The 41,856-nt window shown below is 70.8% G+C and carries 39 protein-coding genes; 12 read left to right on the top strand and 27 right to left on the bottom strand.

The features are described 5' to 3' along the window. Nucleotides 1-171: 171 nt before the first annotated feature. Entirely contained in the window at nt 172-1,305 is a 1,134-nt protein-coding gene (locus tag ACFWE2_RS06665) for a mannose-1-phosphate guanylyltransferase (protein WP_377223426.1), read from the bottom strand. Between the two features lie 272 nt (nt 1,306-1,577). Here ACFWE2_RS06665 and sdhC point away from each other — a divergent pair, with 272 nt between their 5' ends. The 4 genes from sdhC (at nt 1,578) to ACFWE2_RS06645 (ending at nt 5,096) form a co-directional block, all read left to right on the top strand. Next, on the top strand, nt 1,578-1,961 hold the full coding sequence (sdhC, locus tag ACFWE2_RS06660; RefSeq protein WP_377223425.1) for a succinate dehydrogenase, cytochrome b556 subunit: 384 nt from the start codon (nt 1,578-1,580) through the stop codon (nt 1,959-1,961). Continuing rightward, nucleotides 1,961-2,425 (top strand): succinate dehydrogenase hydrophobic membrane anchor subunit, encoded by a 465-nt coding sequence (locus tag ACFWE2_RS06655; RefSeq protein WP_377223424.1) that lies wholly within the window; start codon nt 1,961-1,963, stop codon nt 2,423-2,425. The genes sdhC and ACFWE2_RS06655 overlap by 1 nt, the downstream gene beginning before the upstream one ends. Nucleotides 2,426-2,505: 80 nt before the next feature. Then, nucleotides 2,506-4,338: a succinate dehydrogenase flavoprotein subunit gene (sdhA, locus tag ACFWE2_RS06650; RefSeq protein WP_377223423.1), complete on the top strand. Its 1,833-nt coding sequence runs from the start codon at nt 2,506-2,508 to the stop codon at nt 4,336-4,338. Next, entirely contained in the window at nt 4,338-5,096 is a 759-nt protein-coding gene (locus ACFWE2_RS06645) for a succinate dehydrogenase iron-sulfur subunit (protein ID WP_377223422.1), read from the top strand. Before sdhA ends, ACFWE2_RS06645 begins: the two co-directional genes overlap by 1 nt. A gap of 85 nt (nt 5,097-5,181) precedes the next feature. On the opposite strand, the gene ACFWE2_RS06640 is transcribed toward ACFWE2_RS06645, so the two are convergent. The 7 genes from ACFWE2_RS06640 to sigE form a co-directional block, all read right to left on the bottom strand. Beyond that, nucleotides 5,182-6,090, bottom strand: a complete 909-nt coding sequence (locus tag ACFWE2_RS06640; RefSeq protein ID WP_377223421.1) for a YihY/virulence factor BrkB family protein — start codon at nt 6,088-6,090, stop codon at nt 5,182-5,184. A gap of 148 nt (nt 6,091-6,238) precedes the next feature. After that, the gene (locus ACFWE2_RS06635) at nt 6,239-6,775 is read right to left on the bottom strand and encodes a 2'-5' RNA ligase family protein (protein ID WP_357505708.1); all 537 of its coding nucleotides are present in this window, start codon (nt 6,773-6,775) and stop codon (nt 6,239-6,241) included. After that, nucleotides 6,772-7,845, bottom strand: a complete 1,074-nt coding sequence (gene trpS / locus ACFWE2_RS06630; protein ID WP_377223420.1) for a tryptophan--tRNA ligase — start codon at nt 7,843-7,845, stop codon at nt 6,772-6,774. The genes ACFWE2_RS06635 and trpS overlap by 4 nt, the downstream gene beginning before the upstream one ends. Nucleotides 7,846-7,885: 40 nt before the next feature. Continuing rightward, complete coding sequence (locus tag ACFWE2_RS06625) at nt 7,886-8,272, bottom strand: twin-arginine translocase TatA/TatE family subunit (protein WP_377223419.1); 387 nt, start codon at nt 8,270-8,272, stop codon at nt 7,886-7,888. A 55-nt stretch (nt 8,273-8,327) separates the two neighbouring features. Then, on the bottom strand, nt 8,328-9,686 hold the full coding sequence (locus ACFWE2_RS06620) for a S1C family serine protease (RefSeq protein WP_377223418.1): 1,359 nt from the start codon (nt 9,684-9,686) through the stop codon (nt 8,328-8,330). Next, a complete protein-coding gene (locus ACFWE2_RS06615) occupies nt 9,683-10,633 on the bottom strand; it encodes an anti-sigma factor family protein (protein ID WP_377223417.1) in 951 nt (316 codons plus the stop codon). The genes ACFWE2_RS06620 and ACFWE2_RS06615 overlap by 4 nt, the downstream gene beginning before the upstream one ends. Further along, the gene (sigE, locus tag ACFWE2_RS06610; protein ID WP_377223416.1) at nt 10,630-11,232 is read right to left on the bottom strand and encodes an RNA polymerase sigma factor SigE; all 603 of its coding nucleotides are present in this window, start codon (nt 11,230-11,232) and stop codon (nt 10,630-10,632) included. Before sigE ends, ACFWE2_RS06615 begins: the two co-directional genes overlap by 4 nt. A gap of 176 nt (nt 11,233-11,408) precedes the next feature. Here sigE and ACFWE2_RS06605 point away from each other — a divergent pair, with 176 nt between their 5' ends. Then, nucleotides 11,409-11,981, top strand: a complete 573-nt coding sequence (locus ACFWE2_RS06605) for an O-methyltransferase (protein WP_377223415.1) — start codon at nt 11,409-11,411, stop codon at nt 11,979-11,981. 44 nt (nt 11,982-12,025) lie between these two features. Here ACFWE2_RS06605 and ACFWE2_RS06600 read toward each other — a convergent pair whose 3' ends face one another. The 4 genes from ACFWE2_RS06600 to dapE all read right to left on the bottom strand — a co-directional run bounded on the left by ACFWE2_RS06600 (nt 12,026) and on the right by dapE (nt 15,314). After that, on the bottom strand, nt 12,026-12,202 hold the full coding sequence (locus ACFWE2_RS06600; RefSeq protein ID WP_377223414.1) for a DUF3117 domain-containing protein: 177 nt from the start codon (nt 12,200-12,202) through the stop codon (nt 12,026-12,028). 166 nt (nt 12,203-12,368) lie between these two features. Further along, nucleotides 12,369-13,322, bottom strand: coding sequence for a dihydropteroate synthase (gene folP / locus ACFWE2_RS06595; protein ID WP_377223413.1), 954 nt, complete (start codon nt 13,320-13,322; stop codon nt 12,369-12,371). Continuing rightward, entirely contained in the window at nt 13,323-14,177 is an 855-nt protein-coding gene (locus ACFWE2_RS06590) for a TIGR00730 family Rossman fold protein (protein WP_377223412.1), read from the bottom strand. A 9-nt stretch (nt 14,178-14,186) separates the two neighbouring features. Beyond that, the gene (gene dapE, locus ACFWE2_RS06585) at nt 14,187-15,314 is read right to left on the bottom strand and encodes a succinyl-diaminopimelate desuccinylase (RefSeq protein ID WP_377223411.1); all 1,128 of its coding nucleotides are present in this window, start codon (nt 15,312-15,314) and stop codon (nt 14,187-14,189) included. 42 nt (nt 15,315-15,356) lie between these two features. On the opposite strand from dapE, the gene dapD reads away from it, so the two are divergent. After that, nucleotides 15,357-16,304, top strand: a complete 948-nt coding sequence (gene dapD / locus ACFWE2_RS06580) for a 2,3,4,5-tetrahydropyridine-2,6-dicarboxylate N-succinyltransferase (RefSeq protein ID WP_377223410.1) — start codon at nt 15,357-15,359, stop codon at nt 16,302-16,304. Nucleotides 16,305-16,329: 25 nt separating this feature from the next. Further along, nucleotides 16,330-17,298: a hypothetical protein gene (locus ACFWE2_RS06575; RefSeq protein WP_377223409.1), complete on the top strand. Its 969-nt coding sequence runs from the start codon at nt 16,330-16,332 to the stop codon at nt 17,296-17,298. 89 nt (nt 17,299-17,387) lie between these two features. Here ACFWE2_RS06575 and ACFWE2_RS06570 read toward each other — a convergent pair whose 3' ends face one another. The 5 genes from ACFWE2_RS06570 to ACFWE2_RS06550 all read right to left on the bottom strand — a co-directional run bounded on the left by ACFWE2_RS06570 (nt 17,388) and on the right by ACFWE2_RS06550 (nt 24,449). Continuing rightward, entirely contained in the window at nt 17,388-19,211 is a 1,824-nt protein-coding gene (locus ACFWE2_RS06570; RefSeq protein WP_377223408.1) for an ABC transporter ATP-binding protein, read from the bottom strand. Between the two features lie 2 nt (nt 19,212-19,213). Then, nucleotides 19,214-20,212 carry an ABC transporter permease gene (locus ACFWE2_RS06565; RefSeq protein ID WP_377223407.1) on the bottom strand — a complete coding sequence of 333 codons (999 nt, stop codon included), beginning with the start codon at nt 20,210-20,212 and terminating at the stop codon, nt 19,214-19,216. A 27-nt stretch (nt 20,213-20,239) separates the two neighbouring features. Next, a complete protein-coding gene (locus ACFWE2_RS06560; protein ID WP_377223406.1) occupies nt 20,240-21,760 on the bottom strand; it encodes an ABC transporter permease in 1,521 nt (506 codons plus the stop codon). Nucleotides 21,761-21,954: 194 nt separating this feature from the next. After that, nucleotides 21,955-23,769, bottom strand: a complete 1,815-nt coding sequence (locus ACFWE2_RS06555) for an ABC transporter family substrate-binding protein (RefSeq protein WP_377223405.1) — start codon at nt 23,767-23,769, stop codon at nt 21,955-21,957. A gap of 236 nt (nt 23,770-24,005) precedes the next feature. Continuing rightward, entirely contained in the window at nt 24,006-24,449 is a 444-nt protein-coding gene (locus tag ACFWE2_RS06550) for a cold-shock protein (RefSeq protein ID WP_377223404.1), read from the bottom strand. A 173-nt stretch (nt 24,450-24,622) separates the two neighbouring features. Between ACFWE2_RS06550 and ACFWE2_RS06545 the strand changes: the two genes are divergently transcribed. After that, nucleotides 24,623-25,153: a GNAT family N-acetyltransferase gene (locus tag ACFWE2_RS06545; protein WP_377223403.1), complete on the top strand. Its 531-nt coding sequence runs from the start codon at nt 24,623-24,625 to the stop codon at nt 25,151-25,153. A 3-nt stretch (nt 25,154-25,156) separates the two neighbouring features. Here ACFWE2_RS06545 and ACFWE2_RS06540 read toward each other — a convergent pair whose 3' ends face one another. Together ACFWE2_RS06540 and ACFWE2_RS06535 are read right to left on the bottom strand one after the other, a co-directional pair. Further along, a complete protein-coding gene (locus tag ACFWE2_RS06540; RefSeq protein WP_377223402.1) occupies nt 25,157-25,945 on the bottom strand; it encodes a GNAT family N-acetyltransferase in 789 nt (262 codons plus the stop codon). 48 nt (nt 25,946-25,993) lie between these two features. Next, nucleotides 25,994-27,835, bottom strand: a complete 1,842-nt coding sequence (locus ACFWE2_RS06535) for a BCCT family transporter (RefSeq protein ID WP_377223401.1) — start codon at nt 27,833-27,835, stop codon at nt 25,994-25,996. Nucleotides 27,836-28,226: 391 nt separating this feature from the next. Between ACFWE2_RS06535 and ACFWE2_RS06530 the strand changes: the two genes are divergently transcribed. Next, nucleotides 28,227-29,696: an FAD-dependent monooxygenase gene (locus tag ACFWE2_RS06530; protein ID WP_377223400.1), complete on the top strand. Its 1,470-nt coding sequence runs from the start codon at nt 28,227-28,229 to the stop codon at nt 29,694-29,696. Between the two features lie 150 nt (nt 29,697-29,846). Then, nucleotides 29,847-31,115 (top strand): prolyl oligopeptidase family serine peptidase, encoded by a 1,269-nt coding sequence (locus ACFWE2_RS06525; RefSeq protein ID WP_377223399.1) that lies wholly within the window; start codon nt 29,847-29,849, stop codon nt 31,113-31,115. 22 nt (nt 31,116-31,137) lie between these two features. Here the strand turns inward: ACFWE2_RS06525 and ACFWE2_RS06520 are convergent, their stop codons facing one another. The 4 genes from ACFWE2_RS06520 to ACFWE2_RS06505 form a co-directional block, all read right to left on the bottom strand. After that, on the bottom strand, nt 31,138-31,506 hold the full coding sequence (locus tag ACFWE2_RS06520) for a DUF4440 domain-containing protein (RefSeq protein ID WP_377223398.1): 369 nt from the start codon (nt 31,504-31,506) through the stop codon (nt 31,138-31,140). Between the two features lie 38 nt (nt 31,507-31,544). Then, entirely contained in the window at nt 31,545-31,937 is a 393-nt protein-coding gene (locus tag ACFWE2_RS06515) for a DUF6805 domain-containing protein (RefSeq protein ID WP_377223397.1), read from the bottom strand. After that, nucleotides 31,934-33,913 (bottom strand): beta-L-arabinofuranosidase domain-containing protein, encoded by a 1,980-nt coding sequence (locus tag ACFWE2_RS06510; RefSeq protein WP_377223396.1) that lies wholly within the window; start codon nt 33,911-33,913, stop codon nt 31,934-31,936. The genes ACFWE2_RS06515 and ACFWE2_RS06510 overlap by 4 nt, the downstream gene beginning before the upstream one ends. 72 nt (nt 33,914-33,985) lie before the next feature. Continuing rightward, the gene (locus ACFWE2_RS06505) at nt 33,986-34,930 is read right to left on the bottom strand and encodes a helix-turn-helix transcriptional regulator (RefSeq protein ID WP_377223395.1); all 945 of its coding nucleotides are present in this window, start codon (nt 34,928-34,930) and stop codon (nt 33,986-33,988) included. A 94-nt stretch (nt 34,931-35,024) separates the two neighbouring features. Between ACFWE2_RS06505 and ACFWE2_RS06500 the strand changes: the two genes are divergently transcribed. Next, nucleotides 35,025-35,549 carry a VOC family protein gene (locus ACFWE2_RS06500; protein ID WP_377223394.1) on the top strand — a complete coding sequence of 175 codons (525 nt, stop codon included), beginning with the start codon at nt 35,025-35,027 and terminating at the stop codon, nt 35,547-35,549. A gap of 121 nt (nt 35,550-35,670) precedes the next feature. On the opposite strand, the gene ychF is transcribed toward ACFWE2_RS06500, so the two are convergent. The 4 genes from ychF to ACFWE2_RS06480 form a co-directional block, all read right to left on the bottom strand. After that, complete coding sequence (gene ychF, locus ACFWE2_RS06495; RefSeq protein WP_377223393.1) at nt 35,671-36,756, bottom strand: redox-regulated ATPase YchF; 1,086 nt, start codon at nt 36,754-36,756, stop codon at nt 35,671-35,673. A 69-nt stretch (nt 36,757-36,825) separates the two neighbouring features. Beyond that, on the bottom strand, nt 36,826-37,611 hold the full coding sequence (locus ACFWE2_RS06490) for a DinB family protein (RefSeq protein WP_377223392.1): 786 nt from the start codon (nt 37,609-37,611) through the stop codon (nt 36,826-36,828). A gap of 61 nt (nt 37,612-37,672) precedes the next feature. After that, nucleotides 37,673-39,286, bottom strand: coding sequence for a hypothetical protein (locus ACFWE2_RS06485; RefSeq protein ID WP_377223391.1), 1,614 nt, complete (start codon nt 39,284-39,286; stop codon nt 37,673-37,675). Continuing rightward, nucleotides 39,268-40,098 (bottom strand): ABC transporter ATP-binding protein, encoded by an 831-nt coding sequence (locus ACFWE2_RS06480; RefSeq protein ID WP_377223390.1) that lies wholly within the window; start codon nt 40,096-40,098, stop codon nt 39,268-39,270. Before ACFWE2_RS06480 ends, ACFWE2_RS06485 begins: the two co-directional genes overlap by 19 nt. A 207-nt stretch (nt 40,099-40,305) precedes the next feature. Between ACFWE2_RS06480 and ACFWE2_RS06475 the strand changes: the two genes are divergently transcribed. Then, nucleotides 40,306-41,805, top strand: coding sequence for a DNA recombination protein RmuC (locus tag ACFWE2_RS06475; RefSeq protein ID WP_377223389.1), 1,500 nt, complete (start codon nt 40,306-40,308; stop codon nt 41,803-41,805). Nucleotides 41,806-41,856: the final 51 nt, after the last annotated feature.

Raw genomic sequence — 41,856 nt, 5'->3', positions numbered from 1 at the left:
CGGGGGCCCCCCCCCCCACCTCCCCCCGGCGATTCGGCCCATCGGGGCACCCCCCCCGCCCCCCCCCCGGCCCATACGGGGGCGTTTTTGGGGGGGGCCGGGGCCTAAACAACCCCCCCCCCCCCGAGACCCGGTTGAGCCTTGCCGAGCTCCGTCCGGGCACTGCAACTCTCAGAGCAGATCCTCACGACCGCGCTCGCGCACCGCCGCCACCACCTCTTTCACCTGCTGGGCGCGCGCCCGGGTGGTCACGAGCAGCGCGTCGGGCGTGTCGACGACGACCACGTCGTCCAGCCCGAGCACCGTCACCAGACGGCCCGACGCCGGGACCACCACGGAGCCGGCGCTGTCGAGGCGCAGCACGTCGGCCGGGTCACCGAGCACCTTGGCGCCGCTGTCGTCGTCGGACGGGAGGAGGACGGCGAGCGAGTTGTAGTCCCCGACGTCGTCCCAACCGAACGTCCCCGGCACGACGGCGACGCCGCCCGCCTCCGCCACGGGCTCGGCCACCGCATGGTCGATCGCGATCTTCTCCAGGCCCGGCCACACGTCCGCGAGCACCGCGGTGCGGCGCGGGGTGTCCCACGCGTCCGCGACGAGGCGCAGGGAGTCGTGCAGCTCCGGACGCTGCTCGGCGAGGTGCCCGAGGAGCACCGAGGTGCGCGAGACGAACATGCCCGCGTTCCAGCGGTACTCGCCCGAGGCGAGGTAGCGGCGCGCCGTGGCGGCGTCGGGCTTCTCCGTGAAGCCGCGCACGTGGAGCGTGTGCGGGGCGTCCTCGATCCCGAGCGGCTCGCCGGAGCGCACGTACCCGAAGGCCGTCGACGGCCGGGAGGCGGCGATCCCGACGGTCGTCACGTAGCCGGCGCGCGCGGCGGCCACCGCCTCCCGGATCGCGAGCTGGAACGCGCGCGTGCCGTGGATCACGTGGTCCGCGGCGAACGAGCCGATGACCACGTCACCGTGCCGCTTCTCCAGGACGGCGGCCGCCAGCCCGATGGCCGCCATCGACTCGCGGGGGGACGGCTCGGCGAGCACGGCGGAGTCGGACAGGCCCGGGAGCTGGACGCGGCAGGCGGCCACGTGCTGCTCACCGGTGACCAGGATCAGGCCGTCCGGCCCGACCAGAGGACGCAGCCGGTGCTCGGTGGCCTGGAGCAGCGACATGCCGGAGCCCACCAGGTCGTGCAGGAACTTGGGCTCCCCGCCCCGGGAGAGGGGCCAGAGCCGGGTACCCGACCCACCGGCCGGTACCACTGCGAAGAAGTCGTCGATCGGGGACGATGGTGCGGCGGCCGAAGTCATGCCCCGCAGGATGTCAGCCGGACAGCGTTCCCGCAGCCAAAGCTCGCCAGAATCCGGGCGAACCCTGGCTGATCTCAGGGGCGGTTCCGGGCACCAACGCACGGGCTACCTGACAGGTGCCCGAAGCGGCGGCATCTCCCCTGTGGGATCAGTCACAAATGCCGTGTCTTGATGCCTGTGAGGGCTGCCGGGCGGCGATCGAGGCGACCAGTTGTCATTACAGTGGGGACCAGCCACCCACCCCAGCCGGACAGCCATAGGAGGCTCCCGAAGTGCCCACCGCACCAGCAGGCACGTTGTACCGCGGCCGTGAAGGCATGTGGTCGTGGGTCGCGCACCGCGTGACCGGCGTGCTGATCTTCTTCTTCTTGCTCGTGCACGTGCTCGACACTGCGCTGGTGCGCGTGTCCCCCGAGGCGTACAACGCCGCGATCAGCACGTACCAGACCCCGATCATGGGGCTGGGCGAGGCAGGACTCGTGGCCGCGATCGTCTTCCACGCCTTCAACGGCATCCGCATCCTCCTGGTGGACTTCTGGGCCAAGGGCCCGAGGTACCAGAAGACGATGCTCTGGGTGGTCGTCGGTCTCTTCGTCGTGACGATGGCGGGCTTCCTGCCGCGGCACCTCATCAACGTCTTCACCGGGGGTCACTGATGGCACACGGAACCGCAGCGGTGGCGAAGCTCGACTCCCCGCGCTCCCCCTACGTGCGGCGCAAGACGACGCGCGGCAACTACGAGCTGTACTCCTGGGTCTTCATGCGCGCGTCCGGCGTCGTGCTGCTCGTGCTGATCTTCGGCCACCTGTTCGTCAACCTGATGGTCGGCGACGGCGTCCACGCGATCGACTTCGGCTTCGTGGCAGGCAAGTGGGCCAACCCGATGTGGCAGATCTGGGATCTCCTCATGCTGTGGCTCGCCATGATCCACGGCACCAACGGCGTGCGCACGATCATCAACGACTACGCCACGCGGGACCTGACGCGCGGCATCCTCAAGGGTCTGCTCCTCCTGGCGTTCACCGTTGTGGTCGTGCTCGGCACCCTGGTGATCTTCACGTTCGACCCGTGCCCGCCGAACGCTCCCGCGGAGCTGCTGGCCTCCTTCTGCACGGCCTAGCACGGCCCAGCACGGCGCAGCACCGGCAAGTCCCCCCAGCCCCACCCTCCGAAACTCTTCAGCAGGAGGCATCGAGCCCGATGCAGACCCATCAGTACGACGTAGTCATCGTCGGCGCCGGCGGCGCAGGCATGCGCGCCGCCCTCGAGTCGTCGAAGGAGGCCCGCACCGCGGTGATCTCCAAGCTGTACCCCACCCGCTCCCACACGGGTGCCGCCCAGGGCGGCATGGCCGCGGCCCTCGCGAACGTCGAGGACGACAACTGGGAATGGCACACGTTCGACACCGTCAAGGGCGGCGACTACCTCGTCGACCAGGACGCCGCCGAGATCCTCGCCAAGGAGGCGATCGAGTCGGTCCTCGACCTGGAGCGGATGGGCCTCCCGTTCAACCGCACCCCCGAGGGCAAGATCGACCAGCGCCGCTTCGGCGGGCACACCCGTGACCACGGCCAGTCCGCCGTGCGCCGCGCGTGCTACGCCGCCGACCGCACCGGCCACATGATCCTCCAGACGCTCTACCAGAACTGCGTCAAGCAGGAGGTGGAGTTCTTCAACGAGTTCTACGTGCTGGACCTCATCACCGACCACGACCTCACCACCGAGGAGATCGCGGACGGCGAGGAGGTCAACGCGACCGGCGTCGTCGCGTACGACCTCGCAACCGGCGAGATCCACGTGTTCCAGGCCAAGGCGATCATCTTCGCCACCGGCGGCGCGGGAAAGATCTTCAAGACCACCTCGAACGCGCACACCCTGACCGGTGACGGCATGGCGCTGGCGTACCGCCGGGGCCTGCCGCTGGAGGACATGGAGTTCTTCCAGTTCCACCCCACGGGCCTCGCGGGGCTGGGCATCCTCCTGTCGGAGGCCGCCCGCGGCGAGGGCGGCATCCTGCGCAACTCCGAGGGTGAGCGCTTCATGGAGCGCTACGCCCCCACCATCAAGGACCTCGCGCCGCGCGACATCGTCGCCCGGTCCATGGCGAACGAGGTGCGCGAGGGCCGGGGCGCCGGGCCGAACAAGGACTACGTGCTGCTCGACCTCACGCACCTGGAGCCGGCGCACATCGACGCCAAGCTCCCGGACATCACGGAGTTCGCGCGCACCTACCTCGGCATCGAGCCCTATACCGAGCCCGTCCCGGTCTACCCGACGGCGCACTACGCGATGGGCGGCGTGCCGACCAACGTCAAGGGCGAGGTGCTGCGCGACGGCGTCAACGTCGTCAAGGGCCTCTACGCCGCCGGCGAGGTCGCCTGCGTCTCGGTGCACGGCTCCAACCGGCTGGGCACCAACTCGCTGCTCGACATCAACGTGTTCGGCAAGCGCTCCGGCCGCGCGGCCGCCGCGTACGCGAAGACGGCCGAGTTCCACGAGCTGCCCGAGGACCCGGCGGTCCGCGTGGTCGCGCAGCTCGACGAGATGCGCAACCGGCCCGACGGCGAGCGCATCGCGGACATCCGCAAGGCGCTCCAGGACTCCATGGACCTCAACGCCCAGGTGTTCCGTACGGGCGAGTCGCTGAACCAGGCCCTGGCGGACATCCGCGAGCTGCAGAAGCGGTACCGCAACGCCTCGGTGCAGGACAAGGGCAAGCTCTTCAACACGGACCTCCTCGAGGCCATCGAGCTCGGCTTCCTGCTCGACATCGCCGAGGTCACCGTGGTCGCCGCGATCAACCGCAAGGAGTCGCGCGGCGGTCACTACCGCGAGGACTACCCGAACCGCGACGACGCGCACTACATGCTGCACACGATGGCCTACCGCCGTCCGCCCGAGGCGTCGGACAAGGCCGAGGGCCACGTCAAGGGCTACTTCGACCACGTCGAGGAGTTCGACGGCTACAAGGTCGTCCTGGGCTCGAAGCCCGTCATCCAGACCCGGTACGAGCCGATGGAGCGTAAGTACTGATGACTGCAACTCTCGAAGCCGCCGCACCGTCACCCGCGGGCGAGATCCCCTCGTTCACGGTCACGATGCGGATCCGGCGGTTCAACCCCGAGGTGTCCGACGAGCCGACGTGGGAGGACTTCACGGTCGAGGCCCACGGCACCGACCGTGTGCTCGACGCCCTGCACAAGATCAAGTGGGACACGGACGGCTCGCTCACGTTCCGCCGCTCCTGCGCGCACGGGGTCTGCGGGTCCGACGCGATGCGGATCAACGGCCGCAACCGGCTGGCCTGCAAGACGCTGCTGAAGGACGTCAACCCGGACAAGCCGATCCTGGTCGAGCCCATCAAGGGCCTGCCGGTCGTGAAGGACCTCGTCGTCGACATGGAGCCGTTCTTCGCCTCCTACCGCGAGATCATGCCGTTCCTCATCACCAAGGGGAACGAGCCGTCCAAGGAGCGCTACCAGTCCCCCGAGGACCGCGCCCGGTTCGACGACACCACCAAGTGCATCCTGTGCGCCGCGTGCACGTCGTCCTGCCCGGTGTTCTGGACGGACGGGCAGTACTTCGGGCCGGCGGCGATCGTGAACGCGCACCGGTTCATCTTCGACAGCCGTGACGAGGGCGGGTCGCAGCGCCTGGAGATCCTCAACGACAAGGAGGGCGTGTGGCGCTGCCGCACGACCTTCAACTGCACCGAGGCGTGCCCCCGCGGCATCGAGGTCACGAAGGCCATCCAGGAGGTCAAGCGGGCGATGATCACTCGGGCTTTCTGAGGTTTCTCGCTTGCTCCCGCCGAGGGCGGGGACAGTGGCGGCCGGCCACCACTGTCCCCGCCCTCGGCTCTGCTGTTGGCGCACCTCAGCCGTCGCTCGCCCTGGCTGAGGTGTCGGCCTCGATCAGGGCTTCGGACTGGGACATCCAGGAGGTGGCCAGGAGGAGGACTCTGGCCAGGAGGTTGACCAGGACCAGGACCGTGACGACCACCGCGAACGAGGCCAGCAGGGCGTTGCGGGCCGCCGCCGTCGTGACGACCTCGGTGCCCAGGTAGCGGAGGACGCCTGCGACCAGGCCGACGGCCAGGGAGCCGGTCAGCAGGTCTCTCAGGGGAACGTGCATGCCGCCCACGTAACGGACGACGGCGGCGACCACCGCGGCGTCGAGCGCCAGGGTGACCAGGGCTCCGCCCGCTCGGACGCCGAACGAGACCGCCGCGCCCTCCAGGCCTAGGCTCTCCAGGATCCAGGGGACTGCGGCCGCCACCGCCACGCTCGCTGCCGCCGTCACCAGTACGCCGACACCGAGCAGCACGAAGCCAAGGAGCTGCCGCAGCCGGTCCGTCACCGGGTTGCCGCCGTTCTCCGTCACGCCGAACGTCGCGCGGACCGACGTGCGCAGGGCGCCCATGAAGTTCGTGGCGGACCAGAGCAGCACCGCCACCGCGACGACCGACGTCCAGCTGATGCCCGTGGAGAGCACCAGGTCGGACGGCGTCAGGACGCCCCCGCTGCCGGTGTCCACCAGGCCCGGTATCCAGGTGTCGACCTGGGTGAGGACGGCTGCGCGCAGGTCGGCGTTGCCGCCGAGCACCCGGACGAACAGCGTGTAGCCGAGGGTCAGGGCGGCGAACAGGGAGAACAGTGCGGCGTACGCCATGCCGCCACAGAGCACCGAACCGTTCGCGAGGTCGTACTGTGCCATCGTGCGACCGGCGCGGGTCGCCTCCCAGCGTTTCCACGCCGCCTGTCCGAGCTCGATCAGCCGCTTCATCGCGACGAGCCTATGCGCAACGGCACCGCACGGGCAGGTCAGGCTCTATCTGTACCGGCTCAGGCTCTATGAGTGTCGGCTGAGCCTGCGGTTCCGCTCCGGGCGCGTGCCTCGTTCCTCGGCCCACACCCTGCGCTGCACCTCCGGCTCAGCCGAGGGGGAAGGCCGCCTGGGGGCGCCAGATGCCGTCGTCGCCGTGCTCGTACTGGTAGAAGCGGTCGACGTCGAACTCGGCGGAGTAGTCCGCCATCGCCTCGAACGCCTTGTCGAGCGAGGAGTCGGGCACCTCGTGCGCGATGGTCACGTGCGGGTGGTAGTTGAACCGGAGCTCACCGTCGAGGATCCCGGTCCGTACGCTCGCCTCCAGCTGTTCGCACTCGGAGATCCCCTGCGCCAGGGCCACGAACACGACCGGCGAGACCGGCCGGAACGTCGCAGTGCCCCGGAGCTGCACCGTGAACGGCGGCGCCGCGGCGGCCACGGCCGCCAGGTGCTCCCGCGCCTCGTCGAGCTGCTCGACGTCGAGCAGGGTGGGTCCAAGGAGCGTGATGTGCGGGGGGATGAAGTGGGCGAGCGGGTCCTCGGCGGCGACCCGCGCCGCGCTCAGCTCAGCGGCGTAGGGTTCCGGGATCTCGATGGCGATCCCGATGCGAACCTGACCGGGGCCCCGCTCGGGCAGATTCACCGGATGCCTCGTGCGGGGAGCAGCCCGAACCGTTCGTACATCCGGTCCAGCACCGGGCCCGCGATCGCCCGCGCCCGGTCCGCGCCGTCGGCCAGCACCCGGTCCAGCTCGGCCGGGTCCGCGAGGTAGGTGTCGGCCCGGGCCTGGAACGGCTCGAGGAAGGCGACGACGGCGTCGGCCAGGTCCACCTTGAGGTAGCCGTAGCCGCGGCCGTCGTACTCCTTGGCGATCTCGTCGACGCCACGGTCCGTCACAGCGGAGAAGATCGTCAGGAGGTTCGAGATGCCCGGCTTCTCTGCCGGGTCGAACCGCACGCCGTACGACTCGTCCGCGTCGGTCACCGCCGACTTGATGGCCTTGACGGCCTTCTTCGGGTCCTCCAGCAGCCAGACGACGCCCTTGCCGCCGGTGCTGGACTTGCTCATCTTGGCGCTCGGGTCCTGCAGGTCCTGGATCTTCGCGACGGCCTTGACGATGTGCGCGTCCGGCACGACGGCGGTGCCCTCGCCGAACCGGGTGTTCAGCCGCGTCGCGAGGTCCCGGGTGAGCTCCAGGTGCTGGCGCTGGTCCTCGCCCACGGGGACCAGGGCGGCGTCGTACAGCATGATGTCGGCCGCCATCAGCACCGGGTAGGTGAAGAGCCCGACGGTGGTGCCCTCGCTGCCCTGCTTCGCCGACTTGTCCTTGAACTGCGTCATCCGCCCGGCCTCGCCGAACCCGGTCTGGCAGCTCAGGAGCCACGCCAGCTCGGCGTGCGCGGCGACGTGGGACTGCACGAACAGGATGGAGCGCTCGGGGTCGACGCCCCCGGCCAGGTACTGCGCCGCGGTCCGCCGGGTGCGCTCGCGCAGCAACGCCGGGTCGGGGCTCACCGTGAGGGCGTGCAGGTCCACCACGCAGTAGAGCGCGTCGTAGGAGTCCTGCAGCGCGACCCACTGGGACAACGCGCCGATGTAGTTGCCCAGGTGGAGCGACCCGTCGGTGGGCTGCATCCCGGAGAAGATGCGCTTCCGGGCGGTGCGGTGGGCAGCGGTGCCAGCGCCCGCCGGGCTAGTGGTTTCGGACGACATGGCGAACATTCTGGCAGGTCCCTGCGCGCTCACCGAATCGTCAGGTCGCTTCGTCGTCGTACGGCGCCTTCCCGGGTTCCGCGACCGCCCCGGCCGAGGCCGAGGGCGTGCCGTACCGGTCCGCCGCGCGCTCCGCGGCCAGCGAGCCGGCGCCCCCCCGCCCGGTGTACGGGGTGTCGTCGAGCAGCGCGTCCCGGACGATCTTGCGCGGGTCGTACTGGCGCGGGTCCAGCTTGGACCAGTCGACGTCGTTGAACTCCGGCCCGAGCTCGTCGTCCACCCGCGCCTTCGCGGTCTGGAGCAGATCCCGGCCGCGCCGCACGAGCGAGCCGAGCTGCTCCGCGTAGACGGGCAGCCGTTCCGGGCCGATCACGAGCATCGCGACCACCAGAATGATCACGAGCTCCCAGCCATTGATGCCGAACACGCTCAGAGCCTACTCGCGTCGCGGGACCGGCCGGAGAACGCCAGATGAACCCGGTTCACTGACCGCTCGACCGCTCTTCGAGGACCACGCGGACCTCGCGCTCGTCGCCGTCGGAACGCACCAGGAGCGTGACCGGGTCTCCCGGCGCCTTGGCCCGGATGGCGACGATGAGCTCGTCGGCCACCGACACCGGCCGGCCGTCGATCGAGAGGATCACGTCGCCGGGCTTCAGGCCCGCCTGGTCGGCGGGACCGTCGGGCGTCACGGCCGGCGTGCCCTGCTGCGGCTCCTGGGCGACCTGCACGCCCTCCCCCTGATAGGCGGGGTCGAGCAGCACGCCGATGATCGGGAACGTAGCGGTCCCCGTCTCGATGAGCTGTTCGGCGGTGTGCCGCGCCTGGTTGGACGGGATGGCGAAACCGAGGCCGATGTTGCCGGTGGCCCCCGTCGTGCCCGGTCCCTGCGCGATCGCCGAGTTGATGCCGATGACCTCGCCCGCGGAGTTCACGAGCGGCCCGCCGGAGTTGCCCGGGTTGATGGCGGCGTCCGTCTGGATGGCGTCGATGAACGCGGCCTCCGCGGCCTCGCCCGCCTTCACGGGACGGTGCAGCGCGCTGACGATCCCGGTCGTGACGGTGGCCTCGAGGCCCAGCGGGGAGCCGACGGCGAGCACCGAGTCGCCGACCACCACGGAGTCCGAGTCGCCGAGGACGAGCGGCTCGAGCCCCTTCTCCTTGACGCGGATCACCGCGAGGTCGTAGTCGGCGGTCGCGCCGACGAGCTCGGCGGGCTGCTCGTGGCCGTCCGAGAACGTCACCGTGACGTCCGCGCCGGATGCCGCCTCGGCGACCACGTGGTTGTTGGTGAGGATGTAGCCGTCCGCCTTGAGGATCATGCCCGACCCCGTCGCGACACCCTGCTGGGCGCGGACCTCGATCGAGACCACGCTCGGCAGCGCCGCAGCGGCGATGGCGGCCACCGAACCCTCGGGGCGCTGTACCTGGGTGGCACCTGGCGCGGACTTCGGGAGCGCGGCGTCCGCGGGCCGCGCGGACTCCTGCGACTCCAGCAGCGCGTAGGCCGCCGCGCCGCCGCCTGCACCCGCGAGCAGACCCAGCGCCACGACGGCGGACACGGCGCGCGCGCCGAGCCTGCCGCGCCGGGACCTGCTGCCCTGCGTCATGGAGTGTGTCGTGTCCTGCGTCGTCGGGTGCGGACCGGTCCCGTGGGACGCCTGGTGCGGGGTCTCCTGCCGGGCCGGCGGCGGCGGGACCGGAAGCTGCTCGGTCACCTGGTCGGGCGCGCTGGGCGGCGCGGGCACGGGTGCGGGATCCGCGGCCGGAGTCTTCGACTCGTTCGCGGGAGGTACTGCTGCACGCGGCGTGGGCGGCGCGAACGGGTTCTCGTCGGTCATGGGCTCTCGATGACTCCTGTCACGGTGTGCCACCCGCGGGCGATGCGGGGCAGGACCCCGGCATCGTAGCCATGCTCACCGAAGGACGCCACGAGCTGGGTCAACACCTCGTCCGGCGCGTCCGCCACGACGTCGACCACCATGTCGTCCGACTGCCATGCCACGTGGGCCGGTTCCGACGCGAGCACCTGGACTCCCCCGGTGCCGACGGCGCCGTCCTGGGCGAGCTGGCCCGGGCGTTCGCGGACCACGGCGTGGCCGGACGGCCCGACGAGATCGATCTCGAGCGTCTGCCCCTGGTCGCCCACCAGCCGCATCGCGGAGACGGTGTATCCGTCGGGCAGCTCGGTGGGCGCCACCCAGCCGTTGTCCGCCGCCCAGTCGAGCGCGGCCGGCGTGAGCCGGTCGGGTGCGACGTCGAGCGTTGCGAGCACGTCCTGGCCCGCCGCCGTCGTGTCCGGGCCCGTGCGGCCGAGCATGGTCATGCTGGTCTGTGCGGAGAGCTGCGGGGAGACGACGGGGACGTCGCCGAGCGTGAACAGGGCAAGCCCGAGGACGCCGACGCCGCCCACCCCGAGCGCGGTGATCCGAGCGGCACGACGGCGCCGTGCCGGACGGTCGACCCGGCCGTCGAACCCGGTGCCGACGTCGAAGGCCGACGTCTGCCACATCGGCACGGACAGCGGGTCCGGGCCGAGGAAGGGCCGGCGCAGCGGGTCGTCGTCGGCGGGCGGGATGCTCGCCTGGAGCGCCATCAGGCGCGCCGTGAGCGCGGGGTCCGGCACCACGTCGGCAGCCGTGGAGAGTGCGCGCCGGGCCGCACGAGCCGAGTCCAGCTCACGGGCGCACAGGCGGCACATCGTCACGTGGGACAGGGCCCGCTCGGTCTCGGCGGGTGAGAGCTGTCCGTCCGCCAGCGCGCTGATCAGGTCACCGAGGTGGCTCATCGCAGGCCCCCGCGCGTGGGCGCAAGGTGCTCGAGGGCGTCACGGAGCTGGGCGCGTGCCCGGTGGATCCGCGACCGCACCGTCCCGAGCTTGACGCCGAGCGTCACCGCGATCTCCTCGTAGCTCAGGCCCTCGATGTCGCACAGCACGACGGCGGCGCGGTACTCGGGGCGCAGGGCGTCGAGCGCTCTCTGCACGTCCTGGTCGAGGTTGGCGTGCTCGTACCCGCGCTCGGGGCGGCCGAAGTCACCCGTGTCGGCGACATGACCGTCGTCGTCCCCCATCGCCTCCATGCGGATGCGCTTCTTGCGACGCGCGCCGTCGAGGAACAGGTTGGTGGTGATGCGGTGCAGCCAGCCCTCGAACGTGCCCGGCGTGTAGCTGGACAGCGAGCGGAACACCCGGATGAAGGTCTCCTGCGTCAGGTCCTCGGCGTCCTGCTTGTTGCCGGTCAGCCGGTACGCGAGCCGATAGACGCGTGCGGAGTGCTCGCGAACTATCTCTTCCCAGGTAGGCGGCTGCCATGGCATGTCGACGGCGCCGGCCCCGGAGGGTACCGACGCGCTCAGGTCCGCTGGGCGAGTGCTCACAGAAGTCATCGTCCTCTCAACGTACGTCAAAGCCCAGGCGTTCCCACGGGCTGTACCCTGACGCCGCACGTGATGTACACAACTGTCCGACTCCAGCGGAGGAAGCCATCAGCACAGCGGAGCCCTCAGGCCACGGCAAGGTCGCGGCATGGGTCTACAGCGAGACCTTCGTCCCCGAGGACGAGGTGCTCCTGCGCGCCCGCGAACGCGCCTCCGAGCTGGGCTGCCCGGCCGTGCTCCCCGGTGTCGGCGCGGTGCTCCGGGTGCTCGCCGCCGCGACGAAGGCGCACGCTGTGGTGGAGGTGGGTACCGGTGCCGGTGTGGCGGCGCTCTGGCTGCTCAGGGGTATGCCGCACGACGGCCAGCTCACGACCATCGACCGTGAGGTGGAGCACCAGCGGGCTGCGCGGATGGCGTTCGCGGAGGACGGCGTCGCGCCCCAGCGCACGCGGATCATCCCCGGCCGGCCCGGCGACGTGCTGCCCCGTCTGGCGGACGGCGCCTACGACCTCGTGCTCGTGGCGAGCGACCCGCTCGCCTACCCCGAGTACGTCGACGAGGCCCTGCGGCTGCTCCGCCCGGGCGGGGTGCTCGCGATCGACGGTGCGCTGCTGCGGGACCGGGTGGCGGATCCTGCCCGTCGCGACGAGCTCACCACAGTGGTGCGCGAGGTGGGCCGGACCCTGCGCAACGACGAGCGGGTGCTGCCTGCCATGCTGCCGAGCGGAGACGGCTTGCTGCTGGCCGTCCGTCGCTGACCCGCCGGGAGGCCGGTTTCCACGGCGGACGGCCAGGCGAATGATCAGGCGGTGGGCGTGACGACGGTCTGGAGAGCGTCGCCGAGCTCGCTTGCCTCGGTCGCGTTGAGCTCGACGACGAGCCGACCGCCGCCCTCGAGCGGCACACGCATGACGATGCCGCGCCCCTCCTTGGTGACCTCGAGCGGTCCGTCACCCGTTCGCGGCTTCATCGCAGCCATGTGTGGCTCTCCCATTCCGTTGTCCGGTGTGTAGCAGCATTCATGTTCCCGGCGAACGCCGAGGGCACAGAGCCATTCTAGTTCAATTGGCGCCCCTTACTTTCCACCCGCCAATTCGTCGGCCCGCGTCGGACCGGGGTCGGACCGGGGTCCGATCAGGGTCGGTTCACGCGAGTCCGCGCAGCGCGACGGCCGGTGGCGCCTCGTCCCGGACCGCGGCGACGAGGTCGAGAACCCGTCGTGTGGCGACCACGTCGTGGGCGCGGAAGACACGGGCACCGAGCCACGCAGCGACCGCCGTGGCGCCCAGGGTCCCCTCCAGACGTTCCTCGGGCGGGAGGTCGAGCGTCTCCCCCACGAAGTCCTTGCGGGAGAGCGCCATCAGCAGCGGGAACCCGAGCCCCGCCAGCACGCCGGTGCGGCGCAGGAGGTGCAGGGAGTGCCAGGTGTTCTTGCCGAAGTCGTGGGTCGGGTCGACGAGCACCGACTCGCGCGGGACCCCGCACGCCACCGCGCGCTCCGCGGCGGCCCGGAGGGTGGACACGACGTCGGCCAGCAGGCCGTCCCGCCCGTCGGCGTCCACGCCGGCCGGCGGGTGGTACTCCACGCGGTACGGGTCCGTGCGCGGGGTGGCCCCGCCCGTGTGGGAGCAGACGACGCCGACACCGGCGGCCCCCGCCACCTCGACCAGGGCCGGATCGTGCCCGGCCCAGGTGTCGTTGATCAGGTCAGCGCCGACGTCGATCGCCGCGCGGGCCACGCCGGCGCGCCAGGTGTCGACGGAGACCAGCAGGTCGGGCACGGCGCGCCGGACCGCGGCAACGAACGGGACGACGCGGCGGATCTCCTCTGCCTCGTCGACCGGCGGCCCGTGGCCGGCCCGGACACCACCGACGTCGAGCAGCTCCGCGCCGTCCTCGTACGCACGCTCGGCCGCGGCCAGCGCGGCGGCGTCGTCGGGCAGCCGGGCCGGGGCGTAGAACGAGTCGGTGGTGCGGTTCAGCACCGCCATCACGACGGGACGCACGGCGCGCCCGTCGCGCCCCACCTCGCGTCCGCGCAGCACGAGCGGCGCGGACCCGCGCGGAACCGGCTCGGCGAGGGCGTCCGGACCGTCCACCTATGCGCCGCCAACGGTGCTCGGCAGGCCGGGGCCTTCGAGCGCTGCCTCCTCGGTGGCGCGTTCCGCGACCGCGGCCGCCTGCAGCGCGGCCTGCTCCGCCTCGATCTGGTGCACCCGCTCGACGACGTGGTCCACCGCCTCGGCGGGGTCGTCCGTGAGGTACATGATGTCGAGGTCGGCCTCGCTGATGGTGCCGTGCGTCAGCGCCGTGGACCGGATCCATTCCAGTAGCCCGCCCCAGTACTCCTTGCCGACCAGGACGAGCGGGAACTGCGTCACCTTGTGCGTCTGAACAAGGGTGACCGCCTCGAACAGCTCGTCGAAGGTGCCGAATCCCCCTGGCATCACGATGAATCCCTGTGCGTACTTCAGGAACATCGTCTTTCGCGCGAAGAAGTACCGGAAGTTGATGCCGAGATTCACGAACTCGTTGACGCCCTGTTCGAAGGGCAGCTCGATACCGAGACCGACGGAGGTGCCACCCGCCTCGGCGGCGCCCTTGTTCGCGGCCTCCATCACACCGGGTCCACCACCCGTGATGACGGCGTACCCAGCCTCCACGAGCAGCCTGCCGACGGTCTCCCCGGCGAGGTAGTCCTCGTGCCCCGGCTTGGTGCGCGCCGAGCCGAACACCGACACCGCGGGGCCGAGCTCCGCGAGCGCGCCGAAGCCCTCGACGAACTCGCTCTGGATGCGCATCACGCGCCACGGGTCACCGTGCAGCCAGTCGCTGCCCTGGTCGGAGGCCAGGAGCCGCTGGTCGGTGGTGGTCTGCGGGATCTGGTTCCCGCGGAGCAGTACCGGGCCGCGGCGGTAACCGCGGCCGGACTGTGGAATGCCGTCGTCGCTCATGCGCCCAAACTATCCGCCGAGCAGCCAGGCTCGCAGCGCGTCGCGGCACTGAGCGAGCTGCGCCACCGGAAGGTGCTCGTCGTCCTTGTGTGCGAGCAGGGGGTCGCCGGGGCCGAAGTTGACCGCCGGCACGCCCAGCTCGGAGAACCTGGCGACGTCGGTCCATCCGTACTTCGGCGCCGGCACACCGCCGGTCGTGGCGAGCACCGACCGCACGAACTCGGCGGCCAGCGGGTCGTCGAGGCCCGGCCGGGCGCCGCCGGCCGCGTCGGTCACGACCACGTCGAAGCCCTCGAACACCTCCCGCAGGTGGGCCTCCGCCTCCTCGACGGAACGCGACGGCGCGAAGCGGTAGTTCACCTCGACCACGCACGCGTCGGGGATCACGTTGCCCGCGATGCCGCCCTCGATCCGCACCGCGTTGAGGCCCTCGCGGTAGACGAGGCCGTCGACCTCCACCTCACGCGGCTCGTAGGCGGCGAGCCGGGCGAGTGCCGGGGCCACCGCGTGGATCGCGTTCGCACCGGTCCAGGCGCGCGCCGAGTGCGCCGCGACACCACGGGTGCGCAGCTCGACGCGCATCGTGCCGTTGCAGCCGCCCTCGATCCCGGCGTTCGAGGGTTCGCCCAGGATCGCGAAATCGCCGTCCAGCAGCTCCGGGTGGTTGCGCGCGAGGCGGCCCAGGCCGTTCAGCGCCGAGTCGACCTCCTCGTGGTCGTAGAAGATCCAGGTCAGGTCGTGCGCGGGGGCGCTGCCCGGCGCCCCCAGCTCGACGGCCAGCGCGAGCGCAACGGCCACCCCGCCCAGCATGTCGACGGTCCCCCGGCCCCAGAGCACGGCGTCGTCCCCCGCACCCACGAGGCGCGTGGGCAGGTTGTCCGCGATCGGCACGGTGTCGATGTGCCCGGCCACGACGACGCGCCGGTCCCGGCCCAGGTTCGTCCGGGCGACCAGGGCATCGCCGTCACGCAGCACCTCGAGGTGCGCGCAGCCGCGCAGCAGGACCTCTATCGCGTCCGCGAGGGCCTTCTCGTCCCCGCTGACGGACGGGATGTCGCAGATGGCCCTGGTGAGGGCGACGAGGTCGGACTCCTCACCGGTCGGGTCGAGCAGGGCAGGGTCGATCGCGGTGTCCACAGGGCAACACTATGTGCTGGTCGCGGCCGTTAGGCTGGAGCCATGACGACCGCATGGGGCTTCGGCCTTGCCACGATCGCCGACGACGGCACCACCCTCGACACCTGGTACCCGGAGCCCGCCCTCGGCGAGGCACCCGCCGGCGCCACCGCGCCCGAGGCCCTCACGGGGCTCGCCGGCACGGACGAGACACGTCGCGTGCGGCTCGAGGTCGTGACCACGCAGATCGACCTCGCGGACCCGCCCAAGGACGCCTCCGACGCCTACCTGCGGCTCCACCTGCTCTCGGCCCGCCTCGTGCGCCCGCACGGGCTCAACCTGGACGGGATCTTCGGCGTGCTGACGAACGTCGTCTGGACCAGCGCCGGCCCGTGCGCCGTCGAGGGCTTCGAGGAGACCCGGCTGCGGCTGCGTGGCCGCGGCCACGTCACGGTGTTCGGCGTCGACAAGTTCCCGCGCATGGTCGACTACCTGGTCCCGTCGGGCGTACGCATCGCCGACGCCGACCGGGTCCGCCTGGGCGCGCACCTCGCCCCCGGCACCACCGTGATGCACGAGGGCTTCGTGAACTACAACGCCGGCACCCTCGGCTCGTCGATGGTCGAGGGCCGTATCTCGGCCGGTGTCACCGTCGGGGACGGGTCCGACGTCGGCGGTGGGGCCTCGATCATGGGCACCCTGTCCGGCGGGGGCAAGGAGGTCGTCTCGCTCGGCGAGCGGTGCCTCCTCGGCGCCAACGCGGGCCTCGGTATCCCGCTCGGCGACGACTGCGTGGTCGAGGCGGGCCTGTACCTCACCGCCGGGAGCAAGGTCACCGTGCTGGGCGCGGCCGTCGACCCGACCGGTGACGGCACCGCCGCGGTCAAGGCGCGTGACCTCGCAGGCCGCAGCAACCTCCTGTTCCGGCGGAACTCCACGAACGGCGCCGTCGAGGTGCTCGACCGGACCGGTGTCGGGATCGAGCTCAACGAGGCGCTGCACGCCAACTGACCAGCACGGACAACAGGGAGCACGCATGGCACTCCTGGCCGAGGCCGGTCCGCCGGCCCCGCCGCCCGTACACGGTCCGCGGTCGCACCGGCCGCTGAGACGCGCCCTCAAGTACGTGCTGGCCGTCGGGTCGGTGTGCGCCGTCGCGACGGTCGGCGTCGTCGTGGGGCTGAACAGCCTGACCGGCGCCGGTCCGGTCACCGAACGGTGCTCCGCCCGGCTGAACGGCTCGGACTGGTACCTCTCGCCCGACCAGGCGGACAACGCCGCGCTCGTCGCCGGCACGTCCGTCGCCCGTGGCCTGCCCGCGCGGGCGGCGACGATCGGGCTGGCCACCGCGCTCCAGGAGTCGAAGCTCATCAACATCGACTACGGCGACCGCGACTCGATCGGCCTCTTCCAGCAGCGCCCCTCGCAGCAGTGGGGCACCGTCGAGGAGATCATGGACCCCGTGTACTCGACCAACGCGTTCTACGACGTGCTGGTGGAGGTCGACGGGTACAAGGACATGGCGGTGACGGAGGCCGCGCAGGAGGTGCAGCGCTCGGCGTACCCGGACGCGTACGCACAGCACGAGACGCGGTCGCGCGCCTGGGCGTCGGCCCTCACCGGCAACTCCCCCGAGGCCCTGTCGTGCGAGCTGGGCCCCGTCGCCGACAGCGAGCAGATCGCGCCCGACGCCGCCCGCGACGTGGTCGTGGGGCGCCTGGGCCGTGACCTGGGGCTCGCTCCCGCGACCGGAGCCGCGGACCCGAACCGCCAGGACCCGGCGTCGTCCACGGTGACCGTCGACGCGACGCCGCTCACCCCGGACGACCCCCAGCGCGGCGGCTGGGCGACCGGCCAGTGGGCCGTCGCTACGGCCCATGCCACGCGGGCCGTCGAGGTGCACGTGGCCGACCGGGTGTGGCTCCGCGAGGAGGCCGCCTGGGTGGGTGCCGAGACCCGGCTCGCTCCGGGCGAGGTCCGCATCACGGTGGACGCGGCCGAGTAGAGCGACCTGTCAGAACTTCCCTCACGTGTCAGACCCACAGGTCACCGGAGTGAACTGCGGGTCTGACACGTGCATGAGGCCCTGACGGGTCAGTTGCTGCTGCCGCCGTCACCGATGAAGCCGACGTAACCCGAGGGGTTCCCGCCCTCGTCCTGCCTCGGCACGGGACGCTCGTAGTCGTCGTCCACCTTCAGCTCCGCGACGTCCTCGCCGAGCTTGGCCAGCAGAGCGTGCCTGGCCTCGCGGCGCCGGCGCTGCTCCAGCGGCTCCGGCACGGGGGCCGCCGCGATCAGGCGCTGCGTGTACTCCTCGCGGGGGTGGTGCAGCACCTCCTCGCGCGGGCCCTGCTCCACGATCCGGCCGTTCTGCAGGACCACGACACGGTGGGCGAGCAGGTCGATCACGGCGAGGTCGTGGCTCACGAAGAGGCAGGCGAACTTGTAGCGCTCCTGCAGTGCCGTGAACATCTTCAGCACGTTGGCCTGCACGGAGACGTCGAGGGCCGACGTCGGCTCGTCCGCGACCAGCAGCTCGGGGTCGAGCGTGAGCGCGCGGGCGATGCTCACGCGCTGGCGCTGGCCGCCGGAGAGCTCGTGCGGGTAGCGGTTGTAGACGCTGCGGGGCAGCTCGACGGCGTCGAGCAGCTCCAGCACGCGGCGCCGCCGCGACTTGTCGTCACCCTCCTTGTGCACGACCAGCGGCTCCGCGATCACGTCGCCGATCGGCAGGCGCGGGTTCAGGGACGACGCCGGGTCCTGGAACACGACACCGATGCGCCGGCGCAGGGCCTTGAGGTCCTTGCCCCGCGTCCGCGTGAAGTCGCTGCCGAGGATCGAGACCGAACCGGACGCGGCGGGGATCAGCCCGAGCGCGCACTTGGCGATGGTGGACTTGCCGGAGCCCGACTCGCCCACCAGCCCCACGATCTCGCCCTGCGCCACGGACAGCGACACGTCGTCGACCGCCCGGAACGTTGGCTTGCCCAGCCGGCGGTACTCGATGACCAGGTTGCCCAGGTCGAGCGCCGGCAGGTCCTCCGGAGCCGCGACCACAGGGGCGACGTCACCGAACTGGCCCGGTCCGGACCCCAGGTGGGGCACGGCGGCCAGCAGGCGCTTCGTGTACTCGTGGCGCGGGTGGTTGAGCACCTGGTCGGCGGTGCCCGTCTCCACGAGGTCACCCTTGAGCATGACGGCGACGCGGTCGGCCATGTCCGCCACGACACCCATGTTGTGGGTGATCAGCAGGATGCCGGTGTCCAGCTTGTCCTTGAGCGAGCGGAGCAGGTCGAGGATGTCGGCCTGGACGGTCACGTCGAGGGCCGTGGTGGGCTCGTCGGCGATGATCACCTTGGGGTCGCACGCGATGGCCATGGCGATGACCACGCGCTGACGCTGACCGCCGGAGAGCTCGTGCGGGTACTGCTTCAGCCGGCGCTCCGGCTCGGGGATGCCGACCATGGCGAGCAGCTCCGCGGCACGCGCCGTGGCCTGCTTGCCGAAGGCGATGCCGTGCAGCTGGAGGCCCTCGGTGAGCTGGTCGCCGATGGTGAGCACGGGGTTGAGCGCGGTCATGGGCTCCTGGAAGACCATGGCCACGTCGTTGCCGCGCATGTTGCGCAGACCCCGGCCGTCGAGGCCGCCCACCACCTTGTCGCCCACGCGGATGGTTCCGGTGACCCGTGCGTTGCGGGGCAGCAGACCCAGCGCCGTCATGGAGGTGACGGACTTGCCCGAGCCGGACTCGCCCACGAGCGCCACGACCTCGCCGGGGCGCACCTCGAGGTCGATCCCCTTGACCGCGTGTACGTCGCCGAACTCCGTCTTGAACGTGACGCCCAGGCCCTCGAAGGAGAGGACGGCGTCGCCGGCCGCCGCGACGGGACCGGGAGAGCTGATGTCGAGAGTGGTCATGCTCAGTCCTTGGTCCGGTTCTGGCGGGGGTCGAACGCGTCACGCAGGCCGTCGCCGATGAAGTTCACGCACAGGGCGATGGTCAGGATCATCAGGCCGGGCCACCAGAACAGCCAGGGCCGGGTCGCGAAGGCGGAGTCGTACTCGTTGATGAGGGTGCCGAGAGACGTGTCGGGCGGCTGCACGCCGAACCCGAGGAAGCTCAGCGACGTCTCCAGCAGGATCGCGCTGGAGATCGAGAGCGTCGCGGACACGATGATGACGCCGACGGCGTTGGGCAGCACGTGCCGCGTGATGATGCGCCACGAGTTCGTGCCGACGGCCCGCGCGGCGAACACGAAGTCACGTTCCCGCAGGGAGAGCACCTCGCCGCGCACCAGGCGGGCCAGACCGGTCCAGGTGACCAGGCCGAGCACGAGGGCGAGGCCAAGGATGCCGGACCCGCCGGCCGTCTTGCCGAGCACGGCCGCGACGGCGAGCAGCGGGATGACGATGAAGACGTCGGTCATCCGCATCAGCACCGACTCGAGCCAGCCGCGGTAGAAGCCGGCCAGCGCGCCGATCAGCGTGCCGACGACCGTCGAGACGATGCCGACGGCGAACGCGATGATCAGCGAGAACTGCGTGCCGCGCATGACCAGGGCGAAGTAGTCCTTGCCGCCCGTGTCCTGGCCGAACGGGTACGCCCACGTGGGGGCGCCGTCGCCGATCTTGTCGTACTGGAGCGTGTAGTCCTTGGGCCACCAGCCCGGGATGGGCCCGATGCCGATGGAGGTGAACGACACGACGATGACGATGCCGAGCACGATCATCGAGGTGAGCGCGGCCTTGTGCCGGAAGAACCGGCGCGCCACGAGCTGGCCCTGGCTGTAGGACTTGTCCTCGCCGGGCAGCGGGGCGGCCGAGCCGCCGGCCGCGAGGCCGATCGCGTCGGTGCCGGTGGCCGAGATCTGGGGCTCGTAGTCCTCGCCGCCGGGCGTGCTGTTCCTGATGTCACTCATGTCTGTGTCTCCTGCCGTCGCCCGCGCTCAGCGCCGGATTCGGGGGTCGAGGGCCGCGTACGCGATGTCTGCCACCAGGTTCATCAGCACGGCCGCGATACCCGTGACGAGGAAGAAGGCCATGACCGGGGCAGGGTCCACCGCGTTCAGGCCGTCCTGGAACAACGCACCCATGCCCTTCCAGCCGAACACCTGCTCCGTGATGACCGCGCCCCCGATGAGGGCGGCGAAGTCGAACGCCACGATCGTCGTGATCGGGATCAGCGCGTTGCGGAAGGCGTGCTTGACGATGACCTCGCGCTCGGAGAGGCCCTTCGACCGCGCGGTGCGCACGTAGTCCTGGTTCAGGGTCTCCAGCATCGAGGACCGCGTGTAGCGGGAGTGCGTGGCCACGGAGACCAGGGTGAGCAGGATGGTCGGCAGGAGGATCTGCGTGCCCACGTCGAGCGTCTGCTCCCAGAACTCGCCGGTGAAGTTCGGTGTCTGCGACCCGATGGTCGAGATCGGACGCGACTTGATGCTCAGGAAGCTGGCCCAGTGCGCGATGAGGATGTCCGCCACGACCATGATGCTGGTGATGGTGCCCGTGATGCCGGTGACCAGCATCGCCTGCTTGCGGGCGTAACCGCCCCAGGCGGCGCCGATCACGGCGGAGACCACGAGGGTGACCACGAACAGGCCGGCGATCAGCGGCCAGCTCGGGTTGCCGATCAGCAGCGGTGCCGTGAACCAGTAGGCGATCACGCCGACGACGGCGGTCGTGAGCGCCGCGTAGAGCGCCCGCCGGTTGCGGAGCCCGGCGACCAGCGCCGTGACGAGCACACCCGCGGCTGCCGAGACCAGCAGCACACCACCGATCCCGAACATCGGGTTGCGCCACCAGTCGAGCGCGTTGAACACGAAGAGCAGGACGGTGACGAATGCGAACACCGTCGCCGCGGTGACCAGCCGGCGCTTCCTGGTCCCACCGAGCACCGCCTGGAGCAGGAACGCCGCCACGATCGCGGCGATCACTATGGTCCACGGCGCGTACTGACCCACGACTATCCAGTTGTTGTACTGGATGGCCGCGTACTCCTTGAGCAGGGTGGCGGCCCAGAACACCGGCAGCGAGAAGAAGAGGAACGCGCTGAACGTCACCGTGTAGTCGAAGCCGGAGTACTGGCGGATCGCGGTGAGGATACCGAGCGCTACACCGACGACTATGGCGAGCAGCGTGGCCAGGGTGACGAGCCGCAGCGTCGAGGACGCCGCCTGCTGCGTCAGGGTCACGACGTCGACGCCGTTGATGGTGACGCCGAGGTCACAGTTCCCGGTGAAGCAGCCCCCGACGCCCCTGAGCCAGTCCCAGTAGCGCTCCCACGGCGAGTCGTCGAGCCGGAGCAGGGCCTCCCGCTGTTCGATGAGCTGCTGCTTGTTCGGCGCGTTCGACTCGCGCAGGTCCTTGAGCGGGTCGCCCGAGTTGATGGTCAGGAAGAACATGAGCATTGAGGCGCCGAGCAGGACGAGCGCCGAGACGCCGATGCGTCGGAGGATGAACTTGAGCACGGGTTGGCCCTTCGAGGCGGACGCAGCACGGCGTCTGCTGGGGAAAGCGATCAGCGTGTCACTATAGGACACCGGATGAAAACTGCCGTCATTGCCCCAGGTCAGGGGTGGAAATAATCCTGAATGGTGGCAGACAGCCCTGCGGGGAAGGGAACAGACGCTCCCTTCCCCGCAGGTCTTGCGTCAGGCTCGCGTCAGGAGGCGCGGGACCACTGCTCGGCGTTCCACACGATGCCGCCCTGGGCGGCGGTGGCGCGCACGTTCTCCACGCTGGAGCTGCTGGCGACGAGGCCCGGGTGGGCGAACAGCGGGATACCGTACAGGGTGTCCCAGAGTTGCTTCTCGATGATCACCCGCTGCTCGGCGTGCACCGCCTCGTCCGTCGTCGAGGAGAGCGTCTTCCACGCCTCGTCGACGGTCTCGTCGGAGTACTTGCCGTAGTTCTGCTGACCGGTGGACGAGTAGATGTTCTCGCCCGAGGTGATCTGGCCGGAGCCCTGCCACGCGAAGAGCGCGACCTCGTAGTCACCGTTCGGCAGGTCCTTGTCGAAGAAGTCCTCCGCGGCGTTGTCCACCACGTCGAAGCCCACCTGGTCGCACGAGGACTTGATGGCCTCGACCTCGGCGGCACGGCGCGGGTTCGGCGCGGCGTAGCCGATCCGGACCTTCGTACCCTCCTCGAGGCCGGCGGCCTCGAACTTCTCCTTGGCGGCGTCCAGGTCGACCTCGTCGTACCGGCCGTCGTAGGACCCGGCAACGGTGTCCTCGTACTCGGGCTGGAAGGGGAAGACCTCGCGGGCGTTCATGACGACGGCCTCGGGGTCGATCGGCTTGATCAGGTCGTCCACGATCTTCTGCCGGGGCACGCAGTGCGCGAACGCCTCGCGGGCCTCCAGGCTGTCGGAGAAGATGCCGGAGCCGAAGTTGAAGTCGAGGTGCTCCCACGTCAGGGTCTGACCGGTCTGCACCGTGACAGCGTCACCGAGCTGCTCGAGCTGCGTGACCGTGTCGACGGTCGGGCCGTTCGGGTTGATCGCGTCGAGGTCGCCGTTGGCCAGCGCCTGGAGCTGAGCGTCGGCGCCGACGACGCGGAACGTCAGCTCCTTGGTCGCGGGGGGCGTGCCCCAGTACTTGTCGTTCGCCTCGAGGGTGATGTACTGGCCGGCCTCCCAGCCGTCGGCCTTGAAGTTGTACGGACCGGTGACAGGCGTGAGGGCCGGGTCCGGGACCTCTCCGGGCTGCGACAGCCAGCCCTTGTTCCAGAACTCCGCGGCCTTCTTCAGGACGTCCAGGTCGAGGTCCTGGATGGCCGTCACGAGCTCCTCGGTGGAGACACCGGCCTGCTCGGCGACGATGTGCGCCGGGAACGGCGAGTTGACCAGGATCCGCCAGTCGGCGTTGACACGCTCGTAGTCGTACGTGAACACCTTGGCGTCGGCCGCCTCCGCCTGCGGGCCCTCCGGCACGTAGTCACCCAGGGTAAGACCCGAGATGTGGTTGAACAGCGGAGTCTCGGAAGCGTCGTCGGTGACCTTGCCGTCCTCCGTGATCGCCTGGGTCGCCCAGTCAAGCAGGTAGTCCGCGTAGGTGACCGGCGTACCGTCCGACCATGCCGCTTCGTCGTTGAGGGTGTACTCGACCTGCAGCGGGTCCTCGGACAGCGCCTCGTAGGTGCCGTAGGACTCGTCGGTGCAGACCGAGCCGTCGGTCCCCCAGTACCAGAAGCCACTGAACAGTCGCTCGGTGACCGCATTGTTGTACGTCGAGTAGGTCTCAGGGGTGTTCGAGTTGTAGCCGAGGAACTCGTCCTCGTTCGACACCTTGATCTCGCCGTCAGCGGTGGTGACCTCGCCGAGGTCGGCCTTGCACGTGCCTTCGGCCGCAGCCGAGGTCGCAGTGCTCTCCCCCTCCGCCGGGTCGTTGCTGCCCGCCGGGCTGGTGCACGCGGAGAACAGCAACGCGCTCGTGGCGGTCACCGCCACAGCGGCGCTCAGTCGCCTGATCTTCAATGTTCCTCCTCAAGGGGATGCCGGCGAAAGGACCTCCTGGCGGCGCGCCGCAGCGCGCGCCGGGGTGAGACGTCCGTCACCGTCATGGTTTCCGCTCACGCTACTCACGCGATGGGAGGGTTTGCCCTACTTCACCGTTCACCGGACTTGATCGTTACCGACCTGATATCGCCCCGTAGCGGTACCGTCTCCGCGCATCAGAGACGGAAACAGGGCGGTAACACCCCGAAGCGGAATCAGATCCAGCCGTGCGAGCGCGCGACCGCGACGAAGGCACCCCGGGTGGCGAGGACCTGCTCGGCAGTGAGGGTCGGCACCCCCGCGAGGAGAACTTCGGTGACCTCCACGGCGAGCTCTCGCTCGGACGGCGCCTCGCCGTCGGCCCGGGAGGCGACGTCGGGCAGCGGCGGGAGGAACGCCGGGACGGGCGCGGCGTGCGCGACCGCCGGGACGGCGGACGTCGCGAGCGCCGGGGCGGGCGCGACCAGGGTGACGGTCGAGGCCTTCAGGCCCCGGTCACCGTCCTCCACCGCGAACTCCACCACTGCGCCGACCGCGAGGTGGCGCTTGTCGAACTCGAGATCGTTGACGTGGATGAACACGTCGTCGCCGCCCGTGTCCGGCGCAACGAACCCGTAGCCGCGAACCTCGTCGAACCTGATGACCTTGCCTTGAACCACGACACACACTCCGCCTCGTAAGAATCCCTGCACGTCCGAGTCTAGGACGCTTGTCCAACTCGGGCTGTCCAACGCGTGCCGTGTCGGTCAGGTTCCGGCGCGAGCGGGCGAATCGGGCGGTGAGCCCCGCACTCCCCCGCGACGACGCCGCCGGCCGGCGTTAGCGTGCCGACATGACGATCCGCACGCTGGAGACCTCGGAGGTGCTGCGACGCGCGGACGAGATCGCCGGCATCTTCCAGCGGGCGTTCGGCTACTCCGACGAACGCCGTGACCACTTCCGGGACACCCGGCTCGCGTACCTCCCGCTGTACGACGGGGCGCTGACCCTGGGGGCGTTCGAGGGCGCCGACCTCGTGGGGTTCGTGTACGGGTTCGACTACCAGCCCGAGCACTGGTGGCCGCAGCAGGTGGGCCCGGCGCTGGAGCGGGCCGGCCACGCGGCCTGGACCGAGGACGCGTTCGAGCTCAACGAGCTGGAGATCCTGCCGGAGCACCAGGGCCGAGGCCACGGCACGGCCCTGCTGACCGGGCTGCTCGACCGGCTCCCCCACCGGCACACCCTGCTGTCCACGACCGCCGACCCCGCCGACCGCGCCAAGGTGCTCTACGGCCGGCTCGGGTTCGTCGACCTGGTTCCCGGGTTCCGGTACGCGGGCGTCACCGAGCCGGCGAACATCATGGGCCGACGGCGGCCGGGGTGACGCTCAGCGCTCCCAGACGTACGGCGTCGTCGTCGAGACCTTGACGAAGCCGTAGCGCTCGAGGATCGGGCGCGAGTACTCGGTCGAGTCGCTGTGGATCAGGGTCTTGCCCAGTGCGAGGGCCGAGCGGGCGCGGGCCGCGGTCAGCGCGCGGTAGATGCCGCGTCCACGCCACTCGGGCCGGGTGCTGCCGCCCCAGATCCCCGCGAACTCGGTGTCCGCCACCGGCTCCAGGCGGCCCGCCGTGACGATCCGCCCCTCGGCCTCCGCGACCCACAGCTCCATGCCGTCGCCCAGCGCCTGCCTGCGCAGGATCGCGTTCGCCGTCTTGTCGGACACCGGGGCGCCGAACACCTCGTCCTGCATGGCGCACATCGCGCGGACGTCGGACTCCTCGGTGATCTGGCGCAGGGTGACGCCGTCGGGCAGCGGGACGTCCGCCGCGAGCGCGGCCGCCTCGCCGATCATGATCGACTCCGGGTCCTCCGGGACGAAGCCGTGCTCGACCAGCGCGTCGTGCAGGCCCGGGGCGTGGTCGTGGCCGCGGGTCTTCCACTCGACCTTCGTGATGCCGCCGTCGGCGCGGAAGTGGGCGATGGCGTCGGCGACGAGCTTGCGCACCTCGGGCTCGTCGGCCCCGCCGAGGTCGCGGTACGTGACGAAGCCACGTCCGCCGAGGAAGGTCACGAGACGGAGCGGTCCGAGAAGGGTCACCGAGATGGCGCTGGGCGTCTCGGCGTCGGTACGGAGCTGCTCGTCGTACGCCTGGAGCAGGCGGGAGGGGTCGGTCATGGGTACACCGTCCGTTGCCGGGCCGTGGCCCGGCAACGGATTATCCGGTTACTGCTCGGCCTGCACGCCGCCGCCGGTCACGGCCGGCACGCCGTTCTCCGGGGTGACCGGGGTGTCGTCCGGGTCCGCCTCGGCCGGTGACGCGGAGGTGGCGAGCTCGAACGGCTCGCCGTCGTGCTTCTCGACGCCGGTGTCGACGGTCTCGGCCAGCACCTGGACCGCCAGCTCCTGCTTGAGGACCAGCGGGTCGCGCGAGAGGTCCTTCCACAGGGCGACGCAGAGCACGAGCATCACCACGACGAACGGCAGCGCCGAGACGATGGTGATGTTCTTCAGCCCGTTCAGGGCGCTGGCCGGGTCGTTGCCGCCCGCAAGCAGCATCGCGGCGGCCACCGCACCGGTGCTCACCCCCCAGAACACCACTGACCTGCGGCTGGGGTGCTCGGCGCCGTTCTCGGACAGTCCGCCCATGATGATCGACGCGGAGTCGGCACCGGTGACGAAGAAGATGGCGACGAGCACCACCGCCAGGCCCATCAGGGCCAGCCCCACCCAGCCGGGCACCGGCAGGGCGCCGAGCGTCTGGAACAGGATGAGGTCGAAGTTGATGTCTGCCCCCGCCTCGCCGATGGCCGCGAGCGCCGAGCCGGCGTTCCCTGCCTGCTCGGCCCGCTCCTGGAGGCCGATGGCGCCGCCGCCGAAGATCGCGAACCACAGGGTGGAGACGATGGAGGGCACGAGCAGCACGCCGACGACGAACTGGCGCACGGTGCGGCCGCGCGAGATGCGCGCGATGAACGGGCCGACGAACGGTGTCCAGGACACCCACCAGGCCCAGTAGAAGATCGTCCAGGTGCCCATCCAGTCGGACAGGGACTGGTCGCCGGAGGCCGCGGTACGCGAGGCCATCTCGGGCAGGTTGCCGACGAACGCGCCGAGCGACGCGGGCAGCACGTTCAGGATGAAGAGCGTCGGGCCACCGATGAAGACGATGATCGCGAGCACCAGCGCGAGCCACATGTTGGCGTTGGACAGCCACTGGATGCCGCGCTCGATGCCGGAGACGGCCGAGACGACGAACAGCGCGGTCAGGATCGCGATGATGACCACGAGCCCGGCGGTGCCGACGGTGCCGAGGAAGCCGGAGTGCTGCAGCCCGCCGCCGATCTGCAGGGCGCCGAGGCCCAGGGAGCAGGCGGAGCCGAACAGCGTCGCGAGGATCGCGAGGATGTTGATGACCCGGCCGCCGATCCCGTTGACGGCCTTGTGCCCGAACAGCGACGTGAACATCGAGCTGAAGAGCTGGGCGCGGCCCAGGCGGTAGGTGCCGTAGGCCATGCCGAGGCCGACGATCGCGTACATGGCCCACGGGTACAGCGTCCAGTGGAACAGCGTGGTGCCCATGGCGGTGGCCGCGGCCTCCGGGGTGGAACCCTCGACGGTGCCGGGCGGCGGAGCCATGTAGAAGTACAGCGGCTCGCCGACGCCGTAGAACATGAGGCCGATGCCCATCCCGGTCGCGAACATCATCGCGATCCAGGAGGAGGTCTTGTACTGCGGCTTCTCGCCGTCCTGACCCAGGGTGATCTTGCCGAACCGGCCCCCCGCGACGACGAGCACGAAGATGGTGAAGACGGTGGCGGCGATCACGAACAGCCAGCCGAAGTTCCGCAGCACCCCGGCGAGGGCGGTGTCGGCCACCGTGCCCAGGCTCTCGGAGCTCGCGAAGCCCCAGACGATGAAGGCGACGGCGAGCAGGCCCGCGACGCCGAGGACGACCTTGTCGACGCCGACCCGCTGCTCGGCGGGGCCGCGCCCCGCCCGTTCGACGCGGCGAGCGGCGCGCTGGACCTGGCCCAGCAGGGACTTTGTGGATTCTGAGGTACTCATCACAGCGGCTCCCCTCCAGCCCGGGTCACCGGGCTGTCACACCGGGGCGCCAGAACTCCTTTACAGATGACGCGGCGGATACAGAGCGCTTCACGCTAGCACCACATCCAAATTTCACCCCCTCCGTGAGCGGGGCGGCAGGGGCGCACCCGGCACTCCCTCCTCCCAAGATCGCTCCGTAACCACGCGCCGGCCACCCGGGCGACGACGGGGAAGCTCCGACCTGGCGGCCGGGACGTGTAGGTTGTGCTGGACCGCGACACCGTCGAAGGAGGTGAGACCCATGAACGCAGTACCGATCTGGGCGCTCCCCCTTGCGGTGAGACCGGGCGACTGACATAGGCGTCGCCGGGAGTGCCCTCCGAGCTGGGCATCCCGAAGGGCAACACCTGTGCATTCCTCACTGATCTCCGGCGCCCACCCAGCGCCTCACACGTTCGACGTCGTCATCGCTGGGTGCGGGCCGACCGGCGCGCTGCTGGCCGCCGAGCTCCGGCTGCACGGCGTGCGCGTGCTCGTCCTGGAGAAGGAGACCGAGCCCGCGTCGTCCGTCCGCATCGTCGGTCTGCACATCCGCAGCCTCGAACAGCTCGCGATGCGCGGGCTGCTGGACCGGCTGCTCGAGCACGGACGACGGCGTCCGGCCGCCGGCTTCTTCGCCGCGATCGACAAGCCGGTGCCCGAGGACCTGGACAGCGCGCATGCCTTCCTCCTCGGCATCCAGCAGCCGACGATCGTCCGTCTGCTCGAGGAGCACGCGACCAGCCTGGGTGCGCAGGTCCGGCACGGCGCTGCGGTGGTAGGCCTCGTGCAGGACGACGACGGCGTGACCGTCGAGCTGTCCAGCGGCGAACGGCTTCGGGCACGCCACGTCGTCGGCTGTGACGGCGCGCGCAGCACCGTGCGCAAGCTGCTCGGCGTCGGCTTCCCCGGCGAACCCGCACGGACCGAGACCCTGATGGGCGAGCTGCAGGTCGAGGCGACGCCGGAGGAGATCGCCGCCAAGGTGGCCGAGATCAGCGCTACCACCAGGCAGTTCTGGCTCAGGCCCTTCGGGGAAGGGGCCTACCAGGTGGTCGTGCCCGCAGCGGGGGTCAGCCCGGACCGGACGGAGCCGCCCACCCTCGAGGACTTCAGGCAACGGCTGCGCGCCGTCGCCGGGACCGACTTCGGCGTGCACTCGCCACGCTGGCTGTCCCGGTTCGGGGACGCGACCCGGCTGGCCGAGCACTACCGGGTCGGTCGGGTTCTGCTGGCCGGCGACGCCGCGCACATCCATCCGCCCATCGGCGGGCAGGGGCTCAACCTCGGTCTCCAGGACGCGTTCAACCTCGGCTGGAAGCTGGCCGCACGGGTTCGCGGCTGGGCGCCCGAAGCCCTGCTGGACACCTACGAGGCGGAGCGCCGTCCGGTCGCCGAGGACGTGCTCGACAACACGCGTGCCCAGCTCGAGCTGCAGTCCACGGAACCGGGCCCGCGGGCGGTACGGAGGCTGCTCACCGAGCTGATGGACCTCGACGAGGTGAACCGACGGCTGATCGGGAAGATCACCGCGATCGACCTCCGGTACGACCTGGGTCCGGGGCCTGACCTGGTCGGCCGCCGTCAGCGCGATCTCGACGTGAAGCAGGGCCGCCTCTACGAGCTGCTGCGGAGCGGCCGCGGCCTGCTGCTCGACCGCACCGAGCGCCTGACCGTCGGCGGCTGGTCCGACCGGGTCGACCAGGTCACGGATCCGACCGCGGCCCTGGACGCCCCGTGCCTCCTGCTCCGACCCGACGGCTACGTCGCCTGGGCCGGTGACGACCAGCGGGACCTGGACGCCCACCTCGCGCGCTGGTTCGGTGCGTCGGCCGGCTGACGCAGCGGCCACCGAGCCGGCCCGGTTCCCCAGGAGTCCGTGCCTGCATCGCCTCCGTTGACGTGCGTCGACACCGCTCACTAGCCTCCGGAGGGCTGGTGATGCGCTCGCGCGAGCCGGCCACCTGGCCCCGGACAAAGGAGTTCCGCCATGCGTACAGAGATGACCCGCCGCACCCTGATCGTCTCCGGCGCGACCGTCGGTGCCTCGGCACTGCTGGGCCCACCGACCGCGAGCGCCGACGTGCGCACGGCCGGGAGCGGGCGCCACGAAGCGGTGGTGACACCGATCGCCGAGGTTCTCGACGGCGGCGAGCAGGTGACGGCGCTCGCCATCGCCTCTCCTGCCCTGCACCGCGCGGAGCGGTCGTCGCTCACCTCGTCGACATTCGCCGTGCACGTCACCGCCACCAACCCGCTCACCGGCGAGGTCGCATACGCGCAGGATCGTGTGGTCACCGCGGCGACGTGGACGCGTCGCGGTGAGATCACGCTGGAGCTCGAGCACGGGTGGGGGGTCGACGGCGGCGGCACCCTGCAGTACCTGGGTGAGCACGGCCGCAACGTCCTCCTGGATCTCGACTACACGGTCACGCAGGTCGAGGCGCTGCGGGGGCGGGGTCCGGGTGGTGCCGTCGTGCTCGGCTCGTTCCGGCAGGGCCGGGTGTCCGATCCGGAGGTCGACGCGTTCACCCACCATGCGACGGCGTCAGGCCTGAACTACCGGCTGTTCTCCCCTGCGCGTCGGAGCGGCCGGCGCGGTGCGGCGCTCGTCGTCTGGCTGCACGGCGCCGGCGAGGGCGGCCTGCTGACCGGCGGGTACGACTACTACGACAACGAGGCGCAGCTGCGGGCCAACCGCGGCGCGCTCGGCTTCGCCACACCGGAGGCGCAGGCGCTCTTCGGCGGTGCCTACGTGCTCGCGCCGCAGGCGACGTCGGCCTGGATGCTCGACGGCGACGGTTTCGCGCCGCTCGTCCTGGAGGCGATCGAGGAGGTCGCCCGGGCGCACCGGATCGACGCGAGCCGGATCCACGTCGTCGGCTGCTCCAACGGTGGGTACATGTCGCTGAAGATGGTCGCCGAGTTCCCCGAGACGTTCGCGACCTCCGTACCGATCTGCTGCGGCATCGGCGCTCGCGACGGCTCCGACACCTTCTTCATCTCGGACGACGAGCTCACGGCGATGACGACGCCGACGTGGCTCGTGCACTCGGCCGACGACACGACCCTGGACGCCCAGGCCAACACCGTCCATGCCCACGAGCGCATCGGCGGCTCGATCATGAGCCTGTACGAGAACGTCACCTGGGACGGGATCACCTACCCCGGGCACTGGTCCTGGATCTATGTCGCGCGCAACGATCCGCACCACGACGGCGTCAGCGTCTGGGAGTGGATGGCGGCCACGAAGCGCTGAGCAGCGGCCCAGGGACCGGCACTCAGGGACCGGCGGGCGCGTCCTGGCTGAACGTGTTCCACCAGCGGCCGTCACGTTCGACCCACAGCGAGCTGATGTACATCGTCTCGGTCTCGTCCCGGCCGGAGGGCTGGTGGTCGGCGCGATAGCACAGCAGCACCGAGCTCTCGGAGACCTCGATCAGCCGCGCGTCCACGATGGAGTACGACGTGGTGATCGGGCCGTCCGAGAGCTGTTCGACGTGCTCTTCCCTGGTCGCGAACCCGGAGGGGTACACGCCGAGGAAGTCCGCGGACAGCAGCTCGCGCTGCGCGTGCTGGTCACCGCTGACCTGTGTGTCCCAGACCGCTGACTCGAGGTCGACGAAGAACTGCGTGGTGTGCGCCGGCATCGGGCCATCCTCACATCTCTCCCGGGCCGGGGCCCACCTCAGCTCTCCTGCGGGACCATCTCGACGACCAGCAGATCACCGCTGTCCGCGCCGTCCACCGCCTCGACGCGGAACACCGTCTCGCCCGGGGCGCCCGCGTCGCGTACGGCCTGCGTGAGGTCGTACTCGTGCTCGGCCAGTCCCTCGCCGTCGGCCGGCGCCGTCAGCGTCCGTGACGGGTCAACCTCGAGACCGTTGAGGAGGATCCGGCGCCGGGTCGCGGCGCGGTCGACGAAACGCGTCCGCACCGAGGCCGCGCCGTCCGGGCAGCGGAGGCGGTACTCGAACCACCCTGTCGTGCTGCGCCAGTGCAGCCCGTCCGCCCCGCCCGCCCGGGTCCACTCCCCCACGAACCCGTGGTCCACCTCGGGCTGCTGCTCGCCGGCCGTCACCCTGTCGAAGACGGCGGCCGTGTGTCGGCGGCGTCGAGGGTCCGGAGCGCGGCCAGGGCACGGTGCGGGTCGGCGTCGGCCGCGAAGTAGATGCTGTAGCGCTCGTCGTGGATGCCCGCGAAGGGTTCGAGCCGCACGACGGCGGGCACGAGCTCGCCGGACCGTTCGCGAAGCACCGCGAGCTCGAAGGTCAGGGTGCCCTCGTCGACGGCTGATCCGGCAGACACGGCTGACACGGCTGCCTCCGGCGGGTGGGCGGCCACGATGCCGCTGTGCCGCATCGGAACCTTGCGGCCGTGGGCCACGTGCGCCATGCGGTCGGGCCCCGCGACGAGCCCGTCGAGGTCCGCGTCGCCGTCGCGTGATGCAAGCACGACGGGGCCGTAGCGGAAGGCGACCCAGCCGGATCCGTCGGGCAGTGGCTCCGCGACGAGCCGGGGTGCGAGGCGGATCGTGACCGCCGTCGTCCCGCTCCAGGTCCGCGCGATCACCGCATAACCGTCGACGACGACGGCGTCGACCGGCTCGCCGTCGAGGCTCAGGCCCACGAGCTCCGCCCAGGACGGCACGCGGAGGCGCAGCGTGCGCGCCCGGGGCGTCTCCGCGGTGACCACGATCCTGGCCTGGTCGCTGAAGGGCAGCTCGGTCGACAGCTCGACCCGCAGGCCCTCCTCCGACCAGTCGAGGACCGACGGCGTGTAGAGCTCGACGCGGAGGTCGGGCCCGTCGTGGGTGTAGATCAGCTCGTTGTACCGCGTGTGACCTTCGAGACCCGAGCCGACACAGCACCACATGGACAGGTGCGGCCGCGAGTACACCCGGTAGTGGGCCGGACGCATCGGCGTGAAGTAGACAAAGCCGCCGCGCCCGGGGTGGACGGACGAGACCACATGGTTGAAGAGCGCCCGCTCGGCGAACTCCACCGTGGCGCCGCCGTGCCCGCGGTCGAGCCGCAGGCGCGCCAGCTCGAGCATGTTGTGGGTGTTGCAGGTCTCCGGCCCCTCGCGGTCCGTCAGCACCTCGGTGAAGTCCGACGACGGGTGGAAGTGCTCGCGCACGCTGTTCCCGCCGATCGCGAGCGTGCGGCGCTCGACCACCGAGGACCAGAAGGCGTCGGCCGCCGCGGCGAACCGCTGGGCGGCGGGGTCGCCGTCCGGGTCGCTGTGCGGGTTGCTGTGCCGCGCCAGGTCGGCCAGGCGCTGGTAGCCGAGCACCTTGGGGATCTGGGTGTTGGCGTGGAGCCCGTCCAGCGGGTCGTCCCCGTCGGCCAGCGGATCCAGCAGCTTGCGGTGCGCCAGCCGCCGCCCCTCGGCGACGAGGTCTTCCCGGCCGGTGAGCGTGCCCAGCTCCACGAGCGCCTCGTTGAGCCCGCCGAACTCCGCGGTGAGGATCTGCTCGACCTGCTCGTCGGTGAGGGATTTTGTGACCGACAACCACCAGTCGGCCCAGCGCGTCGCCATGGTCAGCGCGCGCTCGGACCGCCCGTGGGTCGCCGCGTCGATGAGGCCCGCGAGCGTCTTGTGCAGGTTGTAGACCGGGACCCACCGGCCGTTGAGGCCGAACAGGTCGGCGTCGATGTGGCCGCCGGCAAGCTCCTCGCCCAGGGCCGGCCCGTCCGGCACCCCGCCGACGTAGCCGGTGCCCACCGCGTCCTGGCAGCGCTCCAGCACGTCGAGCAGGTGCTCCATCCGGTCGTGCAGCACGTCCAGGCCGGTCACCGCCCACAGCTTCGCGTGCGCGGACAGGGCGTGACCGCCGATGTGGCCGTCGAGTCCTCCGCTCTCCCAGTCGCCGTACGGCTCGGCCCGGCTGTCGAGTCCCGCCGCGACGAGGAACGGGGCGAGAAGCCGGTCCAGGTCGAGGTCGAGCACCGCCTCCAGCGCCCGCTGCTGGGCGGTCGCGAACGGTCCGGGACCGAGCCGGACGGCTCCCAGCGGGAAGGTCCGGCCGGCGCTAGCGGGCCGTGCGGCACTCATGGTCAACGTGGCTCCTTCGAGGATCGCGCGGCTCCATCGCCGTGCTGGGGGCGCAGGTTCGCTGAAGTTACCTCAACCGGTCCGCTCGTGGATCCAGGCGAGGTGCTCCCGCAGCTCCGGTGGCCCGTGCACCACGAAGCGGCAGTCCAGCGCGAGCAACCGCCTCGCCAGCCACTCGACGGTGTCGGCCGAGCTCCGCCACCGGGTGTCGTCGCCCTCTGGTGCGATCTCGCCGTCGCCGAGATGATCACGCAACCGTGCCCGGGCTGTGTCGAACGACAGCCGCAGGGTCACGTCCGCGCGGAACGTCGGCGCCATCGCGCGCTCGGCCCGCTCAAGATGGGCGAGCACGTCTTCGTCCGGCATGAGGACCCGGGCTCTCGCGCCGGTGGCACGGGGCGCCGAGATCCGATCCGCCCGGAAGTGGCGCCAGTCGCCGCGGTCCAGGTCGAAGGCGACGAGATACCACCGCTCACGCACGACGACCAGGCGCTGGGGTTCGACGTGCCGGTCGCTGACCACGCCGCCGCGGTCCTCGTACGCCATGCGCACGCGTTCCCGGTTCGCGGTGGCCGCGGCGAGCACCGTGAGGATGTCGGGATCCACCGACGTCTCAGGCCCTGGCCTGCGGGTCAGTGCGGCAGCACCCAGCGTGCGCACCCGGTGCCGCAGCCGGGACGGAAGGGACTGGCTCAGTTTGGTGAGCGCCCGGAGGCCGGCGTCCTCCAGCTCCGGCAGCCCCTGGACGGCGATCGTCCGCAGACCGAGCGCGACGGCGATGGCCTCGTCGTCCTCGAGGAGCAGCGGCGGCATCGAGGTCCCTGCCACCAGGCGGTAGCCCCCGTGGGCACCGAGGTCGGCGTCGATGGGGTAGCCCATCTCCCGCAACCTGTCGATGTCCCGGCGCACGGTGCGGTGCGTGACGTCCAACCGCTCGGCGAGCTCGCTGCCCGACCAGGTGTGGGAGGTCTGCAACAGCGAGAGCAAGGTCAGCAAGCGCGAGGTGGGTCCGGCCATCTTCAAATTCTCTCTCGATCTAGGACAAGAAGCGTCCTACTTCGCTCCTAGCGTTGCCGACATCAGCAAGACAAGAACCCGAGAGGAACCGAACATGTCTCAGCAGCAGAGCTCCACCCCGGCCGGCTACACGAGCGTCGCACCCTGGGTCGTCACCGACGACACCGGAGCCTTCCTCGACTTCGTCACCCACGTCCTCGACGGTGAGGAGCTCGCCCGCGTGGCGACCGAGGGCGGCGCGATCGGCCACGGCGAGATCAGGATCGGCGACACCGTCGTGCTGGCCTTCGACCGCGCCCCGGAGTGGCCCGTGATGCCCAGCCTCCTGCGGGTGTGGGTGCCGGATGCGGACGCCGTCTTCGAGAAGGCGGTCGCTGCGGGCGCGAAGGTCGTGACCGCACTCGCTGACAGCGCCTTCGGTCAGCGCGGCGGACGGATCAGGGACCCGTTCGGCAACATCTGGTGGGTCGTGACCCAGGTCGAGGACGTTCCGGAGGACGTGATGTGGGCGCGGCTGCAGGAGCCGGTGTACGCCGAGCAGATGCGGGTGGCGCAGGAGACGTTCGACGCCGAGATGACCGGGCGGGCTCAGGGGCGGAGCAGCGCGCCGGTGCGGTGAGCGTCCGTGCCCGCGTCTGCGCGGGACCGGTCCGCGCGGCTGACCATGCCTTCGGGTTGGTCGCGCGGACCAGCAGTTCGAGGAAGAAGGGTCTCGTCCGGACGCTTCTTTCCGGCGCCGATCAGACGTTGAAGCGGAACTCCACCACGTCGCCGTCCTGCATGACGTAGTCCTTGCCCTCGATGCGGGCCTTGCCCGCAGCCTTCACCGCGGCGGACGAGCCGGCCTCGACCAGGTCCTCGAACGAGGTGACCTCGGCCTTGATGAAGCCGCGCTCGAAGTCCGTGTGGATCACGCCGGCAGCCTGCGGAGCGGTCCAGCCCTTGTGGATGGTCCAGGCCCGCGCCTCCTTTGGGCCCGCCGTGAGGTAGGTCTGCAGGCCGAGGGTCTCGAAGCCGACCTTCGCGAGCTGGTCCAGGCCGGACTCGGCCTGGCCGGTCTCGGCGAGCATCTCGGCGGCCTCCTCGGGCTCGAGCTCGACGAGCTCGGACTCGAACTTCGCGTCCAGGAAGATCGCCTGGGCCGGCGCGACGACCTTGCGCAGCGCCTCCTGGGATGCGGTGTCCGCCAGCCCGGCGTCGTCGGTGTTGAAGACGTAGATGAACGGCTTGGCCGTCATCAGCTGGAGGCTAGCGATCTCGGCCAGGTCGAGACCGGCGTCAGCGGCGCCCTGATAGAGCGTCACGCCCTGGTTCAGGACCTCCTCCGCCTTCTTGGCAGCCGCGTACAGGACGGGGTCGCCGCGCTTGATCTTGACCTCCTTCTCCATCCTCGGCAGGGCCTTCTCGAGGGTCTGGAGGTCGGCGAGGATCAGCTCGGTGGAGATGGTCTCGATGTCGCCGGGGGCGTCCATCGAGCCGTCCACGCGCACCACGTCCGGGTCGTCGAACGCACGGGTGACCTGGCAGATCGCGTCGGCCTCGCGGATGTTGGCGAGGAACTTGTTGCCCAGGCCCTCACCCTCGGACGCACCCTTGACGATGCCCGCGATGTCCACGAACGACACCGTGGCCGGCAGGATCTTCTGGCTCCCGAAGATCTCAGCGAGCTTGTTGAGCCGCTCGTCGGGCAGCGAGACCACGCCGACGTTGGGCTCGATCGTCGCGAACGGGTAGTTCGCGGCGAGCACCTGGTTGCGGGTCAGAGCATTGAAGAGGGTGGACTTGCCGACGTTGGGCAGGCCGACGATGCCGATAGTAAGAGCCACGTCGCGAAATTCTACGTGCCGAGCGCCAATCGCCGACAGCCGCGTCGTCGCGCGCCTCGTCGAACCCGTCTACCGGGCGTCGCGTCTGCGTTCCAGCTCGTCGAGATCGCGCGCCGCGAACCGGTGATGCTCCCAGGCTTCGTTGGCGACCACCCCGAGGCAGCGCCACACCGGAAGGCTTCGCGTGTCCGGTTCCCACGGCGGCAGCCGGCGCGCCGGTGCCTCGAAGTCCTCCTGCGTGAGGGAGTCGTACTGCGCGCGCACCTGGGCCATGCGATCGGCGTAGGCCTCCTGCACCTCCCGGAACGACGGGGTGGCGGTGATGTCGACGCCGAGCGCACCCGCTTCGTCGTCGTACTCGGAGAACGGCAGGCCTATCGGGCTGAACGCGCCGTCGAGGCCCTGGATCCCGTGTCGCACCCAGCCGTCGACGGCGAACACCAGGTGCCGCAGCGTCTGGGCGACCGACCACTCCCCGTCGACCTGCTGGTCCGCCGTCCCTGCGGGCATGGCCGCCACCCGGTCGAGCGTCGCCGACCAGGTCCGCAGCGCTGCTTCGAACGACTCGCGCTGCTCCGCGAGGTCCTGGGACCGAGCCAGCTCTCGCCCGGGATACCGGCGGTTCAGCTCGGCCTCGATCAACGGCAGCACCTCGACGCCGTTGATCTTGAGGTCGCGGATCTGCCCGTCGATGTCCGCGCCGGTCAGATCGACTCCGCGCATCACGACACGGGGCAGGTACGACTGATCGAACGCCGCCCCTTCCAGGTCGGCGAAACGGAACCGGGCGTCAGTCAGGTTCGCCGCGACGAACTCGGCGTGCCGCAGGTCGTCGTCGGCCGTGAATCGCGTCATCACCCCAGGCTGGGTCGCACCACTGACATGGCCGCTGACCTGGGGGGAAGCCACTTCGAGGTCAGGGGAAGGACTGCACCTGCTGGAGCAGCTCTGGCAGGCGCCGGTCGTACACACGGGCGCCGAACCGCACGGCCAGCACCAGGATCAGCGCGCCGTACACGACGCCGACGACGATCGTGGCGACGCCCCACAGCACGCCACCCAGCACCAGGGCGGCGATGCCCACCGCGAAGACCGGCAGGGACAGCGCCGCGGTGACGGCGAACCCGATGCCCTGCGACACCAGCGTGGCCATCGCCGCCCCCTGCGGCGACTTCAGCGGGCTCTCGCCCGGCTTCGCGACCGGGTAGACGAGCCGTGCCGAGACCGCGCAGGACACGGCGGTACTGACCAGCAGCGCACCGACCGCCAGCCCCAGCAGGGGCAGGACGAGGTGCCAGGAGTCGGCGACCCAGACCGAGGCCACCACCGTCGCCGCGGCGACCAGAGGGCCGGCGACCAGCATCGGGATCGCGCGGCCCCACCGGTCGGCGCGCCCGTCGACACCCGACGAGACGTGCAGGGCGAACGCCGTGTTGTCGTAGCCGATGTCGTTGGAGATGCTGAAGCCGAGCATCCAGCCGACGAACGGCCCGGTCGCCAGGAGCAGGAAGAAGCTGCCGGTGCTCTGGGACGTGAAGTACATGATGACCGGCAGCAACGGGATGACGGCGATGGACCCCGAGTAGCGCGGGTCCCGCAGCCAGTACGTGGCGGTCCGGGCGGTGATCGCCCAGGTGGGTGAGAACGGCACGCGGCCGAACATCCCGAGACCCTTGGCCTTGCTACCGCTGCCGTCGCCGACGGGCGGGCGCACCAGGGCGCGGCCGAGGGCCCGGTCCCAGACCAGCCACGCCAGCCCGACGGTGCCGAGCGCGACCGCGAGGCGTCCCGCAAGGCCCGCCCAGTCGCCGTCGTACGCGGTGCTGCCGAGCGACCACGCCGCACCGAACGGCGTCCAGCCCACGACGGCGGCCGCCTGCTCGAACAGCGGGAGGAGCTGCCTGCCGGTGCTGCTGTCGGAGCCCGGCTCGACAGTGACCTCCACACCGTTGGCGAGCCAGCCGACGAGCGGACCGATCGTCATGAAGAGCACCAGCGCCAGGATCGTCACGACCTCGCGGTAGCGGCGCGACTCCAGGACGGGCGCGAGCAGCGTGGTGATCGCCCGCGAGCCGAGGACGCACGCGGCGACGCCGAGCACCGCGCCGACGAGCGAGACGAGCAGCACTCCCGGCTGCAGCAGCCACGCGAAGGAGACCCCCAGCGCGAGCAGCACCGTCGCGATACCGGGTACCGAGACCAGGCCCGCCACCGCCAGCCCCGCCAGAAGCGTGCGCCGGGGGATCGCGTACGTCGTGAACCGGTGCGGGTCCAGCGTTGCGTCCACGCCGAAGGCGAAGATCGGGATGACCCACCAGCCCAGCACGGCCAGGGCCCCGCCGAGGGTGATCGCGAGACCGGCCCAGGCCGGGTCGCCGAGGAACCCGAGACTGACCACCGCGCCGATCAGGACGGTGACGGCGCCGAGGGCGTAGAGAGCCGCGACGATCATGCCGATGGTCTGCCACACGCTCCTGCGGAACGTGTTGCCCATCAGCGTCAGCTTGAGGCTCAGGAACCGCGCAACCATGAGAGCCCCTCCGAGTGCTGACGGCCACCGACGAGGTCCACGAACCGGTCTTCCAGGCTCTGCTCGCCGCGCACCTCGTCCACCGTGCCCGCCGCGAGGACGTGCCCCGCCGCCATCACCGCTACGTGGTCACACATACGCTGCACCAGGTCCATGACATGGCTGGAGACGATGACGGTGCCGCCGCCCGCCACGTAGCTCTTGAGGATGTCGCGGATGTTCGCGGCGCTCACCGGGTCGACGGCCTCGAACGGCTCGTCCAGGACCAGGGTGCGCGGCGCGTGGATCATGGCGCTGCCCAGCGCGATCTTCTTGGTCATACCGGCGGAGTAGTCGACAACGAACGTGTCCGCGTCCGCGACCAGGTCGAACGCCTTCAGGAGGTCGTTCGTCCGGTCCACCACGGTGTCCTTGTCCATACCGCGCAGCATCCCGGCGTACGTGAGCAGCTGGCGGCCGGTCAGCCGGTCGAACAGACGCACGCCGTCGGGCAGCACGCCGAGGGTCGCCTTGGCCTCGTCGGGCCGCGCCCACAGGTCCACACCGTGCACCCAGGCACCGCCGAAGTCAGGTCGCAGCAGCCCGGTAGCCATCGAGAGCATGGTCGTCTTGCCCGCCCCGTTCGGGCCGACCAGACCGTAGAACGAGCCCGCCGGCACGTCCAGGTCGACGCCGGAGACCGCGATCTTCTGCCCGAACCGCTTCCAGAGCCCGCGCACGCTGAGCGCCGCCGACGGGTCGTGCGGGGGCGGCTCCTGGGTACCTGGGGTCCCGGAGCTGCCTGGAGGGCTCGGTTCGGCTGGGGTCGTCATGGCACACAAGGTAGCCGTGCCGTCCGACACGACGGATCCGACGCGAGGATGAGTGCCGGGTGAAGGGGTCCGTCGCCGGGCGGAGGACCCGCCCGTCCGGCCATACCGGACCCAGATCGGATGCAGGACGGCCGCATACCGGACGATTTCGACCACCCGGGGTGTCACCGCGCCGGAGTGTCAGTGACACGTGGCAGCCTGTCGCCCATGGACATCGTCGCAACGATTCTGCTGGCCCTCGGCGCCCTCGTCGTCGGCGTGCTGCTGGGGTGGCTCGGCCACGCGCAGCGTGTTGCGCCCGCGCAGCGCGACGCGGACCTGGAGGTCGCACGCCTGCGTGCCCAGGCAGAGTCGGCCGACCAGCGGATCGCCGACGCACAGCACCGCGCGGACGAGCAGATCGACGCGGCACGCGAGCGCGCCGCCGAGCAGATCGCCGCCGCCCGCGCCGAGCAGGAGCACGCCCGCCGCCAGTTCCAGGCGCTCGCGGGTGACGCGCTGGATGCCAACAGCAAGCGTTTCCTCGAGCTCGCGGAGGAGCGGCTCAAGCGGTCCACGTCGGACGGCGAGCAGGCGCTCGCCAAGCGCGAGGAGGCCGTGAAGTCTCTGGTGGACCCGCTGACCAAGGCCGTTGAGCTGGTGCGCACCGAGGTGCTCCAGGCGGAGAAGGCCCGGATCGAGGGCCAGGGCGCGCTGGTGGAGCAGATGCGCAACGTCGCCGAGGTCTCGGCCGACCTGCGCAACGGCACGGCGGACCTGGTCACGGCGCTGCGCTCGTCGCAGACGCGCGGCGCGTGGGGCGAGCTGCAACTGCGCAAGGTCGTCGAGTCGGCCGGCATGATCAACCGGGTCGACTTCACCGAGCAGGCGCAGGTCACCACGGAGGACGGCGAGGTGCAGCGCCCCGACATGGTCATCAACCTCGCCGGCGGCAAGCGCGTGGTCGTGGACTCCAAGGTCGCGTTCCTGGGCTTCCTGGAGGCCCAGCAGTCCGACGACGCCGCCTACCGCGAGCAGCGACTCGACGCGCATGTTCGCCACATGCGCAAGCACGTGGACGACCTGGCCGGCAAGAAGTACTGGAACCAGTTCGAGCCCGCGCCCGAGTTCGTCGTGATGTTCGTGCCAGCGGAGGCGTTCCTGTCGGCGGCCCTGGAACGCGCGCCGGAGCTGCTGGAGTACGCGGCGCAGAGGAACGTCATCGTCGCGACGCCCACCACGATGCTCGCCCTGCTGCGGACCGTCGCGTACGCGTGGCGCCAGGAGTCGCTGGCGGAGAACGCGCAGAAGGTGCTCACGGTCGGCAAGGAGCTGTACGCGCGGCTGGTCACCATGACGCAGCACGTCACGAAGATGGGACGCTCCCTCGAGTCGGCCACCAAGGACTACAACAGGCTCATCGGGTCGCTGGAGCGCAACGTCCTCACGTCGGCCCGCCGAATGGTCGAGCTCGACGTGATCGACGAGAAGGACCTCATCGCGGAGCCGAGGGGCATCGAGGAGGTCCCGCGGCCCATCACCAAGGCCGAGCTGCTGGCCGCCGAGGAGGGCGGCGTCGTCGCGATCGACCGAGCCCAGGACGCCGACACCATCCTGGTGCAGGCGCTGGAGGTCACCGAGCTGGCCGTGACCGACAAGCGCGCCCTGGAAGCGGTCGAGGACGCGGCGGCCAAGACGAACGCGCAGAAGGACAGCGCGGCGGGCTGACACCCGCTGGCCACTGAGGCACAGTGATCGGCAAAAGGTCAGGTGATCGGC

It is taken from the genome of Promicromonospora sp. NPDC060271 (assembly GCF_042726755.1).
Classification (GTDB): domain Bacteria; phylum Actinomycetota; class Actinomycetes; order Actinomycetales; family Cellulomonadaceae; genus Promicromonospora.
Note: the sequence above shows the minus strand (reverse complement) of the source record. Positions and strands in the feature narration are given on the sequence as shown.

What these genes read in the sequence shown, in the direction of transcription:
- ACFWE2_RS06665 (WP_377223426.1), bottom strand. Translation starts at nt 1,305, where the DNA reads ATGACTTCGGCCGCCGCACCATCGTCCCCGATCGACGACTTCTTCGCA.
- ACFWE2_RS06655 (WP_377223424.1), top strand. Translation starts at nt 1,961, where the DNA reads ATGGCACACGGAACCGCAGCGGTGGCGAAGCTCGACTCCCCGCGCTCC.
- sdhA (WP_377223423.1), top strand. Translation starts at nt 2,506, where the DNA reads ATGCAGACCCATCAGTACGACGTAGTCATCGTCGGCGCCGGCGGCGCA.
- ACFWE2_RS06645 (WP_377223422.1), top strand. Translation starts at nt 4,338, where the DNA reads ATGACTGCAACTCTCGAAGCCGCCGCACCGTCACCCGCGGGCGAGATC.
- ACFWE2_RS06640 (WP_377223421.1), bottom strand. Translation starts at nt 6,090, where the DNA reads ATGAAGCGGCTGATCGAGCTCGGACAGGCGGCGTGGAAACGCTGGGAG.
- trpS (WP_377223420.1), bottom strand. Translation starts at nt 7,845, where the DNA reads ATGTCGTCCGAAACCACTAGCCCGGCGGGCGCTGGCACCGCTGCCCAC.
- ACFWE2_RS06620 (WP_377223418.1), bottom strand. Translation starts at nt 9,686, where the DNA reads ATGACCGACGAGAACCCGTTCGCGCCGCCCACGCCGCGTGCAGCAGTA.
- ACFWE2_RS06615 (WP_377223417.1), bottom strand. Translation starts at nt 10,633, where the DNA reads ATGAGCCACCTCGGTGACCTGATCAGCGCGCTGGCGGACGGACAGCTC.
- sigE (WP_377223416.1), bottom strand. Translation starts at nt 11,232, where the DNA reads ATGACTTCTGTGAGCACTCGCCCAGCGGACCTGAGCGCGTCGGTACCC.
- ACFWE2_RS06600 (WP_377223414.1), bottom strand. Translation starts at nt 12,202, where the DNA reads ATGGCTGCGATGAAGCCGCGAACGGGTGACGGACCGCTCGAGGTCACC.
- ACFWE2_RS06590 (WP_377223412.1), bottom strand. Translation starts at nt 14,177, where the DNA reads ATGAGCGACGACGGCATTCCACAGTCCGGCCGCGGTTACCGCCGCGGC.
- dapD (WP_377223410.1), top strand. Translation starts at nt 15,357, where the DNA reads ATGACGACCGCATGGGGCTTCGGCCTTGCCACGATCGCCGACGACGGC.
- ACFWE2_RS06575 (WP_377223409.1), top strand. Translation starts at nt 16,330, where the DNA reads ATGGCACTCCTGGCCGAGGCCGGTCCGCCGGCCCCGCCGCCCGTACAC.
- ACFWE2_RS06570 (WP_377223408.1), bottom strand. Translation starts at nt 19,211, where the DNA reads ATGACCACTCTCGACATCAGCTCTCCCGGTCCCGTCGCGGCGGCCGGC.
- ACFWE2_RS06565 (WP_377223407.1), bottom strand. Translation starts at nt 20,212, where the DNA reads ATGAGTGACATCAGGAACAGCACGCCCGGCGGCGAGGACTACGAGCCC.
- ACFWE2_RS06545 (WP_377223403.1), top strand. Translation starts at nt 24,623, where the DNA reads ATGACGATCCGCACGCTGGAGACCTCGGAGGTGCTGCGACGCGCGGAC.
- ACFWE2_RS06540 (WP_377223402.1), bottom strand. Translation starts at nt 25,945, where the DNA reads ATGACCGACCCCTCCCGCCTGCTCCAGGCGTACGACGAGCAGCTCCGT.
- ACFWE2_RS06535 (WP_377223401.1), bottom strand. Translation starts at nt 27,835, where the DNA reads ATGAGTACCTCAGAATCCACAAAGTCCCTGCTGGGCCAGGTCCAGCGC.
- ACFWE2_RS06525 (WP_377223399.1), top strand. Translation starts at nt 29,847, where the DNA reads ATGCGTACAGAGATGACCCGCCGCACCCTGATCGTCTCCGGCGCGACC.
- ACFWE2_RS06520 (WP_377223398.1), bottom strand. Translation starts at nt 31,506, where the DNA reads ATGCCGGCGCACACCACGCAGTTCTTCGTCGACCTCGAGTCAGCGGTC.
- ACFWE2_RS06510 (WP_377223396.1), bottom strand. Translation starts at nt 33,913, where the DNA reads ATGAGTGCCGCACGGCCCGCTAGCGCCGGCCGGACCTTCCCGCTGGGA.
- ACFWE2_RS06505 (WP_377223395.1), bottom strand. Translation starts at nt 34,930, where the DNA reads ATGGCCGGACCCACCTCGCGCTTGCTGACCTTGCTCTCGCTGTTGCAG.
- ACFWE2_RS06500 (WP_377223394.1), top strand. Translation starts at nt 35,025, where the DNA reads ATGTCTCAGCAGCAGAGCTCCACCCCGGCCGGCTACACGAGCGTCGCA.
- ACFWE2_RS06490 (WP_377223392.1), bottom strand. Translation starts at nt 37,611, where the DNA reads ATGACGCGATTCACGGCCGACGACGACCTGCGGCACGCCGAGTTCGTC.
- ACFWE2_RS06485 (WP_377223391.1), bottom strand. Translation starts at nt 39,286, where the DNA reads ATGGTTGCGCGGTTCCTGAGCCTCAAGCTGACGCTGATGGGCAACACG.
- ACFWE2_RS06480 (WP_377223390.1), bottom strand. Translation starts at nt 40,098, where the DNA reads ATGACGACCCCAGCCGAACCGAGCCCTCCAGGCAGCTCCGGGACCCCA.
- ACFWE2_RS06475 (WP_377223389.1), top strand. Translation starts at nt 40,306, where the DNA reads ATGGACATCGTCGCAACGATTCTGCTGGCCCTCGGCGCCCTCGTCGTC.